Source organism: Polaromonas sp. P1_E11 (assembly GCF_056405995.1).
Genome location: NZ_JBFUBA010000002.1, coordinates 453672 through 508628 on the forward strand (window position 1 = coordinate 453672; position 54957 = coordinate 508628).

Consider the following 54957-nt stretch of genomic DNA (forward strand, 5'->3'; position numbering starts at 1 on the left):
ACTCATGCCTTCGGTCCGCTCATGATCCAGCCCAGCGACACTGACAATGTGGGACAGGCGAGCCGGCGCTACAGGGCAAGGCGAGAGCCCGGACGATAATCCAGGCCACACGTTCCGATTCCCCTTAGCCATGAAAGCATGACCTCCATGAAGACATTGACCACCGCACTTGGTGCCCTGGCCTTTCTTGCCCTGTCCACCACCGCCCTTGCCGCCGCCCCGGCCGAGACCCTGCCCAGCGGCGTGAAGATCGTGCACAGCACCGACGGCACCGGCCCGCAGCCCAAGGCGACGGACACCGTCAAGGTGCACTACCGCGGCACGCTGGCCGACGGCAAGGAATTTGACAGCTCTTACAAGCGCGGTGCGCCCGCCACCTTTCCGCTGAACCGCGTGGTGCCCTGCTGGACCGAAGGCGTGCAGAAGATCAAGGTCGGCGGCAAGGCCACACTGACCTGCCCACCCGCCACGGCCTATGGCGACCGCGGCGCCGGCGGCGTGGTGCCGCCCAATGCCACGCTGACCTTCGACATCGAACTGCTCGCGATTGAAAAGTAAAAGCTAAAGAGGCACTTCGAGCGTCGTGAGGAGGGCTTTGTCAAAGGCCTGCGCGCGCTCGAACTGCAGCCAGTGGCCGGCGCCTTCGACCAGGGCCAGGCCCCTGAAATCTGCAGCTCGCTCCAGGGCCGCCCGCAGCCCATCAAGCTTGCCGCGGTACAGCGCATCTTCTTCCCCGTAAATCGCCCACACTGGGCAGCGCAGCCGCGCCAGTGACTGCGCCAGCGCGCCGGTGCGCGCCAGGCTGCGGCCCTTCATGCGGTCGCGCAGCACGTTGGCGATGTGCAGGCGCAAGGCCAGTTCGTTGATGGCGTCCGCGCGGTACAGCATCAGCGCCGCGAGGTTGTGGCGATGGATCTCGTCGAGCTGGCCCGCATCGGTGATATGCCGCCAGGCGCGCAGGCGTATGGCCTTTTCGGGCGCCACACCCAGGCCGGGCGCACCCACCAGCACCACACGCGCCGCCCGGGCGGGGAAGCGCTCTGCCACAAAGCCGGCCACCATGCCGCCAAAGGAAAATCCCACGAGGTCGCAGGCCGCCTCGCCCGCCAGCAGGGCCAGCCCTTGCTCGACCGGTTCGGGCAGCACGTCGGCATCAGTGCCCCGCAAAGGCGCGGCCGAATCGCCAAAACCGGGAAGGTCGGGCACCAGCACCCAGCGGCCCGACGCGGCCAGCGCGGGGATGTTGCGTAACCAGTGCATCCAGCTGCCGCTGCCGCCGTGCAGCAGTACAAGGGGCGCGAGCCCGGGCCGGCGCGTGGCCTGGCCCCAGGTGTGCCAGACCATGGCGCCGTCGCCGCAAGGGGTTTCAAAACGGCTGGCCGTGCGCAGCATCGCGAGCGCTTCGGGAGGCAATGAAATGTGTACCGAATCTGCCATAAGGGACTTATACCCTGCCCCTCATGCGGCCATCGCCAAGCTCCTAAACTGGCCCGGCACCCTTACAACAACATCCATGAATTCAGGCCGGCTCGCCTCCTCTTCACGCCCTATCCCCCTTCCGGGAGAGGGCGCAAAAACATGATCCCCTTTTCAGTCCTCGATCTATCCCCCATCGTGACGGGCGCCACCGCCGCCGATGCCTTTCGCAACACCCTGGCGCTGGCCCGGCATGCCGAACAGCTGGGCTTCAAGCGATTCTGGCTGGCCGAGCACCATAACAACCCCGGCATCGCCAGCGCCGCCACCGCGGTGGTCATCGGCCATGTGGCAGGCGGCACGCAAACCATCCGCGTAGGCTCCGGCGGCGTGATGCTGCCCAACCACTCGCCGCTGGTGATCGCCGAGCAGTTCGGCACCCTGGCTTCGCTGTACCCCGGCCGCATCGACCTGGGACTGGGACGCGCACCGGGCACCGACCAGCCCACCGCACGCGCGCTGCGCCGTGACCAACAGAACAATGCCGACACCTTTGCGCAGGACGTGGAGGAACTGCAGGCCTACTTTGAACCGGCAGAGCCCGGCCAGAAAATCCGCGCCGTGCCGGGCGCTGGCCTCAAGGTACCGCTGTGGCTGCTGGGCTCCAGCCTCTTCGGCGCCCAGCTCGCCGCCATGCTGGGCCTGCCCTTTGCCTTCGCATCGCACTTCGCGCCCGATATGCTGATGCAGGCGCTGCATCTGTACCGCAGCGGCTTCAGGCCTTCCGCCCAGCTCGCCAAACCCTACGCCATGGTGGTGGCCAACGTCGTGGCGGCCGAAACGAATGAGGCAGCACGCTACCAGCTCACCTCGGTGCAGCAGGCCATGACCAACCTGTTGCGCGGCACGCCGGGGCCGATGCCGCCGCCGATCGACGATATCGAAAGCTACTGGTCACCGGCCGAAAAAGCCGGCGCGCAGCGCATGCTGCGCTACGCCGTCGCAGGTTCGGCGGCAACCGTTGAAAACCAGCTTCAGCGCTTCATTGAGGACACCCGAGCCGATGAACTGATGGTGACCACTCACATTTACGACCCCGCCGTCGCCCGGCGTTCCCTGGAAATCACCGCGCAGGTGCGAGACAGGCTGCAGGAAGAACATCAGCGCCGCGCATAATGCTATTGTTTTTATAGCTGCTTGCGCTCGTCCTTATTGGGCTGGAGCCCTAAATTGCTTCTATTTCGTCACGCAGGCGCCGCAGGCCAGTCCTGTGGCTACCGAAATGCAAAACGTGCCCATTGGCACAGATCATGCAAAGCTGAAGCACCCGCCCGTGGGCAACACGCCAGCTTTCCATGCCCCCAGTTACATCACCCGAACGCCACACCCTTTTTGACGATGCGCAAGGCATCTTCACGGGCACGCTGTTTGTGTCGCTGGCGATGGTGATCTTCAACCAGGCAGGCTTGTTGACGGGCGGTACGGCCGGCGTGGCCTTTGTGCTGCACTACGCCACGGGCGTGAGCTTCGGCAAGCTGTTCTTTCTGGTCAACCTGCCCTTTTACTGGTTCTCCTGGACCCGCATGGGCCGCGAGTTCACCATCAAGACCTTCCTGTCCATTGCATTGCTGTCGCTGCTGGCGGACTGGTCGCCCCGGGTGCTCGACATCGCGGACATCCACCCGCTGTACGCCGCGCTGGTGGGCGGCCTGCTGCTGGGGACCGGTTGCCTCTTCCTGGCCCGGCACCGGGCCAGCCTGGGCGGCGCCACCATCGTGACGCTCTATCTTCAGGAAAAGCACGGCTGGCGCGCCGGCAAGATACAAATGGCCATTGATTCGGCCGTGGTGTTGATGGCGCTGGCAGTCGTGCCCCCTGAGCGCGTGGCGTATTCCGTCATGGCCGCCGTGCTGATGAGCCTTTTCCTCTGGGTCAACCACAAACCCGGGCGCTACACGGTGACCTGAACTCAGTCGCCGCCGCCCACTTTTCCACGCGACGACTTGATTTCCGAACGCTGGCTTTTGCCGGCCAGGCGGCGCTGCTTCGAACCGTAGGTAGGTTTGGTGGCGCGCCGCGCCCGGGGCGGCGTGGAGACGCTGTCAACAATCTCCTGCAGGCGTGCCATGGCATCGCCGCGGTTCATTTCCTGGGTACGGTGCTGCTGGGCCTTGAGCACCAGCACGCCCTCCTGCGTGATGCGTCCGTCGCTCGTCGCCAGCAGCCGCTCCTTGACGGCGTCGGGCAGCGACGAGGCCGCGATGTCAAACCGAAGGTGAATGGCGCTCGACACCTTGTTGACGTTTTGCCCGCCAGCGCCTTGCGCGCGGATGGCGCTGAACTCCACCTCGCGTTCGTCAACGGGGAATTTCGGTGGCGCAGCCATGGTCAGCGCCGCAGCCGGATCAGGCCACCAACTCGGCCAGGCCGGCGATGGCGAGTGCGTAGCCCTTGACGCCGAAGCCGGCCATCACGGCCTTGGCCGCCGGTGAAATATAGGAGTGATGGCGGAAGGCCTCGCGTGCATGCACATTGCTGATGTGCAGCTCGATCACCGTGACACCCGCGCCCTTGATGGCATCGTGCAGAGCCACGCTGGTGTGGGTGTAAGCGCCGGCATTCAGCACGATGCCTGCCAGAGTGCCCGCCGCCTGGGCGCGCCCGGCTTCATGGATCGCGTCAATCATCACGCCTTCATGGTTGCTCTGGCGAAAGTCGAGCTTGAAACCGTGGGTTGCGCAGGCCTTGGTGCACAGCGCCTCTACATCGGCCAGGGTTTGCGAACCGTACACAGCCGGCTCACGCGTTCCCAGCAGGTTGAGGTTGGGTCCATTCAGGACAAGGACTGTTTTCATGAAGCGGGGCTTTCCGGATATTCGGGTGGGCGAGTGGGTTTTGGCTATTGGCCTGGGCCCGATTATCGACGCTGCCGCCGCCACCCCGTCACCGAAGCACTCTGCCCCTGCTCCCGCAACTGCCTGATCAGCCCGCCGGCAGCGCCCTAGCGCAGGCTTTCGAAAAAGCGTTCCAGCAAGTCGGCAAATGCATCGGGTTGCTCCACCGCGCTTAAATGAGCCGCCGGCAAGGTGCGCAATTGCGCGCCCTTGATGCTGGCGCAGATGGCTTCCGACATGGCCACGGGCGTTGCCTCGTCGCGCGTGCCGCCAATCACCAGGGCCGGGCACTGGACCGTACCATTGCTGGCACGGAAGTCGATGCGGGAAACCGCTTCGCAGCTGGCCGCATAGGCAGTGGCATCGGTGGTTTCAAGCACGCGGCGCAGCGCCGCCACCTTGCTCGCACCGCCGCCCACCTCGTCCGCCCTGAATTCCGGCGTAAACCAGCGCTGCATCGCACCGTCCGATATCGCCGCCACGCCCTTGGTCTGTACGGTGTGAACGCGCGCCTGCCACATGGCGCGCGCCGCGTCGTCGTAAAACATGGCGGCATTGGCAATGACAATGCTTTTGAGCAGCTGCGGATACCGCGCCGCCAGCGCCTGCGCCGTCATGCCGCCCATGCTGAGCCCGACGAAATGCACCGGCCCAGCGCCCTGCTCGGTAATAAGGCCCGCCACATCATCGGCCAGCAAGTCGAGTGTGTAAGGGCCCGGCACCACTTCCGATTGGCCGTGGCCGCGATGGTCGTGGCGCAGCACCGTATAGCGATTCTTCAGGATGGCTGTCACGCCGTCCCACATCGTGAGGTCACAGCCCAATGCATGGCTGAGCACCACGACAGGCCCCTGGCCTTCACTGATGCAATGCAGATGAGGTTTTTTCATGCGTCTTTCAATGATGTATTGCTTGGGAGCCGCAGATGCGTGCCCTGTCAGTCAGCGAGCAGGCCTTTTTCGCGAAGGATGTCGCCCGCCACAGAGAACGCATGGTTGGCGGCAGGAACACCGCAGTAAATGGCGGCCTGCAAAATCACTTCCTTGATATCGTCCGGCGTGAGCCGCGACTCCGGCGGGCCGTCGAGTGCGGCGCGGACATGCATGGCAAATTCTTCGTACGCCTTGAGCGCAATCATGGTCGACAGGACCATCAGGCGGCGCGTCTTGTCGCCGAACGCCGGCCGGCCCCAGACTTCATTCCACGCATAACGCGTGATCAGGTCCTGGAACTCGCCGTTGAAGGCATTGCTTTTGGCGATGGAGCGATCCACCCAGGCATCACCGAGCACGCGCCTGCGGTTGATCATTCCCTTGTCATGGTCGTTCATGGTTTTACCTTTTTGCGGTCTTTGTGCGATGGCTGTCAGTGCGCGTTTGCCCCAGCAGTGCTTCAACAGCATCAGCCTGGGCATGCGCCAGTGCCGAGGCGTGCTGCACCAGCGCAGGGTTAAACCACTCGTCGGCGGCATCGGCGGGCAGCACGGAACGCAGCGCCTCCAGGTTGGCGCTCATGCGCTGGGTGTCCACCTGCAGGCCCGGAAGGGCCTGGGCCATGGCGCGGACAGATCCGTGCGCCGACATCAGCAGCCCCGGCCACTCAGCCAGCTCTGCCTGCCAGTTTCCCAGAGCGCGCTCATGCTCCTGCGTCATGGTAGCCAGCAGCGCGGCCACGCGCTGCGGTGCGCGCTGCGCTGCAGCCAGTCCCACCATGCAGGCGACCGGATTGCGCTTGTGCGGCATGGCGGATGAACCGCCTCGGCCCGGCTCGGTCGGCTCCGCCAGTTCGCCCACTTCGTACTGGCCCATCAGCGAGATATCTTTGGCGATCTTCCCGAGGCTGCCTACCAGCAGACCCAATTCGCAGCCCAGCGCCACCCACTCGTCACGCTGGGTATGCCATGCAAATGCGGAAGGTTTGAGTTTCAGGTCGACCGCCATATGCGCCATGATTTGCGGGCCCTTGCCGTTCATCTGCGCCAGTGTTCCCACGGCCCCGCCCAGCTGCACGGCCAGCGCATTGTGGCCGGCCACTTGCAGGCGCTGCAGGCTGCGCGCCAGCGGCGCAGCCCAACCCGAGCATTTGAAACCAAAGCTGGTGACGGATGCCGGTTGCATCAGCGTGCGGGCCAGCACGGGGTCAGCGGCATGGCGGCGGGCCAGCACCAGCAACGCCGCCACTGCCTTGCGGATGTCGGCCTCAATCAGGTCCAGCGCATTGCGGGTCACCAGCGCCAGCGCGGTGTCGATCACGTCCTGGGAGGTCGAGCCGAAATGGACAAAACCGGCAGCCTCCTTGTTGAAAAGGCCCACGGTTTCCCTCAGGGCCTTGACCAGTGGAATTGCAATGCTGCCGGCGCGCCCGCTTTCGCGAACGATCTTGGCCACATCAAACAGCTCGACCTTGCAGGTACCGGCGATAGAGCGAGCCGCCGCCTCGGGAATCAGGCCGGCCTCGGCCTGCGCCTGTGCCAGCGAAGCCTCAAAGCGCAACATGGCATCCAGGAAGTTACGCTCGCTGAAGGCCTCCAGAATTTCCGGCGTGGACAAAAAACCTTCAAAAATGCTGCTCATGCCGTGAACTCTCAGAAAACATTGACAGATGTTTTTCCGCCGGGCCGCCCCAAGGAAAAAAGCGCCCCATACACGAAGGAAGGGGGTGGAGCGCCGCAAAAGGCACTCAGTGACGAGCGTGGGGGCCTCATTTTTTCAACCGGATCTGGTTAGGCAGCGGCACGGAGCGGCGCAGCACATCTTCCCCCAGCCACAGTGCAGAGCGCCACGCGCGCTGGGCCACCGTCGGCAAAGGCATTTGCTGGTAGTCGTCATTGAACACTTCAAAGCTGTAATCGCCGCGGTAGCCCAGACCATGCAGCTTGGTGACCAGTGTGGCCAGCGCTTCGCTGTGCACACCCTCGCCTGGAAACACGCGGAAATGCCGGGCGGTGGCAATGCGCTCTTCGACCGACTTGATTTCCGTCCACATGAAGTCGGCCAGCTGCACCAGAAAAATTTTGTCCGGATCCAGTATGTCCAGCTCATCCAGCGAGGTCTTTGTCGCAAACATATGAAAGGAGTCAAAGCCCAAACCCAGGTTGGGCATGTCGGCTTCACAAATAATGTCCCAGGCCTGCGGGAATTCATTGACGGTGCGGCCCCACGACAAGGCTTCGTAGGCGATCTTGATGTTCATCGGAATCGCGAGCATGGCCAGCTTGCGCAAATCCCTGACCAGCGCCTGGGTTTCACCCGTGGCATGCACCGAGGTTGACGAACAGATCAACAGCAGGCGGCAGCCCAGCGCATGGCACATTTCCAGCATTGATTTGGCGATGTCCATCTTGTAGTCGTGCAGGTGCCCGGACAGCCCCTCAAAATCACGCAACACCTGGAACCCGGTAACGCGCAAACCGCTGGCACGCACGGCAGCGACGGCGGCTTCCATGCCGTCGGGGTGGCCTACCAGGTCCTTGGCGGCCAGCATGATCTGGGTGAAACCGGCTTCGCGCACGGCTTTGAGCTTGGCTTCCAGCGGACCTGCCAGCGAGATGGTGTCCATCCCGAAATCGTCGATGTTGCCGCTGTAGTGGCTCATGATGTCTGGCGCCTGTTTAGCGTACGTCATGGACCAGCTCAAAACTCACGCTGCCCATCCAGCTCTTGGTCAGCGCGCCGCGGTCCTCGGTATGGACTCCGGGTGACTCAAGGAATTCCACGCCGCGCTTGCGCAACTCGCCGACAGTGGCCAGCACGTCTGCGCTGCCCAGGCCAATGCGCTGCAGGCTTTCGTCCCCTTCCACGTCGAGCACGCTGGCTTCAGGCTCGATCAGCTGAAGGTAAAAGCGCGACGAAGGCGGGCACGGGCTGCGAAGGATACGTCCCTTGGGCAGGATGCCGAAGCGCTGTTCGTCGGGCAGGTCGGTAAAGCCAAACAGCTCGCGGTAAAACTCGGCCCAGTCTTCAGTGCGGTCATTGCCGATGTATTGCACGACGCCAAAGAAGTGCAAACCCGCCACCGCTGGCGGATGCTGCTCCACCGTGGGAATCGGCACAAAGTCCACGTCATAGATCGAAAACTTGTCGTAACGATCGACAAAATAAATGCGGCTTTTCCCCACGCCATGGATGGCCGGGATGTTCAGCTCCATCACCTCGACGCGCGACGGCACGGCCCAGGCGCCCCGCTCCAGCGCTCGGTGGTAAGCGTCTGCCGCGTCCCGCACGCGCAAGGCCACAGCGGCAATCACCGGCTTGTCGGTCGGCGCGGCGCCATCCGGCATGGCGGGAATGTGGGCATTGACAATCACGTTCATGCTGCCCTGCCGATACAGCAGTACCTCGCGCGAGCGGTGGCGGGCAACCGGGCGGAAACCCATCGTTTCCAGCACCTGCCCCAGTGCCTGCGGTTTGGAAGTGGTGTATTCAATGAACTCAATGCCGTCAAGCCCCAGGGGGTTGGCAACTTCGGGAATGGCTTCCCGGTCTGCGGTTGGTGCCTGTGCAAAGGTGCTCATGGTGTGTCTCCGGTGAGAGGTTGCAGCAGATTCAGGAAGTTGCCATGGCGGGCGCCACGGTTGCGCCCGGCACATGGCCACCACCGAGGAAAAGACGTTCGATGTTCGGGTCTGCCAGCAGCTCCGCAGCCGGCTTGTGCAGCACCAGTTGCCCCGACTCAAGTGCGATGGCGTCATCGGAAATTTTCAGCGCACTTTTGACGTTTTGCTCAACCATCAATACTGTCGTGCCCTGCGCCGCCAGCTTCTGCAACAGCTTGAACACGTCCTGCACCACCATGGGCGACAACCCGATCGAGGGTTCGTCAATCAGGATGACCTTGGGGCGCAGCAGCAAGGCCCGGCCGATTTCAAGTTGCTTTTGCTCACCACCCGAAAGCGCTGAGGCCTGGGAATGCAGGCGTTCCTTGACGCGCGGGAAAAACTCCAGCACCTCGGGAATACGCTCGTGTGTGGTTTTCGTACCCAGCGTGATGCCGCCCAGCTCCAGGTTCTGCCACACAGTAAGCTGGCCAAACAGGTTGCGCCCTTGGGGCACAAACACAATTCCTTTGGCCAGCAATTCTTTCTGGCTGGCGCCCGAAATCTCCTCACCATTCAACAGGATGCGGCCCTGCCGCGGCTTGAGCAAGCCAAACAGCGCTTTCAAAACCGTGGACTTGCCCGCGCCATTGGGGCCCAGCAGCAGCGTGATGGAACCCGTACGCACCTTGAACGACAGGTTGTTCAGGATCATGAAGTCCTTGTAACCCGCCACCACATCGTCAAATTCAATACAGACGTCACTTGTCATACATAGCTCCGTGAAACATCAATCTTCTTCTACCAGCAACGGCGCGGAACCGGCTCCGCCGGGCCGCAGCGGTTGTCCCCCTGAGGGGGGATTCCGGCTACACAAAGTGAGCCGAGACAGAGGGCTCTAATTACCAAGATATGCGTCCAATACCTCTTTATTGGCCCGAATTTCTGCCGGCGTTCCAATGGCCAGCACCTTGCCTTCGACCATCACCATGATGCGGTGGCACAGGCCCATCACAAAATCCATGTTGTGCTCAATCACCACAAACGAAGCCTTCCGGCCAAATTTAGGGTTCTGGTTCAGATCCCGGAGCAGCGACGAAATGCCGCCCACCAGGCTGGGATTGACGCCGGCACACGGCTCGTCAAGCAGCACCAGATCCGGTTCGGCCATGAAAGCCATGGCGATGTCCACCAGCTTTTGCTGGCCGTAGCTCAAGGTACCGGCGAGCTTGTCGGCCACATGGCGGATGCGGAACTGGTCAATGAGCGCATCGGCCTTGTCGCCCAGCCCCGAGTCACCAGGCGCAAACATGCGGCCGAGCAGGCTGCCCTTGTGCTCCTGGGCTGCCACGATCAGGTTGTCGCGCACCGTCATCTTCCCGAATACCTGCAGCGTCTGGAAGGTGCGGCCCACACCGCGCCGGCTGAGCTCCAGCGGCGACAGACCGGTAATGGTTTTGCCGTTGAGTTCGATCGTGCCGGCGTCGGGGCTGATCTGGCCCAGCACACTGTTGAACATGGTGGTTTTACCCGAGCCATTGGGTCCGATGACACCGAAAATTTCCCCCGGCATGACTTCAAAGGAGACTCCGCCCACGGCCTGAATGGCGCCATAGGCCTTCTTGAGCCCGGCAACTTTTAACAATGCGTTTGTCATGATGCCGCTCCGATCCGGCTGGCCGCAGCCGCACGTGCCTGCGACGCCTCACGCGCTGCGCGCTTGGCCCGGATACGGTCAGGAATGCTGAGCAACCCATCGGGCAGCCACACCATCAACAGAACCACCGCAGCGCCGAACATCGGCAAATACCAGTTGGACACCAGCGGCACATCGCGCAGCCATTCCGGCAGCACCACCCCCACCGCGGCGCCCACAATGGGGCCCAGGAAATAGCCCGCACCGCCGACCACCACCATCAAATACATCATGATGGACGCGGCCACGGTGAAGGGCCCCGGCTCGATGAACTGCACCAGCGATGCAAACAGCGCACCGGCGATGCCGGCGTAAGCCGCGCCAATGGCAAAACTCAGCAGCGTGTAATTGCGGATATCCACCCCCAGGCTCTCGGCACGTATCGGGTTATCGCGCAAGGCCGTGAAAGCCTTGCCCCAGGGTGAGCGCAGCAACCCCCACAACAGGCCCGAAAGGATGACCGTCACGGCAAGTACAAGGTAGTAGTAAGGCAGATTGCCTTCGAGCGAATAACCGAAGAGGGACGGCCGTGCAATGTTGTTCATGCCGAAGGTACCCCCGGTGAGCCACTCTTCATTGCGCATGACCAACCAGATGGCGGTGTTAAAGCCCAGCGTGGCGAACGCCAGGTAAATAGCCTGCACACGCAGCGCCGGAAAACCCAGGATCAAGCCGAGGGCAAAGCAGATCAGCGCCGCGGCTGGCAAACCGAGCCAGAAGCTGACACCCGCCTTCATCAGGATGGCGACGGTGTAGGCGCCTATGCCGAAGAAGGCCGCATGGCCCAGCGATTTCTGACCCGCATAGCCGATGGTCAGGTTCAGGCCCATGGTGGCGATGATAAAAACCAGCCAGTAGGTCAGCAGGTAGATGCCGTAGTTTTTCAGAAACTGCGGCACGACCAGCACCAGCAAAGCGGCCAGGACCGTCAATACCAGGGCAAATTTGTTGTTGGCGAGCTTCATACCTTGCGCTCCTCTTTTTTACCCAGCAGGCCCTGCGGCTTGAAGAGAATCACGACCATAAATATAACCAGCGCGACGGCGTCCTTGTAGGCAGGCGAGATATAGGCGGCTGCCAGGTTCTCGCACACCCCCACGATCAGCCCGCCCAGCAAGGCGCCGCGCGAGTTGTTGAAGCCACCGATGATGGCGGCAAAAAAAGCCTTGGTGCCCAGGCCCTCGCCCATGTCGAACTTGGCGAGGTAAGTGGGCGTGACCAGCAGGGCCGCCGCCACCGCCAGCACGGCATTGATGGCGAAGGTGTAGAAAATCATGCGAGGCACATTGATGCCCAGCACCGACGCACTTTCGGTGTTTTGCGCCACCGCCTGCATGGCGCGGCCCGTGACGGTTTTGGCCAGGAAGGCCTGCGTCGCCACGACGATGATCATTGCCAGCGCAAAAGTGCCAATATCTTGAAGCGTTATCGTGACACCGGCGATGTTGAACAGCTTGTCGGCAAACAGGCTCGGAAAGGGATGGGCTTCAGCGCTGTAGCCGGCGCGCACAGCGTTGCGCAGGGCAATCGAGAGGCCGATGGTCGCCACGACGATGGGCATCATGCCGTACTTGAAGAGCGGGTCCACCACTCCCCGCTTGAAGACCCAGCCCAACAGCATCACGGCCAGCAGTATGGTGAGAATAAAGCTCACCAGCATGGGCGCACCCAGGGAGATGAAGGCCAGCATCATGAAGGCCGGCAGCATGACGAACTCGCCCTGCGCGAAGTTGATCGTCCCCGAGGCCTGCCACAGCAAGGTAAAGCCCAGGGCCGCCAGCGCATAAATGCTGCCGGTGGCCAGGCCCGAGAAAAAGAGTTGGAGAAAGTCTGTCATGGGAAGGTCCGATGGAGAAAGTCGGTTGCATTCAGCGGAGTTCTCAATGGGAAGGGCTTGCGCCCTTCCCCATGAGCGGCCGGCCCCGCATGGCCGGCCGAAGTTGCTTTACTTCTTCGCGGCCGGCTTGGGCGCAGCAGGCGCCAAAGGAATGGCCTTGCTCACATCGCGGGTGGCCAGGCCGAGCGGGGGAACCATGTCAATGACTTCCTGTTTGCCATTTTTAACTTGCACCACAAAGCTCATGCGGTCCAGGTCGCCCTTGCTGTCGAACTCGGTGTACATCAGCGCACCGGGGTATTTGTCGGTGTTGACTTTCAAGCCCTTCATCGCCGCCGCGACTGCCTTGCGGTCAAGCTTGCCGGCTTTTTCAATGGCGGCCTTGAGCACGTAGACACCGGAGTAGCCCTTCATGCCGTTGTGGTCCGAAACGTATTTGTACTCTCGCTCAAACTTGGCCTTGAAAGCACGGATGGCCGGCACAGGTGCATCAACCGTCATGCCCACGTGGGCGATGGCACCATTGGCAGCGTCACCCGCCAGCTCGATAACCTTCTGGCCTGTCAGTGTGGTCTCGCCGATGATGGGTTTGGTCCAGCCCTGCTTTTTCAGCTCGCGCAACAGGCGCGCTGATTCGTCCTCGTTCGTGTAGGCAAAAATGGCGTCGGCGTTGCTTTGCTTGGCCTTGAGGACCGCTGCAGAAAAGTCAATCTGGCCGGAGTCAGTGGAAATTTCGGCGAGCACCTTGGTTTGTGAATTCGCCAGCGCCTTCTTGATGGAGTCAAGGCCACCTTTACCGAAGTCGTTGTTCACATAAATGATGGCGATGCTGCTGAGCTTGGCCTGGTCAGTCATGTAACGCGCCACTTTGGGCATGGCAGTGTCTTGCGTGAAGCTGGTGCGAAATACGTAGGGATTGCCCTGCTGCGTGATGCTTGCGGCCTCACCGCCAGTGAAGTTGGGCACTTCGGCGCGACGCGACTCGGCCATGCTGACCATGATGGAGCCGGAGAACACCGGGCCAAAAATGGCAAACACGTTGTCGTCAATGGCTTTTTGCGTCAGCCCCTTGGCAACGCCGGGATTGCTCTGGGTATCCGCCGTGGTGGTCTGGATTTTTTTACCCAGAATGCCGCCGTTCGCATTGATCTCGTTGACGGCGAGTTCAACGCCATTTTTGAAATTGGTGCCTGCAGAGGCACCCGCACCGGACAGCTCGACAATATTGGCAATCTTGATGACGTCTTGCGCAAAACCAGCGCTAGCGCTTACTGCGAGAGCGCAAGCAGCTATCAATTTGAGAGCGAATCGTTTTGTCATGGTTGTCTCCTCTGGGGGTTAAAAAATCAAGGTGATGCGAGTCGTGCTTCCCCGACTCCTGGGATGGGAACACTGTCAGATGGTGTGCTCTGGAAGGAGCGCCTGATTTCACCGGCCATCGTGGCGGGGTACAAATGCCCGCGGATAAAGGTGGCATCGCGGCGAACGGCCTGCGCCGCTGCGGCATGCCCAAAAAAATCCAGGTAGTCCGGCACCTGCTGGATCAGCATCTCAAATCCGGGCTGTGCGGTCAGACCGCGCGCTCGGGCAGCGCGAACCAGCGGCGTCGGCTGGTTCTTCATGAGGATGTCCATGACGGCCGCATGCGGCGCCATACGGGACACATCGCACGGCAGGGGATCATCGGCCCTGAGCCCCAGCGGCGAGGCATTCACCACCACGTCATGGCCCGACGGGTCACCGCTGCTCACAGCCGCGATGCTTGCGGTAGACAGCGGTGTAGCGGCGGCAATCTGGTCGGCCAGCACCTGCGCCTTGCCGGGCGCAGGATCGTAGAGCGAAATGGCGGCCGGCGACTGGCTTCCCGCCATCGCGAGTGAAGCGGTAATCGCGGCAGCCGCGCCGCCGGCACCCAGTATCAACACCCGCTTGCCGGCGTAGGCCACACCGAAATAGTCCAGCGACAGGACAAAACCTTTGCCGTCAAACAAGGCGCCTTCCAGTTCACCGGCTGCGTTACGGCGAATGCCATTCACCGCACCGGCTACCCGGCCCGCGTCATTGCAATGCGAAAGCAGGCTCATCACTTCGGCCTTGTGCGGGATGGTCAGCAGCATGCCTTTGACGTTCCTGGCCAGGAAAGCGGCCTTTACAAAAGCCTGGATGTCCCCGGCAGCCACATGCACCGGGACAAGGACAGCATCAATACCCAGCGTCTTGAAGATCAGGTTGAACACCTCAGGCGCACGCACCTGCCCGACCGGATCGCCGGGGATCAGATACACGTCGGTATTGCCCTGAATGGTGGTAAACATGCTGGATTGCCTGAAACGTTCGATAATCGATTGAAAATGCCAGATTCGGTGTGAACTTTAGTAGCTAGCCTCAGTAATCCCAACAGGTTTATTACCCAATTGATCGTTTATCGCTCATTAAAGATCGATGATCGAACGAAACAAGGGTTTGACCTACGCCTGCGTTGACACCGTGTTGTGAATACTTCAGCAAATGACCGCGGCCAAACTCCCCATTTCACCCTCTACATTGCAGGCCCCCAGCCCTTCCACGCTGGACAAGCGCGACTGGATTGCCGGGCTGGAAAAAGGCCTGTCCATCATCGAATGTTTTGACGACGCCAACCCACGTCTGACCGCCAGTCAGGCCGGCGCGCGCTGCGGCATGACACGCACGGCCGCCCGCCGCTATTTGCTGACGCTGGAGCACCTGGGGTATGTCGCCGGCGACGGCAAGCTCTTCTGGCTGACGCCGCGTGTGCTCAGGCTGGGCCAGTCCTACCTGGAGTCGGCTCGCCTGCCGCGCATCGTGCAGCCCTTTTTGCAGCGCGTGACCGCCGGAACGCAGGAGAGCGCGTACGTCAGCGTGATGGATGGCGACGACATCGTCTACATCGCCCGCAACGGCTCCAATCGCGCCATGAACACCGGCTACGTGCTGGGCTCGCGCGTGCAGGCCCAGGTCACGGCTGCGGGCCTTTTAATGCTGTCGATGCGCGACCCCGCCTGGCTCGAAACCTGGCTGGCCAACCACGAGCTCAAGGCCTACACCTCGTACACGATCGCCAGCAAGGACCGCCTGCGAATCGAACTGGCGCGCGTGCGGGCGCAAGGATGGGCGATTTCCGAGCAGCAGCTGGAACTCAATTACCGCGGTATTGCCGTACCGCTGCGGGACCGGCACGGGGAAGTGGCAGGCGCGCTCAGCGTGACCATGCCCATGGGGCATGAGTCGAGTGAGGAGGCGGGGGGACGGGTTTTGTCGGTGTTGCGGGAGACGGCGCAGGCGATGAGAAACCTGATTTGAGTGCATCTGCCAGGGCGGTTCTTGCTCTGGCGATGCGCGCTTTGCTGAGGGTGGCTGGCCGGGGGTTGCCCGGCATGCAAGTAACTTTCTTTTGCTTCGCCAAAAGAAAGTCACCAAAGAAAAGGCGACCCTGCTGTCTGCGTCCCTACGCTTCGCTACGGGCAACCTGCGGTGCTCGGTTCAGACGGGGTCTCGCTCGAACTCGCTTCGCTCAGACAATCGCGATCCCTGATCCGCCTGAACCTGCGCTCCTCGGCGCAGTCAGAAGGGCTAATCGGGAGCGGGGACTGAAGACAAATACCAACTCCAATACCAATACCGACAAGGACACGCCATGGCGTGTCCTTGTTTCTTCCGGTATTCGGGGTTTGCCTTCGGCTGTTTGGTATTCCTGTCTCCACCCCCCTTGTGGATGCGCCGAGGAGCGCAGGTCCAGACGGATCAGGGCAAAAACTTGTTTGAGCGAAGCGAGTTGTTTTTGACCCCGGCTGGACCGAGCACCGCAGGTTGCCCGTAGCGCAGCGGAGGGACGCAGGAACCAGGGTCGCCTTTTCTTTTGCTTACTTTTCTTTTGGCGAAGCAAAAGAAAAGTGAGTAGCCGCCGGGCTACCCCCGGCCAGCAGATCTCAGAAGAAGGCGCATAGCCGGAGCAACATCCGGCCTCAAAGAGGCGCTATCAATTCAATAGCTGCTCGCGCCCACTCCCATTAGTCAAAAGCCTTTTTTTACGAAAAAATCAAACCGCCCCAACACTCCCCGTCACCGGTAAAACAATCCCCGTGACATAACTCGAACAAACAGGGGAAGCCAGAAATACATAAGCAGGCGACAACTCCTCAGGTTGCGCCGGCCGCCTCATGTCGGTCTTCTTGCCGAAGTCCTTGATGACATCGGGCGGTGAATCCGCCGGATTGAGGGGCGTCCACACCGGGCCAGGCGCCACGGCATTCACACGAATGCCTTTGTCCAGGAGGTTGCTGGCCAGCGCCTTGGTGAAGGCGTGAATGGCCCCTTTGGTCGCAGAATAATCCAGCAGCCTGGCGCTGCCTTCCAGTCCCGTGACCGAGCCCGTGTTGATGATGGTGGAGCCCTGCTTCAGGTACGGCAACGCCGCCTTGGCCATATGGAAGTAGCCGTACACATTGGTGCGCAGGGTTTCGTCGAAGCGTTCTTCCGTGAGGTCTTCCAGCGACTCGGCGTGCTCCTGGAAGGCGGCATTGTTCACCAGGATGTCCAGCTTGCCCAACGATTTGACGGTTTTCTTCACCGCCTCACGGCAGAACCCGGCATCTTTCACATCACCGGCAATCAGCACGCAGCGGCGGCCTTCCGCTTCGACACAGCGCTTTGTTTCTTTGGCATCCTGGTCGGAATCAAGATACGCAACCGCCACGTCGGCGCCTTCGCGCGCAAACAGCACCGCGACGGCGCGGCCAATGCCGGAATCTGCACCGGTGATCAATGCCGTCAACCCCTCCAGCTTGCCACTGCCCTTGTAGTTGGGCGCCATGAATTGCGGCTTGAGTTCCATTTCGGCTTCCAGGCCGGGCTTGCGCAGGTGCTGCTTCGGCAACGGCGGCTCCGGGTAATCCTGCAGGCCGGCTTGCACCGCCTTTTTCTCTCTGGCCGCAGCGGCCTGACGCTCCGCCTTCTTTTCCTGGTCTTTGCTGTCCTGCGCACGCTGGATTTTCTGCTGCTTCGCGGTCACGGCTTCTCCGCGTGCGGCCGGACGCGAAGAGGAGGTAGTTGAAGAGGGCTTGGCTTTTGGCATTGGTTGCTCCTGGGAATTGAGTGGCGTGAAAAAAGTGGCGTGAAAAGACCAATCTAGGCGGGGCGCAACCGGGAAGTTGTAGGAAATATTCCCGGTTTCGCCCCGGTACAGCCCTGCGCCGCTGCAACAGGCCCCGAATCTTGCACAATCACCGCACCCTTCATCGCTGCTTTTTCATTGCCGCCCAACGCGCGCTTCATGCAAAACCGACACTTTCTTCAGCTCATCGCGATGTCTGCCCTGTGGGGCGCATCTTTCCCCCTTCTACGCATTGCCAGCCCTGCACTCGGCCCCTGGGTCGTTGCCGGTGCCCGCTGCATACTCGCCGCCCTGGTGTTGTCGATGCTGATGCGCGGGCTGCGTGAGCGCTGGCCCGCGCGCAGTGCCTGGCCCAGCCTGGCACTCCTCAGCACGCTGACGGTGGTGATTCCCTTCGTGTTGTACAACTGGGCCGCGCTGGTGATTCCCTCGGGCTATTCCGCCGTGCTGAATGCCACGGTGCCGCTTTTCGGCGTGCTCAGCGCCGCCGTGATGGGCGAGGAAAAGCTCACCCCGCGCCGCCTTCTGGGCTGCATGGTGGGCTTTGCCGGCGTCGCGCTGCTGGTGCAACTGGGCCCTGTAGCTGTCACACCGCGGGTAGTGCTGGCCGCGCTGGCTTGCATCGCGGCCTCGGCCAGTTACGGCGTGGGCGCCATTTTGATGAAGCGGGCCACCATGGCCCATTCGCCTTTGCCCGCCTCCGCCGTGGTGCATATCGCCGCAGCATTCATCCTGCTGGTGCCCACCGCCGCAGCAGCACCGGGGATGAACGCCACGCCGGCCGCCCTGCTGGCCGTGGCGGTGCTGGGCATGGTCACCTCAGGCTTCATGTACTGGATCAGCATGCGGCTGATGCGCGAAATCCCCGCGAGTGCGGCGACCTCGGCCGCTTTCATGATTCCCCTCTTCGGCGTGACCTGGGGTGGAATTTTTCTCGGCGAGCCGGTCACGGCCAGCATGCTGCCCGGCTGCCTGCTGGTGCTGGCGGCCACGGCGCTGGTCACCGGCTTTAATCCGTTTCGGGGTGCGGCGCCTGAACCACCCTGAGGCGGTTGTGATTTTTAGCTGAGACGCTGGCGCATGATGTTCGGCGTACTGACCACGACATCTGCGTTTTGAGCACGCTGGCGCAGCGCATGCTCCATCACCACCAGGGCCAGCATGGCCTCGGCAATCGGCGTGGCGCGAATGCCGACACAAGGGTCGTGCCGGCCCTTCGTCACCACCTCGGCGGGGTTGCCCGCGGTGTCGATCGACTGGCGCGGCGTGATGATCGAGCTCGTCGGCTTGATGGCGATGGACACCTCCAGGTCTTGTCCCGTGCTGATGCCGCCCAGCACACCGCCGGCGTTGTTCGACTGAAAGCCCTCAGGCGACAGACCGTCGCCATGCATGGTGCCGCGCTGCGTGACGCTGGCAAAGCCGGCGCCGATTTCAACGCCCTTGACGGCGTTGATGCCCATCATGGCGAAAGCAATGTCGGCATCCAGCTTGTCAAACAGCGGATCACCCAGGCCCACCGGCACTTTCGACGCCGTGACACGAATGCGAGCACCGCAGGAGTCGCCGGCCTTGCGCAGCGCGTCCATGTAGTCTTCCAGTTTCGAGACGTCGGCGACCGGCGCGAAGAACGGGTTGCCCGGCACGTGTTCCCACGATTCAAACGGAATCGCGATGTCGCCGATCTGCGTCATGCAGCCGCGAAACGTGGTGCCGTATTTTTCAGCCAGCCACTTCTTGGCCACCGCGCCGGCGGCCACCATTGGCGCCGTCAGGCGGGCGGAGGCACGGCCACCGCCACGCGGGTCGCGCCGGCCGTATTTGTGCAGGTAGGTGTAGTCGGCATGCCCTGGGCGGAAGGTTTCCAGGATGTTGCCGTAGTCCTTGCTGCGCTGGTCGGTGTTCCTGATCAGGAGGCAGATGGGGGTGCCCGTGGTCTTGCCCTCGTACACGCCGGAGAGGATCTCGACAGCGTCGGGCTCATTGCGCTGGGTCACATGCCGGCTGGTGCCGGGCCGGCGGCGGTCCAGGTCGCCCTGGATGTCGGCCTCACTCAAGTCCATGCCGGGCGGGCAGCCGTCAATCACGCAGCCAATGGCCGGGCCGTGGGATTCACCGAAGTTGGTGACTGCGAATAGGGTTCCGAAGGTATTTCCGCTCATGGGGGGATTATCCCAGAGGGGGCCGAGGGATCACGGACAGCCCGATTCAGCCCCGCCGTTGACAAGCCCGGACAAACCCGGAGCGTGGGTAGCGCTGGTTTCTCGTGGTCATGTCAGACCAATGCCGAAGGGGCCGGCCCTTTCGGCAAGAAGGTAACAGCGGAAAAGTCGCTGCGCCAGAACATTGCCGATGTGATTGGAGCTCCCCAGGATTCAACGTAGGCAAGCACATCACCTCGCTGCAATCGTTTCCGCTTTAATCGCAACTGATACTTTTCCAGGTTTTCGAAGGACAAAGGATCTCCCTTTTGATAGAAGTCCCAACCCGGGTTGTCACTCATAACGCGTACAAAGCGCAACAAAGCGCCTTGGGAATAAGCCGAGAACTCATTGAGCGCGTCCTTCTTGCAATCATCAGCCGTACTTCGAACGGAAATTACATCAAAGCGAAACGTCGACTGCGCATAGGCTGGCACGTAGCCATCTCCCGCAGACAGGTGAGGCATAAAAACCGTTAGCCCAGGTGTGTTAGCCGGTGACCACAGAATGAGCGGCGGTGCGTCTTTGTCTTCCGTGTACGGCTGTTCGGGCAAGACAAACGGGGTTGGGCTGCTATGAACCCGCATTGGCGGATAGCGATCAAACGCCTGTGCAACCTCGGCCACCGGTGCCTTGATCACAGACAGATTGAAGAATGGTCGATCCAGTACAGACATGATGCGAACGTTTGGTTGCTTGCCGCACTGCGACTAAGCGAACTCTCCGTGGCGCAGCGCAACTTCGCCCTGCAGAAGAACACGTAATGTGAACTTGAGCGGGAAAACCTGAGAGTCTTTCATGCGCAGCGCGGCCGCAACCGCCTTGCGTTCCTTTTTTGCCTGCGGGTACTCGGCCGAGGGAACGAAGATGTGGTCGTTTTCATGCAGCAGCACCCCATGCCCAAACTCGAGATCGCCAGCCGTGGTCACGCCAACAAAGCCGGTGAACGTTTGACCCGAGGGAGCAAGGAAATCAGCAGCAACGGACAGGGCGTAAAGGTCTGGCCCCACCATCTTCGCCGGATAAGGACGAACCCAGGTTTCGTCCTGCTCTTCATCCTCTTCCTCGTCGCTTGCGAACTCCCAGATGGGAAAAGCGATGAGGTCTTCCGGCTTGAGTTGGTCAATGGGCTTTCGGGTCTTCAACGATGGGGGCATGGACAGTGTCTTCCAAGGTGAAAGTGTCAACAAAGCCGAACAAGCCCGGCATTCGCTTAAAGCAAGGGTCAGGCTTCTGCTCCCCCTTGAGGAAACGGATGAGCTTGAGCCACATGTCAGACGCCTTTGACCCGTATGGGTGTGGTTTAGGCGTTCCTGAACTATAGCTTTGCAAAGGCTCCTCTTTGTCGCCCTGGCTGTGCAGCCAGCGGTGTAGCCCACGCCGCACACACTCTGGAACACTTCATGCTTGCTGCACCGCACCAATCCCGAATTGGATGTCTTGATTGAACAGGAGCACCCCATGCTGGACCGCACCGCGACCAAGTTTTCCCATGTCAAGCCAGGCGACACGCAGTTTGTCTCCGGTGGTTTGCGCGACTTTTTCCTGTACCGTGACCTTGGCATTGCCGACGCGACCAACGGCAAAGTCATCGCGCACCTTGTGAAGGCCAATATGGCACCAGAAACAGGCACGGGATGGCACCGTCATGAGGCAGATTTCCAGATCGTCATCATGACCAAGGGCTGGGCCCGCTTTATGTACGAAGACAAGGAAACCCTGGTCGAGGCGGGTGACGTGGTGCACCAACGCCCGGGCATCAAGCATTTCCTGTTCGACTACTCACCCGATATGGAATACCTGGAAATCGTCGGGCCGGCGGATTTCAAGTCCATAGACGTAGAGCCCGTTTGCGAAATCCCGCCACCGACACCCTGGAAATAGTGCCCCCACGGTCGCTCACTTCGTGTAGCTCCCGAGGCCTTGCAGGCCGCGGCTCGCGAGACGCTTCGCCTCTGTCGCCCGTCCAAGCCTGCGCAGGCAGGCTTGGAGCCGCGGGCTCCAGCCCCTCCGGGGCCGCCCGCCTGCGGTCTGGCAAAGCCAGTCCCGCGGCTCATGCTGGCTTGAAGATTTCCGGGCGTATGTAGCGGGGGTATTTTCACCAGTGGGGGCCGCGGGTCCGGCTTCGCCGGCCCAAGGCGCCGCCCCCTGCAAGGGGGGAACAGGCTACACGCGGTGAGCCTGGACGGGGGTGTTCAAAATTCAGCGTCGAGTTCATCGATGTCATCCGGCTCCTTCTTCGCCTCAGCCACCCACTCCTTCATCGCCGGCAACTCCATGATGCGCTTGCAATACGCGGTGCAAGCCTTGTCCAGCGGCACATCGTAAGTGAGAAACCGGGTAACCACCGGCGCATACATGGCGTCGGCCACCGACAGCTGCTTGCCAAACAGGTAGGGGCCGCCATAGGTGGCCAGGCATTCCTTCCAGATTTCCAGGACACGGTCAATGTCGGCCTGCGCGCGGGACCAGACCTTGAAGTTCGAGAAATGGGCCTTGATGTTCATCGGCAGCGCAGCGCGCATGGAGGCAAAGCCTGAATGCATTTCGCCGCACACCGCCCGGCAATGCGCCCGCACCTTGATGTCCGCGGGCAGCAACTGGGCTTTAGGCTTGATTTCATTGAGGTATTCGGCAATCGCCAGGGTGTCCCACACCTTGACGTTGCCGTGCTGCAGCGACGGCACCAGCATGCTGGACGAGAGCAGCAGCATTTCGGCCTTCATCGCCGGGTCATCCGGTGAGATCACCTTTTCAGTGAATTCCAGCCCCGCGAACTTCGCCAGCAGCCAGCCGCGCAGGGCCCACGCCCCGTAGTTCTTGCTGCTGATCGTCAGGATGGCTTTGGCCATGCGCATGCTCCTTGAACCGGAAAGGCCCTGCCGGTTAGCAGGACGGATGCATGAACTCCCGCAAGGCTTATGCCAGCCTGCGCTTTTCGGCTCTGACTGGCCCGTAACTTGCCTGCATGGACTGGCAGAGACAAAGAGACAACGAATTCCGATTCATGTCAGGACAACCATGCTTTACCAGGCCTACCAAACCCAGTCCGACCTGCTGTCGCCGTTTCGCCTGTTCGCCCAAAGCGGTAGCGCGGCATTCTGGCTGGGTAAAACCGAAGGCAGCCTGCTGCGCAAGATTTCGGCGTCCATGGAAGTGTTTTCACGCCTGCGGCTGACGCATACACGGCCGGCCTATGGCATCAGTTCAGTGAAGGTGGGCGAGCGCGAACTTGCCGTGACGGAAGAAACCGTTCTGTCCATGCCCTTTGGCACCCTGCTGCGCTTTCGCAAGGAAACACCCGCGGGCTTGCCCTTCCAGCCGCCGGTGCTGCTGGTAGCACCGCTGTCTGGCCACTTTGCCACGCTGCTGCGTGAAACCGTGCGCACCCTGCTGCAGGACCACGACGTGTACATCACCGACTGGCACAACGCGCGCGACGTGTCCCTGAGCCACGGCCCGTTTGCGCTGGACGACTACATCGACCACATGATCCGCTTCACCCAGGCCATTGGCCCGGGCACACATGTGGTGGCGGTGTGCCAGCCTTGCGTGGCGGCACTGGCGGCCACCGCCATCATGGCTGAAGACGACGACCCGGCCCAGCCACGCAGCCTGACCCTGATGGCCGGCCCGGTGGACTGCCGCGTGAACCCCACCGGCGTCAACACCCTGGCCACCAGCCAGCCGATTGAGTGGTTCGAGAAAAACCTGATCAGCCACGTGCCGCTTCCGCACGCCGGCTACATGCGCCGCGTGTATCCGGGTTTTGTGCAGCTCAGCGCTTTTCTGAGCATGAACCTGGACCGGCACAAAAAATCCTTCCAGGACATGTACCAGCACCTGGTGGACGGTGATGTGGAAAAGGCCAACATCATCCGTGTGTTTTATGACGAGTACCTGGCGGTGAACGATCTCCCCGCTGAGTTCTACCTGGAAACAGTGGAAAAGGTGTTCCAGACCTACGACCTGCCGCTCGGCAAGCTCAGCTATCGCGGCCGCCTCGTCAAACCTGCCGCCATTCGCCGTACGGCGCTCATGACAGTTGAGGGGGAACGCGACGACATCTGCGCCGTGGGGCAAACGGTTGCGGCGCAGGATCTGTGCACCGGCATCCGGCCCTACATGAAAACCCACCATGTGCAGACCGGCGTGGGGCACTATGGAGTGTTCAGCGGGCGCAAGTGGAACCAGCAGATTTACCCGCGGGTGCGGGAAATGATTCATGCGAGCATGGGCTGAAATTCACACAAAATCGGCCTCCAGGCCAATGGAATCGGGCGCAAGCAGCTCCTGAATTAATAGCAGAGGCTACGCGTGCAAGCCGCCATCTACAAGAGGAGGCTTGATCTCACTATCGTCTCCTGCTTTTGTCGTCCTGATTTTTAAAGTCAACGGGCGTCAGGAGGGCGGCCTCTGACGGTCGGACGTGAGGCGAAGTGTGAGCCCACCAGCTCTCTGGCAGCATCGAGAAACCGAGCAAAACACCGGAAACAGCCAGAAGTGAAAGTGCCATGCGCACGACTTCTCGCTTGCGAAGCAGCCATGCAAGCAGGCAGAGCAATGCGTACAAGACAATTTGAGCCAATGCGGCCAAAGAGAACCCGATCTGAAACGAAGGGGCATAGCGAGCGGGAACGTTGGGTGCAGGCGTATAGAGCAGCAGGCCTTCAGGTGCCTGGAAATACAGATAGAAACCCGCCATCAGGGCAATCGCCGGAGCGACCAGTGCGGCGTAAGGCCAGAATTTGCGTATGAACTGCAATCTATTCACCTCGTCCCATCCATGCCACCAAAATCCCAATCAAGCCCATCGCCCCAACCAGTCCCAGGATCACCCCACGCCCCTCCATCACCCCGGCAAACACCCCCACCAGCATGCCCGCCAGCGGCTGCGACAAATTGTTGAGCATCACGATCACGCCTGTAGTCTTGCCGAGGTCTCTCGGTGGAATGATCTTCTGACGCAGGCTGCGGATGTAGACGTTGAACATCTTGTCAAAGCCGATCACCAGCAGAAACCCGGCGGTGTACACCCAGAAGTTACCGGCTAGCCCTGTGAGCAACCCGCCCACAAGCATCACGCTGTATGACACCAGGCCCAGGGTGCGCAAGGGCAGCACGGTGCGGGCAATGAACAGCAGGATGATGACGGTGGCAATGGCGCCGGCCGTTTGCAGCAACGCGTAATCGCCCGCCGTGCGCTGCAGCAGCCCGGTCACCATCGCGGCCGAGGTGGCGAGCGTCACACCGATAACCAGATTGACGCCGGCCGCCAGCGCAATCACTTTCTTCAGGCCCGGCAGATGCAGCACCTGCAAAAACGCGGTGCGAATGGGTAGCAGCCAGTGATCAGGGGCGGACTCGGGCGCGGCCAGCTCAACCGGGTTTTTCCGGTGCCACAAGGTCACGGCGCCATCGGCCAGCAGAAAGAGTGCCGCGGTGGCTGCCACTACTGCGGGCCATGGCATCCAGCGCAGCAGCAGTGACGCCAGCACGGGGCCCAGCACCATGCCGAGCTGGTCGGCAATCTGCGCATGGGCCAGCACTTTTTCAAAGCGGTGCTGACGGAAAATTTGCGGCAGCATGACCTCGCGGGCCATCAGGCCCTGGGTGGTCAGCACACCGCAAACCGCCGACAGGGCAATCAGCCAGCCGATGCCGCCCAGCCACTGAAAAGCGGCAGCCCCGCCGATGCACACCAGCGCGCGGTAGAGCTGGCTGATGCGCAAAAGCTTGAGAGGTGAAACCCGGTCGCACAGCGCGCCGCACACGGGAAAAGCCAGGAAGCGGGGAAGCGTCTCCACCGTGAAGGCGATACCTGACCAGGCCACGCTGCCCGTGATTTCGAAAACCACCAGAGGAACCAGGAACAGCAGTATCTGGTCGGCAAGCCTGGAAAGGAACAAGGAGCTATAAAACAGCTGGCCGTTGGCGTTGTTGGCGTTGTCGCGCACCCCTGCTCCCATCGCCTTGCCCCGCAAAGCAGGCCAGATACCTTGCGCACCTGGCTATTATTTTGATAGCGCCTTGCGCTCTTTCTGATTGGGCTGATTGGGCTGGCGGCATCTTTTATGCAAAGAACGCCGTCAAACCCATACCCCTTGTGCTCAGCTGCGGTCGACGCCGTCTTCTTCCGGCCAGTCGCGGATGTAGGCCTTGAGCATCTTGTTTTCGAAGTTCTGGCTGTCCACCACGGCCTTGGCCACGTCGTAAAGGCTGATGACGCCCATCATGACTTTCTGGTTCATCACAGGCATGTAACGCGCGTGTCGTTCCAGCATCATGCGGCGGACTTCGTCGAGTTCGGTTTCGGAGGTGCAGGTGAGTGGGTGGTCGTCCATGGCGGTACGTACAAGGGTCGTGCCGATCTCGCCGCCGTTTTTGACGATGCAGACAATCACTTCGCGAAATGTCAGCATGCCGACCAGGTCGCCGTGCTCCATGACGACCAGCGAGCCGATGTCTTTTTCGGCCATGATCTGGGCCGCCTTGGCAAGGGGTTCGTCAGGCTGAACGGTGTAAAGCGTGTTGCCCTTCACGCGCAGTATGTCTAGAACCTTCATGGCCATCTCCTCGGTTGTGCTGCTTGCCGGCCCTCATTGTCCCACCACAGCGCGGCAACAGGGAATTCAGTTTAAATATAGCCCACAATCAAACGGCAGGTTGCAAGAATCTGTTCGGGCTCCTGCGATTGCCCGGCGCACCGCCACTTTTTTCTGACTGGAGACAAACCCATGCCCGGTTATTCAGACCCCGGCTTTGACACCCTGGCGTTGCACGCCGGCGCCGCGCCCGACCCGGCCACCGGCGCGCGTGCCGTGCCGATTCACCTGACGACTTCTTTCGTCTTCGAATCCAGCGACCATGCGGCCAGCCTGTTCAATCTCGAACGCGCAGGCCACGTCTATTCGCGCATCAGCAACCCGACCAATGCGGTGCTGGAGCAACGCGTGTCGGCCCTGGAAGGCGGCATAGGCGCGATCGCCACGTCGAGCGGACAGGCGGCACTGCACCTGGCAATTGCCACCTTGATGGGCGCCGGCTCGCACATCGTCGCCAGCACCGCGCTGTATGGCGGCAGCCAGAACCTGCTGCACTACACCTTGCGCCGTTTCGGCATTGACACCACCTTTGTCAAGCCCGGCGACCTGGACGGCTGGCGCGCCGCCGTGCGGCCCAACACCAAACTTTTCTTCGGGGAAACCGTGGGCAACCCGGGCCTCGATGTGCTGGACATCGAAGCGGTGTCGAGCATTGCCCATGATGCCGGCGTGCCTCTGCTGGTGGACTCCACCCTCACCTCACCCTGGCTCATCAAGCCCTTTGACCACGGCGCCGACCTGGTCTACCACTCGGCCACCAAGTTCCTGAGCGGCCACGGCACGGTCATTGGCGGCGTGGTGGTGGACGGCGGCAGTTTCGACTGGGAAAAATCCGGAAAATTTGCCGAGCTGACCGAGGCCTACGAAGGCTTTCACAACATGGTGTTCAGCGAGGAAAGCACCGTGGGCGCCTTCCTGCTGCGCGCGCGGCGTGAGGGCCTGCGTGACTTCGGCGCCTGCATGAGCCCGCATACGGCATGGCTGATTTTGCAGGGCATTGAAACCCTGCCACTGCGCATGGCACGGCACATGGGCAACACGGAGAAAGTGGTGCAATTTCTTGCCAGCCACCCGCTGGTTTCACGCGTGGGCCACCCCATGCTCGAGTCGCACCCCAGCCATGCACTGGCCAAAAAGCTGCTGCCGCGCGGCGCCGGCTCGGTGTTCAGCTTCGACATCAAGGGCAACCGCGAACAGGGCAAGGCCTTCATCGAGGCGCTGAAAGTCTTCAGCCACCTGGCCAACGTGGGCGACTGCCGCAGCCTGGTGATCCACCCCGCCAGCACCACGCATTTCCGCATGAGCGACGAAGCGCTGGCGGCCGGCGGCATCACACAAGGCACGATCCGCCTGTCGATTGGACTGGAAGACCCGGACGACCTGCTGGACGACCTCAAGCGCGCACTCAAGGCGGCAGAAAAAACCGGCGTGAAAGCGGGGGCCTGAAGCATGTACCTCGACGTCAACGGCCATAAAACTTATTGCTACACCGGCGGCAAACCTTTTGATGCGACCAAACCCACTGTCGTGTTTGTTCATGGCGTGCTCAACGACCACAGCATCTGGATACTGCAGACCCGCTATTTCGCGCACCACGGCTTCAACGTGCTGGCGCCCGACCTGCCCGGCCACTGCAAAAGCGAAGGCGAGCCGCCGCAGTCGGTCGAAGAGGCCGCCGGTTTCATCATCGCGCTGCTTGATGCGGCCGGCATCAAAACCGCCGCGCTGGTGGGCCACAGCTTTGGCTCCCTCACGGCGCTGCACGCGGCGTCCGTCGCGCCGCAAAGGGTGACGCACCTGGCGCTGCTGGGAACCGCCGCGCCGATGAAGGTTTCCCCGGCGCTGCTGGACAATGCGCTGAACCAGCCGATGAAGGCCATCGACATGGTCAACACCTTCTCGCATTCCATGCTGGCGCCGCCGCCTTCGTCGCTGGGCCCGGGCACCTGGCTGTATGGCGGCTCCAAAGCCCTCATGCGGCGGGTGCTCGCCAGCAACACCAAGGTCAACCTGTTCCACCGCGGCTTCAAGGCCTGCGACGACTACACCGGCGGCGAAGCGGCCATTGAAAAAGTACAGTGCCCGGTGCTGTTCATCCTGGGCAAAAACGATTCCATGACCTTGCCCAAAATGGCGGCGCCGCTACAGGCCAAAGCCAAAAATGCCAAAACGGTGATGCTGCAGGCCGGCCACCAGATGATGACCGAGGCACCCGAAGGGGTCTTGTTTGCGCTGAAGGACTTCATTCGGCCATGAGCGTGCTGACGGCCACGCCGGCGATGACGCAGCAGCGTGCGCAGGAAATCGCCGCCAGCTTCGACCTGCGGGCGCTGCCGCCGGATTTTTACGCCAACCCCTATCCGGTGTATGCGCTGCTGCGCGAAACCGAGCCGGTCAAGCGCATGCCGGATGGCTCCTGGTTTCTCACGCGTTACGCCGACCTGGTGGCGGTGTACCGCGATGCGCAAACCTTCAGCTCGGACAAGAAGGTGGAGTTCGGGCCCAAGTACGGAGCGGGCTCGGCCCTGTTTGAACACCACACCACCAGCCTCGTGTTCAACGACCCGCCGCTTCACACGCGCGTTCGCAAGCTGATCATGGGCGCCCTTACGCGGCGCGCCATCGCCGGTATGGAGCCCGGGCTCATCACGCTGGTCGATAACCTGCTGGACGCGATCGAAAGCCGGGGCGGCGGTGATTTGATTGAAGATTTCGCTTCAGCGATCCCGGTGGAGATCATCGGCAACCTGCTGGGCGTGCCGCATGCCGACCGGGCGCCGCTGCGCACCTGGTCGCTGGCCATACTCGGCGCGCTGGAGCCCAAACTGACGCCCGAACAGGAAGCCCTGGGCAACAGCAGCGTACGGGACTTCACCGGCTACCTCAAGGACCTGGTGGCGGACCGGCGCAAACACCCGGGCGACCCGGAACACGATGTGCTGACCCGGCTGATCGGCGAAGAAGTGTCGGGTGAAAGACTCAGCGAAACCGAGCTGCTGCAAAACTGCGTGTTCATCCTCAACGCCGGCCACGAAACCACGACGAATCTCATCGGCAACGCGTTGGTGCTGCTGCAGGAGTGGCCGCAGGCCAAGCAGTTTTTGCTATCAAAACTGGAGCTGCTCGCGCCCGTCAATAAAGGGCTGCAGGCCGATTTGACTGTTGAAATCGATGAATTTCTGCGTTTTGAGCCATCCAACCAGCTGGGCAACCGTCGTGCGCTCAAGGCTTGCCAGGTGGGCGGTGTGGACTTGCCCGAAGGCGCGTTGCTGACGCTGTGCATTGGCGCGGCAAACCGCGACCCGGCGCAGTTTGCCCAGCCCGAACACCTGGACCTGGCACGCCAGGACAACCGCCACCTGGCCTTCGGCTTCGGCATTCACCAGTGTGCCGGGCTCAGCCTGGCGCGGCTTGAAGGCCGCATTGCCATTGGCCGCTTTCTGCAACGCTTTCCGCAATACCGTTTGACCGCCAGCCCCACACGCGGCGGCCGTGCGCGCTTCAGGGGTTTTTTGAAGGCTCCGTTTTCAACGACGGCTACCTGACCTGGCGTTGTGCGCCCACAAGATGCGGCGCCGTTTCCAGGGCCTGCAACAGCGCCTGTGTGGATGGCAAATGGGGCACGGCCTTGCTGTCGGTCTGCTCCATCGAGTCCAGCAGGCGGGAAAGGGTTTGCGCATGCGGCGTCAAGGGGCCCAGAAAGTGCGTGCCGCCCGCATCGGCAATCAGCAGCGTGGGAAAGGTCTCTACTTCCAGGTCTCCGACCAGCGCGGCTTCGTCTTCAATGTCCAGCCAGACAAACCGGCTTTCCGGATAGCGCAAGGCCATTTCCGAGAAGACGACGCCGTAGTCGCGGCAAAGGCCACACCAGTCCGCGCAGAGGCAAATCACCCATCGTGCGGGGGGCATCGTCACAGGCGGTTCACCATGGGGAGTTTCTGGAAGCAGATCGGTTGGCATGCAGGCACGGGCGCGGAAAGGGTGTGACGAGGGCTGGCGGCCATGGATTGACTATTATGGCCAGCGTCGCAAAATGAGGAGCACCACCGGATATCCGGCGCAGGAGACAAACCCATGAATGCCATCAGCCCCGATGCGGCGGAAACCGGCGCCGCGGCACCCGTTGATCCCCGCAGCTTTGCGTCTTTCGCGGATTTTTACCCCTTCTACCTGGGCGAGCACCGCAACGCAACCTGCCGCCGCCTGCACTTTGCAGGCTCAAGCCTCACTCTGCTTTGCCTGGCGGCGCTGCTGATAACCCGCAACCCGTGGTGGTTGCTGGCCGGCCTGCTGTGCGGCTACGGCTTTGCATGGATCGGGCATTTCGGATTCGAGAAGAACCGGCCCGCCTCGTTCAAGCGGCCACTCTACAGCTTCATGGGAGACTGGGTCATGTACCGCGACATGTGGGTCCAGGCCTTGCGGCGCATCAAAGGCACCTGAGCCCGTTTCCATGCGTGGTCTTGCCCCCCATAACGGGCTCTAACGGACCTTATCGGGCTTTATCAGGAGTCCAGCGACTGCAAGGGGCTGGTTTTTAACGCCTTCAGGCATGCCGCACCGGCCTGCAACGCCGCTTCATGTGTGGGATACGGGTGGTCGGAGCCTTCAATGCGCAGGTCCGCCATATGCTCCTGCGCTGACAGCTGCGTGACCACCCAGTAAAAAAGACCTGCTGACGGCTCCTTCACCCGCACCGCGAGCGGCCCGGGCGCATCGGGAACAGCGGCACTCATAAAGACCGCCCGAGCTCAGTGCTCACGTCTTTGGCGGCTGGGCCTACTTCCGCCACGGCAACGCGCAGTTCAAGCTCACTGCAATCGAGTGCGCTGACCCAGTATTTCAGGGAGGCTTCCTCGTTGATGTTGATGGGCTCGTTTTCCAGGGCCGGGTCGGCGATCAGGTTCGATGGTGATGTCACGGTTTTCTCCAGCTTGGTTGTCAATTGAGGGGATTGCAACAGACGAAGAGAATCGTCGCGTAAGCATAAAGACGGTCTTGTAAGAATTTCTCCCGCACGCCTGAAGGCCTAACGGGTGAAAATTTGTGCGGTGCACCATAAAAATCCTTACAAGGCTTACGTCACCCGAACGGCTGTTGCAGGATCAGGCAATCTGGCTTGAAAAAAGGCTCAAACCTGCTTCCCGGCACGGCATTTGGGCTGAAGGCAGAGCTTGCCGAATCGCAAGGAGGCCACGTTGAAGGCCAGATTGACGCGGGTGTGCGCCTGAACCGCCGCGAAGCAAAGATTAAGGGTTGGACTCGCCGTCTACCCGTATGCCGAGCTGCTTGACCTTGACGCGCTGCTCCACGGCCTGACTCCACATCTCGAAGTCTTCATTGGTGGGCGCAGGGCCCTGGCCGGTCTGGTAGGCCCACATTTTTGCCGTCAGTTCTTCGTAGATCTGCCTGGCTTCCTGGTGCGCCTTCCGTTCATGGGCGATGGCGCCTTCCAGTTTTTCCCTTGCTGGTATTTTTGATGGCATTGTCAGTGCGTGGAAAAATCGAAAACCCCAATTTTGTTACAACTCGCCGTCGGTCACAAATACCCCCAAAGCGGGATCGGTTTTTAGGCCGGGTGGCCCCCCCTGCCCCTGAAAACTGATGGCGCAGCGGGGTTTGGCGGTTTACAGCGCGTCGCGCAGCCGTATGGCCGGCCAACGGGCCTTTTCCCACAGGCCCCGGACCGCTTCGGCCTTGTCCAGCAGCAGTTGCTGTATCAGTGGCTCCAGTGGCGTGTTGTCAGGGTCGGCCAGGAGCAGGTAACGGGCTTCTACCTCGCCCCCGGCCTCATTGAGCTGGCCTACCCAGTCCAGCGCCACCAGTGTTTCCAGTACCGGCTCCAGTTGCAGCCCGTCCACCTGAAGGAGCTCGGCCAGCTGCGAAGCGCTGACGCCCTTGCGCGGGCTGGCAAGCGCCCGGTGCAGCTGCTGGAGCACTTCAATGGCCAGCTGGAAATGCCAGCCATGGGCGCTGCCGCGACGGGCCACCCCGGCCAGGAGGCTGGGCAGGTAGGCGGCAATCACGGCGCCCATCAGCACGATGACCCAGGACACATAAATCCATACAAGGAGGATAGGCAGCGTCGCAAAGGCGCCATACACCAGCGAATAGGTCGGCACGGCGCCCAGATACAGGCTCAGCACGCGTTTTCCCACCTCAATGCCCGCAGCCACAAACAGGCCCCCTACCCAGGCATGCGACCACTTCACGTAGGTGTTGGGCACATAGCGGTACATCGCCGCCATGCCCCCCGCCACCAGGAAAAACTGCAAGACGCTGAGCAAAAAACGCAGGCTGACGGGCAAAGCGCCCACCAGGCCACCCGAGGCGGACAGCACATAAGAAGTGACCGCCAGGCTGGCGGCCAGCAGCAGCGGCCCCAGGGTAATGGCCGCCCAGTAAATCAGCACACGCTGCGTGAGCGGCCGCGCCTTCTTGACGCGCCAGATGCCGTTGAGCGTTCGGTCAATGGTCAGGATGAGTGCGATGGCCGTGACCAGCAGCACGGCCAGGCCCGCAATGCCCAGTTTGTTGGCCTGGCGGCTGAACTGCGTGAGATAACCCAGCACCTGGCGGGCGATGTTGTCGGGGATCAGGCTCTGGATGAGCCAGGCCTGCAGCGCGCCCTGCAGTTTCGCGAACATCGGAAAGGCCGTGAAAATGGCCAGCGCGACCGTAAAAAATGGCACCAGCGCGATGGAGGTGGTGAAGGTGAGGCTGCTGGCGGTCAGGCCCATGTGGTCTTCGCGAAAACGATCGCGCAGCGTGAGCGCGGTGTGGCGCCACGGAAAACGGGAAAGGCCCTCCAGAAGGTCCTGCAGGTATTGCTGAAATTTCATCCCCGGTATCATGCCACCGACACTCCTGGAACCTGCCCCGGGATCCCGACAGGTTTCCATCAACATGAATCACACAAAGCAAATCGACTTCACCCGCCGCCTGGCGCTGGCCAGCCTGCTGGGCCTCATCGTGCTGGGCCTGGCCTGGGAAATGTGGCTGGCACCCATTCGCCCGGGCGGCTCATTGCTGGCGCTCAAAGTATTGCCGCTATGCATTCCGCTGGCCGGCATCATGAAAAACCGGATGTACACCTACCGCTGGGTCAGCCTGCTGGTGTGGCTGTATTTCACCGAAGGCGTGGTGCGCGCCTGGAGCGACCGCGCCCCCGGCAACTACCTGGCCTTCGTCGAGGTGCTGCTGTGCCTCGCGCTTTTTGCCGCCTGCGCGCTGCATGTGCGCGTGCGCCTGAAAAACGCCCCCCTCCAGCCCATCAACCCCTAACCCGAGTCGACCATCGTGAGCACGCACACCCAACTGATTGAATCCCTGCGCCAGATCGTCGGCGCAAGCAACGTCCTGACCGACGGCGACCTGACGCCCTGGGTACAGGACTGGCGCAAGCGCGAAACCGGCAAGGCCCTGGCCGTGGTGCGACCTGGCTCCACCGCAGAAGTGGCTGCCGTCGTCAAAGCCTGCGCTGCGGCACGCGTGAGCATCGTGCCGCAGGGCGGTAATACCGGCATGGTGGTAGGGTCGACACCCGACGACACCGGCACGCAGGTCGTGCTGAGCCTGACGCGCATGAACAAGGTGCGCACGCTGGACGCCGGCAACCTGACCATCACGGTCGATGCCGGCTGCGTGCTGCAAAACCTGCAGGAAGCCTGCGAAAAAGCCGGATTTCTGTTTCCCCTGAGCCTGGCCTCGGAAGGCAGCTGCACCATAGGCGGCAACCTCGGCACCAACGCCGGCGGCACCCAGGTCGTGCGCTACGGCAATACGCGCGACCTCTGCCTGGGCCTGGAAGTCGTGAACGCGCAGGGCGAGATCTGGGATGGGCTGTCGGGCCTGCGCAAGGACAACACCGGCTACGACCTGCGCCACCTGTTCATCGGCAGCGAAGGCACGCTGGGCGTGATCACCGGCGCCATCATGAAGCTGTACCCCATGCCCAAATCCCAACTCACCGCATTTGCCGCCGTGCCCACGCTTGAGGCCGCCGTGCAGCTGCTGGGCCTGGCGCATGAGCACCTGGGCTCGGGCCTGACGGGTTTCGAGGTCATGGGCCAGTTCGCACTGGGCCTGGTGGCCAAACATTTCCCGCAACAGCGCGTGCCTTTCTGGCAAGAGCACGCCTGGTGCGTGGTTCTGGAGAACTCGGACAACGAATCCGAAGCCCATGCGCGCGAATGTTTCGAACGCCTGCTCGAGGCCGCCATGGAGGCGGGCTGTGTGGCGGATGCGGTAGTCGCCGAGAGCATGGCGCAGGCCCATGCGCTGTGGCACATCCGTGAAAGCATCCCGATGGCGCAGGCCGAAGAGGGCCTGAACATCAAGCACGACATCTCGATCAACGTGTCGCGCATCCCCGAGTTCGTGACTGAAACCAATGCCCTGCTGCTCAAGCGTTTTCCCGGCGCGCGCATGGTCGTCTATGGCCACCTGGGCGACGGCAACCTGCACTACAACGTGCAGGCGCCGGAGAATGAAGACCAGGCGCGTTTCCTCAACGAGCAGGAGACGCCCATGAATGCCCTGGTCTACGAGGCGGTGGACCGCTACCGGGGCTCGATATCGGCCGAGCACGGCGTCGGAAGCCTCAAGGTTGATACGCTGCCCAAGCACAAATCACCCGTGGCACTGGACATGATGCGCGCCATCAAACAGGGCCTGGACCCTCACAACCTGATGAACCCGGGACGGGTGCTAAAGGCATAATTAAACCTCTGGCCGCACGCCGCCGTGCCGGCCCCGGCCCCGCCCCCTCCCTCCTGACCCAAGCCGACTGGTTGTAAATGACCCGCCCCATCCGCTCCCAATACGAAGATTTCATGCGCCATGTGGACACTCACGGCGCCTTCAAGGCCGACCGCACCGGCACCGGCACCAAAAGCGTCTTTGGCTACCAGATGCGCTTTGACCTGAATGAGGGCTTTCCGCTGGTGACCACCAAAAAGGTTCACCTCAAATCCATCGTGCATGAGCTCTTGTGGTTTCTGCAGGGTTCCAGCGACAACAACTGGCTCAAGGAACGCGGCGTCACCATCTGGGACGAATGGGCGCGTGAAGACGGCGACCTGGGCCCGGTCTATGGCGTGCAATGGCGCAGCTGGCCCACGCCTGACGGCGGCCACATCGACCAGATCTCCGAAGTTATCAAGACGCTGAAGACCAACCCTGATTCGCGCCGCATCATCGTAAGCGCCTGGAACGTGGCGGACCTCTCCAAGATGGCGCTCATGCCCTGCCACGCGTTTTTCCAGTTCTATGTGGCGCCATCTGAAGTCCAGGGCCAGCCCGGCAAATTGAGCTGCCAGCTCTACCAGCGCAGCGCCGACATTTTCCTGGGCGTGCCTTTCAACATCGCCAGCTACGCCCTGCTCACCCACATGGTGGCGCAGCAATGCGGCCTGGGTGTGGGTGACTTCATCTGGACCGGCGGCGACTGCCACATCTACAGCAACCACCACGAGCAGGTAGCGCTGCAGCTAAGCCGCCAGCCCTTTGCCTACCCCACGCTGCAGATCAAACGAAAACCCGAATCGATCTTTGACTACCAGTTTGAAGATTTTGAATTTCTGGACTACCAGCACCATGAGGCGATTAAAGCGCCCGTGGCGGTGTGATGGCCCCCACGCTTTTCACTTCGTGTAATGCGCTGCCCCCCGAGGGGGCCGCTGCGCCTGCGGCCCGGCAAAGCCGGTTCCGCGGCCCCTGCTTGGTTGAAGAGCCCCCACGGTCGCTCGACTTTTGGCGGAACGGCGGGGAATTGGTATGACACACATCCACATGATCTTCGCCCGCGCCGCCAACGGCGTGATCGGCCGCGACAACACCATCCCCTGGCGCCTGCCGGAAGACATGGCGCGCCTCAAGCGCCTGACCACCGGCTGGCCGGTCATCATGGGTCGCAAGACCTGGGACTCGCTGCCGGTGAAATTCCGCCCGCTGCCCGGCCGCACCAACATCGTCATCACGCGCCAGCCCGGCTGGAAAGACACCGGCGCCGAAACGGCCGCGAGCCTGGCCGACGCGCTGGCGCTATGCGCAGCTTCAGCCGAGGTGTGGATCCTGGGCGGCGCGCAGATTTACGCGCAGGCGATGCCGCTGGCAGAGCGCATTGAAGTCACCGAGATTGCCGAAACGATTGAAGGCGACGCCTATGCGCCGACACTGGGGCCCGAATGGCTGGAGGCCGCGCGTGAAGACCACGTGTCGGCCAACGGGATGAAGTTCAGCTTCATCACCTACCGAAAATAGGCCCTGCTCCCATCGCAACACACACCACAACGCATAACAACACACAAGGAAAAGATATGTCAGGAGGCGGATTTCACGTACACGGGCCCCACGACCATGAGCTGGAGCATGCAGCGCAAGGCGGTCACGGCAGCCACGACAGCGGCGGCATGATCGCTCAGATCGCGGTCATCACGGCCATCATCGCAACCATAGGCGCCATTTTTTCCTATATGGGCGGCGCCACGCAGGCCAATGCGGGCCTCTATAAAAACAACGCGGCGATCAAGAAGACGGAAGCCTCCAACCAGTGGAACTACTTCCAGTCGAAAAGCACCAAGCAATCGCTGGCCGAACTCGCCCGCGACCTGGCGCCCGAAGAAAAAAAAGCCGGCTACCAGGGCAAGGTAGACCGCTACGAGAAAGAGAAGAATGAGATCAAGGTGGTCGCCGACAAGCTCGAAGCCGAAGCCACCACCTGGGACAAGTCGTCCGATGAGCAGATGCACCAGCACCACCGCTGGGCGCAGGCCACCACAGTGCTGCAGGTCGCCATTGCCCTGGCGGCCATTGCGCTGTTGACCCGCAAGAAGTGGCTTGAATACGGCATGTTCGCCGTGGCCGGCGTGGGGCTCGTCATCGGCATATTTGCCTTGCTACATATTTGATAGCTGCTTGCGCACGTTCTTATTGGGCCGGAGCACTAAATCATGAAAATTTCCACCTGGAACGTCAATTCCCTGACCGCGCGGCTTGCGCATGTGCTGAACTGGCTTGCGGCCAATCCCGTCGACGTGCTGTGCCTGCAAGAGCTCAAGATGACGGACGACAAGTTTCCGCTGGAGGCGCTCAAGGCTGCCGGCTATGAAGCCGCCGCTTTCGGCCAGAAGACCTACAACGGTGTGGCGATCCTTTCGCGCACGCCGCTGCGCGACGTGGTGAAAAACATTGTCGGTTTTGAGGACGAGCACTCACGCGTCATTGCCTCCACGGTGGACGGCCCTGCGGGACCCATCCGCGTGCTGAACGGCTATTTCGTCAATGGGCAGGAGCCCGGCAGCGAAAAGTTCGCCTACAAGATGCGCTGGCTGGGAGGCCTGCAGGCGTATGTGCGCGCGGAGATGGCAGACCACCCACAACTGGTGTTGCTGGGGGACTTCAACATCGCACCGGAAGACCAGGATTCGTTCGACCCGGAGGGCTTGCGCGACACCATTCACCACACGAAGGAGGAGCGTGAGCATTTCCGCCAGCTGGTGGCGATGGGCCTGACCGACAGTTTCCGCATGTTCGAGCAGCCGCCCAAAAGCTTTTCGTGGTGGGACTACCGCATGCTGGGCTACCAGAAGAATCGCGGCCTGCGCATCGACCACATCCTGGTCAGCAACGCCCTGAAGCCGCAAGTCAAAGGCTGCACCATAGACCGCGTGCCCCGCAAATGGGAAAAGCCCAGCGACCACGCGCCAGTGACCCTGGAGATCGGCTGACCCCCGTCCAGGCTCACTTCGTGTAGCCTGTTCCCCCCTTCCAGGGGGCGGCGCCTGGGGCCGGCGAAGCCGGACCCGCGGCCCCCGCTGGTGAGATACCTCCATCACGGGTCGCACCCACTGGATTCTTCAAGCCAGCATGAGCCGCGGGACTGGCTTTGCCAGACCGCAGGCGGGCGGCCCCCTCGGGGGGGCAGCGACCCACACGCAGTGGGGGAGCGTGGGGGCTCCATCTACTCCAGGTTGAGTTCCTGGATCTTGCGCGTGATGGTGTTGCGGCCTATGCCTAACTTTTGAGCGGCCTCAATGCGGCGCCCGCGTGTATTGACCAATGCGGTCTGAATCAATTTGGATTCAAATCGCCGGGTCAGCACATCCCACACATCGCTGCGACCTGTCGCCAGCAACGCCAGGGCTTCTGCTTCAAGGCCACTTTCCCAGCTTTGTTCAGGGCCGGAGACCGGGGGAACCGGTACGGCCGCTTCAGCCCCATGGCTGGCAGGAATTTTCTCCGCGGTGCCTGCCGACCACTCCATTTTGGCCGCCCCGGCCTTCTCGGCCAAAACCGTGTTTCTGCCCGATTCGGGAACAATGCCCAGCACTTCGGGCGGAAGATCCTTGGGCTCAATCACCTGCGCCGGCGCCATGACGGTGAGCCAGTGGCAAATGTTTTCAAGCTGGCGCACATTGCCGGGGAAACCAAAGTTGCTGAGCTGCTGCAGCGCCGTGTCGGAAATCCGCTTGGGCTCCACACCGAGCTGCTTGGCGCTTTGCTGCAGGAAGTGGCGTGTCAGCATAAAGACGTCTTCGCGCCGCTCGCGCAGTGCGGGCAGGCGCAGGCGGATCACATTGAGTCGGTGGAACAAATCCTCGCGGAAGCCGCCCTCCTTGACGCGTTGCTCCAGATCCTGGTGGGTGGCAGCGATCACACGCACGTTGGCCTTGACGGCGTTGTGCCCGCCGACGCGGTAGAAATGGCCGTCACTCAGCACACGCAAAAGGCGCGTCTGCAAGTCAAACGGCATGTCGCCGATTTCATCGAGAAACAGCGTGCCGCCCTCAGCTTGTTCAAAGCGGCCGCGCCGCATGGTCTGCGCGCCGGTGAAGGCGCCGCGCTCATGGCCGAACAGTTCGCTCTCCAGCAAATCCTTGGGGATGGCCGCAGTGTTGATCGCGACAAACGGACCGTTGGCGCGGGGCGAATGCTTGTGCAGCGCACGCGCCACCAGTTCCTTGCCCGAACCCGACTCCCCGGTGATCATCACGGTCACCATGCTCTGGCTCAGCCGCCCGATGGCGCGAAAAACGTCCTGCATGGCCGGCGCCTGGCCGAGCATTTCGGGCGCGGAGGCCATGCGTTCTTCGGCCACCTCTTCGCGCTGGCTTTCTTCCACTGCACGGCGAATGAGTTCTACCGCCTTGGGCAGGTCAAACGGCTTGGGCAGGTATTCGAAGGCGCCGCCCTGGAAGGCGGAAACCGCGCTGTCGAGGTCGGAGAACGCGGTCATGATGATGACTGGCAGGCCGGGGAGCTTTTCCTTGACCTTTTCGAGCAGGTCGAGGCCCGAGCCGCCCGGCATGCGGATGTCGCTCACAAGAATTTGCGGCCCTTCGTCCTCCGTCGCGTTTTCCAGTGCGGCAAGGACTTCGCGGGGATTGGTGAAACTGCGCGTAGGAAGGTCCTCGCGGAGCAGGGCCTTTTCCAGAACAAACCGGATGGACTGGTCATCATCAACGATCCAGATCGGTTTCATGTAGTGCAGTCCCTTTTTTCGTGCTTTCAATGCCTGGCTCTTTTTTGAGCCCTCTGCACGATCGCGTTATGTATCAATCATGGCTGAGAACACACTTCAAGGCAGCGGTATAAGCAGCTTGAAATCTGTACGGCCCGGCACACTGTCGCACTCAATCAAACCGTGGTGTTGCTGGACAAAGGTTTGCGCCAATGTCAGCCCCAGCCCCGAACCACCTTCCCGCCCGGATACCAGCGGATAGAAGATGCGGTCTTTGATGGAGTCCGGCACACCCGGTCCATTGTCGATAACATGCAATTCCAATGCCAAGCGATAGCGCTGCTTGCCAAAAGTTACCTGCCTGGCGATTCTTGTCCTGAAAGTGATGTGCGCATTGCCAGCCGCCACCCGTTCCGCAAGGGCCTGTGCGGCGTTGTGCGCGATGTTCAATACCGCCTGAATGAGCTGCTCGCGGTCTCCGCGGAAATCAGGAATAGAGATGTCGTAGTCGCGCGTGACCTTCAGGCCCCTGGGAAATTCCGCCAGGATCAGGGAGCGCACGCGCTCACACACTTCGTGAATATTGACATCGCCCACCAGGTGCGGGCGGCGGTGCGGGGCCAGCAGGCGGTCTACCAGCGTCTGCAGCCGGTCTGCCTCATGGATGATGACCTGGGTGTATTCGGTCAGGTCTTTGCCGATTTCCATTTGCAGCAGCTGCGCGGCGCCGCGAATACCGCCCAGCGGGTTTTTGATCTCATGGGCCAGGTTGCGAATCAGTTCTTTATTGGCCTGCGCCTGGTCGATCAGACGTTCTTCGCGCTCCTGCTTGGCCTGCTGCTCCAGCGGCAGCAGCTCCACAATCGCCTCGCCAGGCGTGTCGGTTTGCGCCACCACCACATGCACGGGCAGCGGTTCGTGGTTCAGTCGCTTGAGCCAGGCGTCGTAGCGCAGGGCGGCAAATTCATTGCTGCCAGCGCCTTCCAGCGCATTTTGCAGAATCAACGGCTCGGTAAAGCAATCGGGAAGCTGAGAGCCTTCAATGGTTCGCCGTGAAGTGCCCAGCGCATCTTCCAGTGCAGCATTGGCAAATACCACGGTGCCGTTGGTGCGCACCACAGCCACCAGCGTAGCCAGCAAGTCAAACGCCTGAAAGCGGGGGGGGAGTCCGGTGACCGGTACGGACGATAAAGCGGCGCGGATGGAGGGCTTATTCAAGCCATCCATTTTCCTCCAGAAGCCGGCTTGTCGCGGCTTATCGCCTTGGTTTAATTGACGACAGCGGCCGAAGCCGGGGCAGGCAGCCGGGAGATTTCGCGCTTCAGGCCGGCAATGTCGCTTTGATTGCGGGCGATGCTGTCCTTGAGCTCGGCCACGCGGTCCAGGTAGCGCTGGTAATTACGGCCCTCAATGCCCTGTTTTTCAGGCTCACCGTTGTTGAATTCTTTTTGCTGCTCGGCCAGCTTGGCTTCGGCCTTTTTCAACTCGGCCTCAAGGATGGCGCGCGAATCGTTGTCGCGGGCCCGCTGTTCGGGGCTGCCATCGGTGCGCGGGCCACTGGAGCCTGCGGCCGCAGCCACACGAACCGCGGCTTTGGGCACCGGCGTGCTCTGCATCACCGTCACATTGCCGCCGGACAGCAACTTGCAGCTCCGGTTTTGGGCATCTTTGGTGTTGTTGATGTATTCAGGGGCCGCACCTCCGATGCCTGCGCAGCGGTATACCTGCTGCGCCCATGCAGCATTCCCTGCGCCAGCCAGCAGCAACGACAAGGTAGAAAGCAATAAGGTGTGTTTCATAGGAACTCCCGATACCCAGGAAGGGCGAAGGACGGTCTATCAGTATGCGGCAAAGGTGCAAAAATACAAAGCCAGCAAACCCACAACCTGCCGGGGCAATAAAAAAGGACGGCATCTGCCGTCCTTTTTTGACCACAAACTGTACAAATAAACAGTTGGCGGCCGGAGCATTCTCCCCTGATTACAGGGAGTAGTACATCTCGAATTCGATGGGGTGGGTCGCCTGGCGCAGGCGGGTGACTTCACCCATCTTCAATTCAATGTAGGCGTCAATCATGCTGTCGGTGAACACTCCACCCTTGGTCAGGAAGCTGCGGCCCACGTCGAGTGCGTCCAGCGCCTGGTCCAGGCTGTGGCACACGGTTGGCACTTTTGCGTCTTCCTCGGGCGGCAGATGGTACAGATCCTTGGTGGCGGCTTCGCCCGGATGGATCTTGTTTTCCACGCCATCCAGACCCGCCATCATCAGGGCCGAGAAGCCCAGGTAAGGGTTCATCAGCGGATCGGGGAAACGTGCTTCGATACGGCGGCCCTTGGGATTGGCAACGTAAGGAATGCGGATCGATGCCGAACGGTTTTTGGCCGAGTAAGCCAGCTTGACCGGTGCCTCATAGCCAGGAACCAGACGCTTGTAGCTGTTGGTGCCTGGGTTGGTGATGGCATTCAGGGCACGTGCGTGCTTGATGATGCCGCCGATGTAGTACAGCGCGAAATCAGACAGGCCTGCATAACCGTCGCCGGCAAACAGGTTCTTGCCGTCTTTCCAGATGGACTGGTGAACGTGCATGCCGGAGCCGTTGTCGCCGACAACAGGCTTGGGCATGAAGGTGGCGGTTTTGCCGTAGGCGTTGGCCACGTTCTGTACAACGTATTTCAGGACTTGCGTCCAGTCGGCGCGCTGAACCAGCGTGCTGAAACGGGTACCGATTTCGTTCTGGCCGGCGCCGGCCACTTCGTGGTGGAACACTTCAACGGGGATGCCAAGCGATTCGAGGATCAGGGCCATCTCGGCGCGCATGTCTTGCGTGCTGTCGACAGGAGGCACGGGGAAATAGCCGCCTTTGACGGTCGGGCGATGGCCGCGGTTGCCGCCTTCGAGCTTGGCGCCCGAATTCCATGGCGCTTCGTATTCTTCGATCTTGAAGAAGGTACCCGACATGTCGGTATTCCAGCGCACGTCGTCAAAAATGAAAAATTCGGGCTCGGGACCGAAGTAAGCGGTGTCGCCCAGGCCGGAAGCCTTGAGGTAAGCCTCTGCGCGCTGCGCGATGGAGCGCGGGTCGCGGTCATAGGCCTTGCCGTCGGCGGGCTCGAGCACGTCGCAGCTCATGAACAGCGTGGTTTCTTCAAAGAACGGATCGATGTTGGCCGTCTTTGGGTCAGGCATCAGTTGCATGTCGGAGGCTTCAATGCCCTTCCAGCCGGCAATTGAGGAGCCGTCGAACGCATGGCCCGACGTGAATTTGTCTTCGTCAAAGTGGGACACGGGCACGGTCACGTGCTGTTCTTTGCCCCGGGTATCGGTAAAACGGAAGTCAACAAACTTGACTTCGTTTTCCTTGACCATTTTCATGACGTCTGCGACGGTCTTTGCCATCAAAATCTCCTGTTGCTGGATGGGTGGTTGAAAAATCTATTCGGGCTGTCGAATGCACTTTTTGTGCCACAGACATTGGCGCTTCAGTTTCCTGCCAAGCCTCGGATTGTGCCGCTGATTGTGCCGTGATCTGGCTTCACTTCCCGCCTTGGCACAGCCGAAAATACAAAAAACACCTGGCAGTAACAAATGCACCAATTAAGTGCGAATCGCTAAGTGCACATATTTGGGGCTGTTATTTAACGCACCAATTCGGGGCCGAATTTCAGGTCGAATTTGTGCAGCCCCGCCAGCATGACGGGATAGGCCCGGTTCACCGCTTCAGGGGCGCCTTTCACCCCGAGCTCAATATGCCGGCCATATTCAGGGTGATCCACGCTCGGCAGGCTGAAGACCTTGACGCCGGAATGCGCCGCTTCAATATCGAGCATCAAGGGCGTGAGCATGGCCTCCATGGACCCAAAAATGATCACTGACTTTTCGGTGTAGGCCGACTTTTGGTGCAGGTGGGTATAGCCTGAATCCAGCACGCCTTCAATCATGGGCCAGGCCATGACCGGGAAACCGGGCACAAAGTGAACGGCCCCCTGCCCCGCTCGGCAGGTAAAGCCGGGAATCTTGTTGTAAGGGTTCGAAATAATCTCCGCGCCGACCGGAAACACGCCCATGTTCAGGCGATGGATGTTGTCGTCCCGGTCAGGCTCGTAGGGCGTGCCCTGCTCTTTGGCCACATCCGCCATGCGTTCGAGGATCAGTGTTTTGGCCGTGGGATGCAGCGCAAGGTCAACGCCCAACGCTCTGGCGGCGCACTGCCGGGTGTGGTCGTCAGGGGTGGCGCCTATACCGCCGCAGGAAAAGACCACGTCGCCGTGTTCACGCGCGGCGGCAAAGGCCCGCGCCAGTGTTGCCGTGATGCGGGCAGGGTCGTCGCCCACATAGTCGGCATAGGCCAGCTGCAAGCCGCGCGCGCCCAGCAGTTCGATGGCTTTGGGCAGGTGTTTGTCGGCGCGTTTGCCGGAAAGGATTTCGTCGCCGACGATGATGAGGCCAAATTGTGGGGTCATGTTCAGGCTTGTCAGGTAACGGGTTCAGGGTTGTGATTCGGGCTTGCCGCCCAGCGAACCGAAGCTCGGCGCCGGGCCTGGAAGGGCTTCCGGGGCCAGTTCAGTTGCTATCGATTCAATAGCTGCTTGCGCAAGCGGGTCGGGCGCCAGGGCATTATTCTTCTTGCGAAGTTGTTCCAGGGCCGACAGCGTGTAGTGCGCAAACCAGAGCGAGGAAAACGCAAACACCAGGGTGTAGATCCAGATGGCCACCGGCACCAGGATGGGCGCCATGGCCACAAACATCGCGCCCGAGGCCCACAGCAGGCTGGGAGCCGCGCCGAGGTAGCCGCTGAACACACCGATCGCCAGCAACGGCAGGCGATGCTCCTTGAATATCTGGCGCCGCTCTTCACTGCTGGCGTGGTCCACCATGGCGTCATAAGACATGACACGGTAGGTCAGCCAGCCCCAGATCAGCGGAGGCAAGACCAGGATCAGCGGCGGAATCAGCCAAAGCGGAATCGAAACGACCAGCGCCACCACGGCCAGCAAGGTCGAGCCCAGCGACCAGAACAAACTGGTGAACAGTGAACCGCCCCGTTTGCGCTCCATCTGGGGAAAGCGCCGTTCAGCCACCAGGGCCACCATGGCCGGCGTCATGAGCAGCGCCACAAAGAGCAGCGAGACGATGATGATCACGGGGATGATCAAAAGCAGGAGCAGCACCTTGGGCAGTACAGACTGCAGCTGGCCCAGGCCCAATCCCTCCAGCCAGCGAACCATGGCATCAACCAGCTCGAAGCTCCCAAGTTGCACGCGGATGGCTTCCGCAGCACTGTCCCAGAAGAAGTAGCCCAGGGTCAGCGAAACCACCCCCATGATCACCAGCGGCAGGATCGACAGCACAATGACCCGCGGGTGCAGGCAATACATCGCGGCGCGCCAGAAGGCGTCTAGGAGTTTGCTCATGACCGACAGGATAACGCAGCCCCATGGCTACCGAAAACACGGCGGATGTCTTCAACCCAGCAGAGCCGCGGGACTGGCTCTGCCAGACCGCAGGCGGGCGGCCCCCTCGGGGGCAGCGCATTACACGAAGTGAAAAGCGTGGGGGCTCACGCCTCAGGCCCGGCCAAACAAGCGCTTGATGCCCATCCATTGCTGCGACCAGAAACCTTTACCGTAGTCACGGTTGGCTTCGACCTGGTCGCGAATGCCCGTCGGGTCATAGCGCTGCTCAAAATTGACCGTGCGGAACAGCATGTCCCACCAGGGCAGCAGCACGCCGAAGTTGTGGCCCCCCAGCGTTTTGGGGCCATGGCTTTCGTGGCCAATGCCGATGCTGTGGTGCAAGCGGTGAAAGCGCGGGCTGATCCACAGGCGCTCTCCCACATGTCCGAACCACATCCGCACATTGGCATGCTGAAAGCTCTCGCTGAGCTGGGTAAAGGCCACGATGGCAATGAACTGCCCCGGCGCCACGCCGATGAGTTGGGCCACCAGCACGACGATGGAGTCGACCAGGATGTCGTCGAGCAGGTGGTTGCGGTTGTCGCTCCACATGGTCATTTGCCGCTGCGCATGGTGCAGCGAATGCAGGCGCCACCACCACTCGATCTGGTGCTGGCCGCGATGCGTCCAGTACGCCACAAAGTCAAACACCACGAGGTAGATCGCAAAGCTGACGACGGCGTTGTCCGTTACACCCGGCCGGAGTTGGTCTAAATGGAAAGTGCCGTAGCCAGCGGTGCGCAGCGCGCCAAAAGCCTCGTCAAACCACGGGTCCAGCGTGAAAAAGAGCGCGATGCGGAACAGGCCCAGCCGGTGAATCAGGGTGTAGAGCACGTCGGTGCGTATGGTGGCCCGGTCCAGCACGGGTTCTACCGGCCGCCAGCGCTGCAGCGGGCCGACGATGGCCAGCAATATCAGCACCTGGATCACGCCCACCATGAACCAGGCGGTGGCGTCGTAGCCGTCTTCCAGCAGGTTGCCCATGCCCAGCGCAAACATGGCCGGCTGTACGGCCGACTCAAACAGCCACTGCTGCGCCATTGAAAAGAGATCGCTGAACCAGTCCATGCGGCTTATTTTGAAGGCCTGGCAGGTGCCGGCGCGGCCTGCGACGCAATCCAGTCTTTGTACTGGGGATGTTCCGCCAGGGTTTTGAAGCAAAAGCCCCGCGACTGCAGGCCGGTGATGAGCGGCTCCAGCACGGCAGGCGCCCAGGGGTCCTTGCGCGACCAGATGCCCAGGTGGGCCAGCAGGATGTCGCCGGAGTGGATGTCGCGCAGTGCCTTCTTCAGCAGGAAATCATTGCCGAACCTCTCGCTGGCCAGCTCATCACCCAGGAAACCAGCGGGCGACCAGCCCACATGTTCAAAGCCGCAGGACTTGGCCGCCGCCAGCAGCGCGGGCGAGGTTTTGCCGCCCGGCGCGCGGAAAAGCGGCAGTGTTTTTTTTCCGGTGATTTCTTCGAGGCGCTTGCTGGACTTGCCGATTTCTTCGCAGTACTGCTTCGCCGTCCAGGTGAAGTCCTTGCCTTCCAGCGGACCCGCAGAAGGCCGCATCCTGAACTGCACCGGCGCATCGGGTGCGCCGGGTACATCGCCCCGCCAATAAACGTGGTCCCAGGTGTGCGAGGCGAATTCGTGGCCTTCACCAGCCCGTGCCTTCCACCAGCCAGCCCACTGTGTGCCCAGGCTGCCATCGCCGGTTTGCGTGCGCTCGTTGGCGGCAAAGAAGGTGACCTTGACCTTGTGCCTGTTCAGCACCTCAGCCATCAGCGGTGCAACCGCCATGTGTCCAGTGTCCAGTGTCAGGTAGACGGGTTTGCAGGCCGCTTCGGCCTGCTGCGGTGCATTTTGTGCGGCTTTTTGTGCATTGTTTTTGCCCGCAGCCCATACAGGATGAGCGCAAGCAGCTATCAAAAAGATAGCGAGCAGCGACCGTATCGGACTAGGTGCAACGGTGGTCCGGAGGGACTCTCCAACCAAGCCGGGGCCGCGGAACCGGCTTCGCCGGGCCGCAGGCGCAGCGGCCCCCCCGGGGGGCAGGGAGCTACACGCAGTGAGCGACCGTGGGGGCCTATCTAGGTGCGTGGTCAAGTGTCCAGACGCCATGGGGGCTCTTTCCAACATTGACCTGCCGGACGATCTTGTGGCTTGCCACGTCGATCACCGTGAGCTTGCGTGCCCAGCGCGATGTGACCAGTATCTGCTTGCCGTCACGGCTCACGTCGATACAGTCAGGGCCGCCCGGCGCGGGGTAGTTGTCCACCACTTCCAGGGTCTGCAGGTCGATCTTGCTGATGCTGTTGGCCACGCGGTTGCTGACCAGCACATGGCGTTTATCGCCGAAGGCGCGGAACGCGTGCGCGCCGGCGCCGGTCTTGATGACCTTGGTGCGCTGCGGCTGCGCGCCGCTCACGTCATACACCTCGACGGCGTCGCCGCCGGTCAGGCCCACCAGCAGGTGCTTGTCGTCGGCGGTGCCGTACACGTCAGCCGGGATGGAACCGGTCTTGACGCGCCACTTGATGGACTGGCTGGTCAGGTCGATGGCGATCAGCTCGTCGCTGTCCTGCATGGTCGAATAAATCGTGGTGCTTTTGGTGTCTATCCACAGGTGGCTTGGCGTCCGGCCGGTGGCCACCCGCTTGGCCAGCGTGATGTCCTTGCCGTCCCACTTGTAGATGTCGATGTGGTTGAGGCGGTTGGCGGCCGTGACAAACCATTTCATGTCGGGAGAAAAGCGCAGCTGGTAGGGGTCGATGATGCCGCGCACCGTGCGCTGCACTTCAGCGGTTTTCGGGTCGATGAAGGTGAGCGAGTCCGACAGCGCGTTGGCAACAATCACCGATTTTTCATCGGGCGTGAGGTACAGGTGATGCGGCTGCTTGCCGGTGGCAATGCGTCTGGTTTCCGTCCAGGTGGCCGGGTTGATCACGCTGACACTGTCTTCAAGCGAGTTCAGCACAAAAACAGGTGTTGTGATTCCCGTAAGTGCGGCACCAGCGGCGGCCGTCTGGGCAAAGGCGGTGGAACATGCCAAACCGGCAAGGGCAAGCAGCCAGGCGGCGGCAAAACGGACGAAAACATTCACAAAAACGGTCTTTCTACGTGCAACCAGCTAGTGTACCGGGCGTCAGCCATGGCAAATGCCTGAAGGTACCCAAAAGTCTTCTGCGGCCCCTTTTCCCAACGCCAGATTCGCCCAATCGTTTACATCCTTTACGATGCAACGATGAATTTGATGGAGATCAACGGCGCGCGCCTGGAGGTCAGGCACATCGCCGGGCGCGCTGACCTCGCTCCGGTGGTTTTCCTGCATGAAGGCCTGGGCTCGGTCAGCCTCTGGACGCAGCGCGGCCTGGACTGGCCCCAGGCGGTATGCACGGCAACCGGACGGGCGGGTATGGTGTATTCGCGACGCGGCTATGGGCAGTCAGAGCCCGTACCAGACGTACGCGGTGAACCGGCAGAGCAGAACGGCCAACGCACCGGCCGCCTGCTGCCTGACTACATGCACCGCGAAGCCTGGGAGGTGTTGCCCGCGCTGCTGGATACGCTTCGGGTTGAAAACCCCGTGTTGCTCGGCCATTCCGATGGTGCGAGCATCGCCCTGCTCCACGCCAGCCGCCACCCGGTGGCGGCTTGTATTGCGATGGCGCCGCATGTGCTGGTGGAAGACATCGCCGTTCAGGCCATTTCCCAGGCCACTACCGCGTTTGAATCGGGCGGCCTGCGCGAGCGGCTGGCACGCCACCATTCCGATGTGGACGTCGCTTTCTGGCAATGGAACGATGTCTGGCTGTCGCCGGCCTTTCGCAGCTTTGACATCCGGCCGGACTGCACGCGCATTGCGGCGCCGCTGCTGCTCATCCAGGGGTTTGATGACGAGTACGGCACCATGCGGCAGCTGGACGAGATTGCGCTGGCAGCACCTCATGCCCGGCAACTGAGGCTGGCCACCTGCGGACACTCACCCCAGCGCGACCAGCCTGAAAAAACGGTTGAAGCGATCACTGACTTTCTCAAAGACATCGATTGAGCCGTTTGGCAGTCGCTACGTTTTTCATAGCTGCTTGCGCCCGTCGCTATTGGGTTACAGGGTTATTTCATCCATAAAACAAGGCCTGAACCGTCTTTTCAACGGGAAACAGGCGCCGCTCAAGCCTCTTTGACTTCGATGTGGTACGTCGCCCAGGGACACCAGGCAAAGCGCGCCGGCAGTGGCTTGGCAGCCATGTCGGGAAAACGGTCCGCGTCATACACAGCCCAGAGTGGTCCCAGCCCTCCGAGCGCCATGGGCTGGCCGTCCAGGTGGGTGGCCACGATGAAGCGGTACTTGCTGGCCTCGGCGGCGGTGACCTGGGCGGCGTAGCCGTCCACGGCGCGCAGGAAAAGCGTTGTCTTGTCGGTCAACTTCACGCCGGCAGCTTTCATGACATCAGCCAGCAGGGGGCCTTTCAGGGTGTGCGGCTTGCTGTCGTATTCCAGCGTCGGCTTGATGGTGACGGCCGGCAGCGCGGTGAGTGCGGCAAAGTCAAAGACATGGGCCTTGTCGAACTGGATTTTCTGCTTGCCCATCATCTGGTCGAGCACCGGATCGAAGGCGCCGCGGTTGCCCGCGCCGATCCGCCCGCTGACAGTCAACAGGATCGGGCCTCGCGACGCTTTGGGTGCGTGCTGCGCCAAGGCCAGCGACGGCGCGGCCACCGCACCGATTGCGGCGGCATTCAGGAATTGACGGCGTGGATTCATGTTTCCTCCGAGTGGTTTTTTGCGAAGCTGGCAGCGTACCGCTTGCCGCCGCGTTTGGGTCTGATTTTTTTACCGGTTTCAGGGGGTTTTGACCGAAGGCGCTGAAATGCTCGCCATGTCTTGCGGCGTCAGCCAGCGCCATCCGCCGGGTTTCAGGTCAGGCGGCAAATCCAGCGAACCAATACGTGAACGGTGCAGGCCGCCCACTTCCTCGACCCGGTTGCCCACCGCGGCAATCATGCGCTTGACCTGGTGGTATTTGCCTTCGGTAAGCGTCAGGATCAGCTGGTTCTCACCGGTTTTTTCACATGCGGCGGCTCGCACGGGCTTGGGGTCGTCGTCCAGCACCACGCCAACCAGCAGTTTCTGGATTTGCTTGTCGTCGACCGGGTGCTTGGCGCGCACTTCATATACCTTGGGCACATGGTGCTTGGGTGAACTCATGCGGTGGATGAACTTGCCGTCATCCGACAGCAGCAAGAGGCCGGTCGTGTCCTGGTCCAGCCGCCCCACGGCCTGTACGCCGGCAGCCGCCCCACCGCCGCGCTGACGTATGGGCGCCGGCAGCAGCGTGTAAATGCTGGGGTAAGTGCTGGGCTTTTGCGAGCATTCGTAGCCGGCCGGTTTGTGCAGCATCAGGTAGGCTTTCTCGTGGTACTCCCAGGCCACGCCCTGCACCGTGAAGTGCAGGCCATCTGCTATGAATTCCATAGCTGGTTCCGCACAAGGGACACCCCCTACAGCCACAAAACCCTGTTGAACCAGCCCCGCGCACACGCGCCGCGTGCCAAAGCCCTGGGAAAAAAGAATTTCTTGAAGTTGCATGCTTGCCATGGGAAGTATTGTCGCCTCAGCAGCGGAGCAATTGGACGGAAAAACGGGCTGGCGGCCTACTCCAGTGAGGCATCGCGCTCCGGACAATACGTCATGCAAATGCGCAATCGACCCTTTATGACCGCCGGCCTGGCTTTCGTTTTCGGCCTGTCCGCCGCCCTCCTCGCGCTGAACTTCACGGCCGGAGAAAAAAAGATCGCAGAGCAGCTGCCCCGCCTCTACGGCAGCGCTGATCCCCAATTCATGCGCGCGATGGGCAGCTTGCTGGGGCCGGGCATCACCGGCGGCAACCAGGTAACGGAGCTGCTCAACGGAGAGCAGATATTTCCGTCCATGCTGCAAGCCATTCGGGGCGCCACCCGCAGCATCACTTTCGAGACCTATATTTACTGGTCGGGCGAGATTGGCAGGCAATTTGCAGACGCCCTGTCGGAACGTGCGCGGGCCGGCGTCAAAGTCCTGGTTCTGCTGGACTGGGTGGGGAGTTCCAAAATGGACGACACCCTCTTGCAGGAAATGCAAACGGCGGGCGTTCAAATCCGAAAATTCCACAAACCCCACTGGTACAACCTTGCGCGCATGAACAACCGGACACACCGCAAACTCCTGGTAGCGGACGGCAAGCTGGGCTTCACTGGCGGCGTCGGGATCGCGCCCAACTGGACCGGATCGGCCCAGGATCCAGACCACTGGCGTGACACGCATTTCCGTGTGGAAGGCCCGGTGGTGGCCCAGATTCAAGCCACTTTTCTGGACAACTGGCTCAAGGAGACCGGTGAGGTCAAGCACGGGGAGGATTACTTCCCCCCACTGCAAGCGGCAGGAAGCAGCGGCGCCCAAATGTTTTCGAGCTCCCCGTCCGGCGGCAGCGAAAGCATGCAACTGATGTACCACCTGGGCATCACGGCAGCAGACCAGAGCATTGACCTGTCCATGGCCTACTTTGTCCCAGACGAACTCAGCAGCAAGCTTTTGCTGGATGCCCTCAGGCGCGGCGTGCGGTTGCGGTTGATTACGCCGGGAAAAATCACCGATACGGAAACCGTCCGGTCGGCCTCTCGCAGCACCTGGGGGCCACTTCTGGAGGCGGGAGCGCAGATTTACGAATACCAGCCAACCATGTACCACTGCAAGGTGATGATTGTGGATCAGCGAATGGTTTCCGTGGGCTCCACCAACTTTGACAACCGCTCTTTCCGGTTGAACGACGAAGCCAATCTCAATGTCTACGACACTGCTTTTGCGGCACATCAGACTGGGGTGTTTGAGCAGGACCTGACTCGCGCACGCCGCGTCAGCCTCGAGGATTGGCAAAACCGGCCGCTTCTCGAGAAACTGAAAGAACGCCTCGCGCAGGTGCTTCATTCCCAGCTCTGAGCGGCCGCGGCCGGACAACGTACGGTCTTGCGGCGGAAATGAAAAAAGAAAAAAGCCCAACCTTCACAGGCCGGGCTTTGATGGATGGTGGAGCTGGGGGGATTTGAACCCCCGTCCGCAAGCCTTGTTCGGGCAGATCTACATGTTTAGCGGTCTGATTTGAGTCTCGCCACCTGTGTCGCGCAGTCGCACGCTACACAGGACGCCAGCACCCTATTTTCTCGCCCCGGGTTAAGGTACCCAGCCCGGAGCCAGCCGATGAAATTATCTTTACAGCCGGGAGCATTTAACTTGCGCTAAACACCCCTTGCCCAGCCCATCGGCCTGCTGTTGTAAAGCTCACTGGCAATTAAGCAGCGAGTGCGAAACGTTCGTCGTTTGCAGTTAGTTTGTTTGAATCAGTTTTACGAGCACACTCAGCTCGACATGCACCACACCGCGTCCGAACCCACGTCGAAACCAATGCAGCCCCAGAAGGCCTAGTTTACGCCATTCGCAGCAAATTCAAGAGCGCGCCGGGCGCGGTGATGGTGGCGTCGGCTTTCCAGTCCCCGGTATCGGCGGTTTTGCCGAGGTAGCCGTAGGCGGCGGCGACCGTGGGCATGCCCGCGGCCCGCCCTGCGACGATGTCGCGCTCGTCATCACCGACATAAATGCAGCGCCCGGGCGCAAGCTCTAGCTGGCGCGCCGCTTCCAGCAAAGGGGCCGGATGGGGTTTGGCATGCGGCGTGGTGTCGCCACTGATGATGGTTTTTGCCGTCTTGAACAAAGGCATGGCCTTGGTCAGCGGAATGGTGAAGCGGGCGGACTTGTTGGTCACCACACCCCATTTGAGGCCCATCTGGTCGATGCGGGCGATCAGATCCGCCACGCCCTCAAACACCGAGGTGTTTTCGGTCATGCGCGACTCGTAGTTGCTGAAAAACTCCTCCCGGAGCTCGCCAAAGCCGGCGTCTTCCGGCATCAACCCAAAAGCCACGGCAATCATGCCGCGCGCACCCGCTCCGGCCATGGGACGGTAAAGCGCAAGGGGCAGCGCTTCCAGGCCACGGTCCGTGCGCATTTTGTCGGCCGCGGCGCCCAGATCAGGGGCACTGTCAATCAGGGTGCCGTCGAGGTCGAACAGCACGGCATCGGTGTCTTGGAACATGTGGCGCAAATATGGGTAAAAACGAGACTCAGCTCTTTTGCGTGGCCAGCAGGTAATTGACGCTGGTGTCCGCACTGAGCCAATAGTGGCGTGTCAGGGGGTTGTATTCCATGCCCCGGGTTTGCTCAAGCGAGAGGCCGGAGGCGCGGCAGTATCCGGCCAGTTCACTGGGTTTGATCAGTTTGGCGTACTCGTGGGTGCCGCGTGGCAACATATTCAGTACGTATTCCGCCCCGACGATGGCAAACAGAAAGGCCTTGGCATTGCGATTGATGGTCGAAAAAAACACATACCCCCCAGGCTTGACCAGCGCGGCGCAGGCTTTGACGATGGAAGACGGGTCGGGCACGTGCTCCAGCATTTCCATGCAGGTGACAACGTCAAAACGGCCAGGCTGCTCGGCTGCCAGCGCTTCGGCGCTGATTTCGCGGTATTGAACACCTTCCGTCTGGGCTTCCAACGCGTGAAGCTGGGCGACTTTCAGCGCTTTGGTCGCCAAATCGATGCCCAGGACATCAGCGCCCCGGCGCGCCATCGAATCGGCCAGGATGCCGCCGCCACAGCCGACGTCGAGTACACGCAGCCCTTTGAGTGGAACCAGGCTCTCGATCCAGCCCAAACGAAGCGGGTTGATCTGGTGCAAGGGGCGAAATTCACTCTCGGTGTCCCACCAGCGATGAGCCAGGTCTGAGAATTTCGCCAGTTCGGCAGGGTCAAAGTTATCGCTAATAGACATGACGCATTATCGTTGAGGCATAAAAAAACCGCGCCGTAGCGCGGTTTTTTAAGCGATCCGGAAGGATTACTTGTTGGCGCGAGTGCCAACCACTTCGATTTCCACGCGGCGATTCTTCGCGCGGCCTTCGGCGGTCTTGTTGTCAGCAACTGGCTGTTTCTCGCCCTTGCCTTCAGTGTAGACACGGTTTTTCTCGATGCCCTTGGACACGAGATATGCCTTGACGGCTTCCGAACGGCGAACCGACAGCTTCTGGTTGTAAGCATCGCTACCAACGGAGTCGGTGTGACCCACGGCAATGATGACTTCCAGGTTGATGTCCTTGATCTTGCCGACCAGGTCATCCAGCTTGGCTTTGCCTTCTGGCTTGATCACTGACTTGTTGAAGTCAAAGAAAGCATCAGCAGCGTAGGTAACTTTCGTTGCGGCAGGAGGAGCAGCCGGAGCAGCAGCAGGTGCTGCAGCAGCAGGAGCAGCGGCAGCCGGAGCAGCAGGAGCCATCGCAGGGGCAATTGCGCCATCGCAGCCAGGCGCTGCAGTAGCAGGCGTCCAATAAGCGTCACGCCAGCACAGTTCGTTGGTACCGTTTTTCCAGACCAGTTCGTTGGAACCGTTTTTCCAGTTGTCGATAGTTTGTGCACCAGCGGCGGTAACAAGCGCTGCGGAAGCAAACAACATTGCCACTTTGTTGAGTTTCTTCATGGTTCTCCTCTAGAGAAAAGCCGCAGACTGGCTGCGATTAGTAATTTACACGCCGTGAGTGACCATCACTCAAAGCGTTACATCGATTGTGCCACACCTGCCTGAACCTTCAAGCACGCTATCGGCTTCGTCTGACACAGACTTAAGATTCTTCAGCATTTGTTGCTGTCCCGCCACA

General features: G+C 61.3%; 60 protein-coding genes and 1 other RNA gene. 19 read left to right on the forward strand and 42 right to left on the reverse strand.

Annotated elements, in window-relative coordinates:
* The first annotated feature begins 147 nt into the window (after positions 1 to 147).
* Complete coding sequence (locus AC1D11_RS09595; protein WP_477646231.1) at positions 148 to 558, forward strand: FKBP-type peptidyl-prolyl cis-trans isomerase; 411 nt, start codon at positions 148 to 150, stop codon at positions 556 to 558.
* Between the two features lie 3 nt (positions 559 to 561).
* On the opposite strand, the gene AC1D11_RS09600 is transcribed toward AC1D11_RS09595, so the two are convergent.
* Positions 562 to 1437, reverse strand: coding sequence for an alpha/beta fold hydrolase (locus AC1D11_RS09600; RefSeq protein ID WP_477646232.1), 876 nt, complete (start codon positions 1435 to 1437; stop codon positions 562 to 564).
* Between the two features lie 141 nt (positions 1438 to 1578).
* Between AC1D11_RS09600 and AC1D11_RS09605 the strand changes: the two genes are divergently transcribed.
* Together AC1D11_RS09605 and AC1D11_RS09610 are read left to right on the forward strand one after the other, a co-directional pair.
* Positions 1579 to 2592 (forward strand): LLM class flavin-dependent oxidoreductase, encoded by a 1014-nt coding sequence (locus AC1D11_RS09605; protein WP_477646233.1) that lies wholly within the window; start codon positions 1579 to 1581, stop codon positions 2590 to 2592.
* A gap of 179 nt (positions 2593 to 2771) precedes the next feature.
* The gene (locus AC1D11_RS09610) at positions 2772 to 3383 is read left to right on the forward strand and encodes a DUF6198 family protein (protein WP_477646234.1); all 612 of its coding nucleotides are present in this window, start codon (positions 2772 to 2774) and stop codon (positions 3381 to 3383) included.
* Between the two features lie 2 nt (positions 3384 to 3385).
* On the opposite strand, the gene arfB is transcribed toward AC1D11_RS09610, so the two are convergent.
* From arfB to AC1D11_RS09675, 13 genes are all read right to left on the reverse strand, one after another.
* Complete coding sequence (arfB, locus tag AC1D11_RS09615; protein WP_477646235.1) at positions 3386 to 3802, reverse strand: alternative ribosome rescue aminoacyl-tRNA hydrolase ArfB; 417 nt, start codon at positions 3800 to 3802, stop codon at positions 3386 to 3388.
* A gap of 19 nt (positions 3803 to 3821) precedes the next feature.
* A complete protein-coding gene (gene aroQ, locus AC1D11_RS09620) occupies positions 3822 to 4271 on the reverse strand; it encodes a type II 3-dehydroquinate dehydratase (RefSeq protein WP_477646236.1) in 450 nt (149 codons plus the stop codon).
* Between the two features lie 146 nt (positions 4272 to 4417).
* Positions 4418 to 5200, reverse strand: coding sequence for an alpha/beta fold hydrolase (locus AC1D11_RS09625; protein WP_477646237.1), 783 nt, complete (start codon positions 5198 to 5200; stop codon positions 4418 to 4420).
* Positions 5201 to 5247: 47 nt separating this feature from the next.
* The gene (locus tag AC1D11_RS09630; RefSeq protein WP_457280117.1) at positions 5248 to 5640 is read right to left on the reverse strand and encodes a carboxymuconolactone decarboxylase family protein; all 393 of its coding nucleotides are present in this window, start codon (positions 5638 to 5640) and stop codon (positions 5248 to 5250) included.
* A gap of 4 nt (positions 5641 to 5644) precedes the next feature.
* Positions 5645 to 6883 carry a 3-carboxy-cis,cis-muconate cycloisomerase gene (pcaB, locus tag AC1D11_RS09635; RefSeq protein WP_477646238.1) on the reverse strand — a complete coding sequence of 413 codons (1239 nt, stop codon included), beginning with the start codon at positions 6881 to 6883 and terminating at the stop codon, positions 5645 to 5647.
* A 127-nt stretch (positions 6884 to 7010) separates the two neighbouring features.
* Positions 7011 to 7904 (reverse strand): sugar phosphate isomerase/epimerase family protein, encoded by an 894-nt coding sequence (locus AC1D11_RS09640; RefSeq protein WP_477646438.1) that lies wholly within the window; start codon positions 7902 to 7904, stop codon positions 7011 to 7013.
* A gap of 16 nt (positions 7905 to 7920) precedes the next feature.
* Positions 7921 to 8823: a VOC family protein gene (locus AC1D11_RS09645; protein ID WP_477646239.1), complete on the reverse strand. Its 903-nt coding sequence runs from the start codon at positions 8821 to 8823 to the stop codon at positions 7921 to 7923.
* A gap of 31 nt (positions 8824 to 8854) precedes the next feature.
* Positions 8855 to 9616, reverse strand: coding sequence for an ABC transporter ATP-binding protein (locus AC1D11_RS09650; RefSeq protein WP_477646240.1), 762 nt, complete (start codon positions 9614 to 9616; stop codon positions 8855 to 8857).
* 126 nt (positions 9617 to 9742) lie between these two features.
* Positions 9743 to 10501: an ABC transporter ATP-binding protein gene (locus AC1D11_RS09655; protein ID WP_457280113.1), complete on the reverse strand. Its 759-nt coding sequence runs from the start codon at positions 10499 to 10501 to the stop codon at positions 9743 to 9745.
* On the reverse strand, positions 10498 to 11505 hold the full coding sequence (locus AC1D11_RS09660) for a branched-chain amino acid ABC transporter permease (protein ID WP_477646241.1): 1008 nt from the start codon (positions 11503 to 11505) through the stop codon (positions 10498 to 10500). The genes AC1D11_RS09655 and AC1D11_RS09660 overlap by 4 nt, the downstream gene beginning before the upstream one ends.
* Positions 11502 to 12377, reverse strand: coding sequence for a branched-chain amino acid ABC transporter permease (locus AC1D11_RS09665; protein WP_477646242.1), 876 nt, complete (start codon positions 12375 to 12377; stop codon positions 11502 to 11504). Before AC1D11_RS09665 ends, AC1D11_RS09660 begins: the two co-directional genes overlap by 4 nt.
* Positions 12378 to 12485: 108 nt before the next feature.
* Positions 12486 to 13697, reverse strand: coding sequence for an ABC transporter substrate-binding protein (locus AC1D11_RS09670; RefSeq protein WP_477646243.1), 1212 nt, complete (start codon positions 13695 to 13697; stop codon positions 12486 to 12488).
* 26 nt (positions 13698 to 13723) lie between these two features.
* The gene (locus tag AC1D11_RS09675) at positions 13724 to 14692 is read right to left on the reverse strand and encodes a shikimate dehydrogenase family protein (RefSeq protein WP_477646244.1); all 969 of its coding nucleotides are present in this window, start codon (positions 14690 to 14692) and stop codon (positions 13724 to 13726) included.
* 193 nt (positions 14693 to 14885) lie between these two features.
* Between AC1D11_RS09675 and AC1D11_RS09680 the strand changes: the two genes are divergently transcribed.
* Positions 14886 to 15698, forward strand: a complete 813-nt coding sequence (locus AC1D11_RS09680; protein WP_477646245.1) for an IclR family transcriptional regulator domain-containing protein — start codon at positions 14886 to 14888, stop codon at positions 15696 to 15698.
* A 736-nt stretch (positions 15699 to 16434) separates the two neighbouring features.
* Here AC1D11_RS09680 and AC1D11_RS09685 read toward each other — a convergent pair.
* Entirely contained in the window at positions 16435 to 17469 is a 1035-nt protein-coding gene (locus AC1D11_RS09685; RefSeq protein WP_477646246.1) for an SDR family oxidoreductase, read from the reverse strand.
* Between the two features lie 198 nt (positions 17470 to 17667).
* Between AC1D11_RS09685 and AC1D11_RS09690 the strand changes: the two genes are divergently transcribed.
* A complete protein-coding gene (locus tag AC1D11_RS09690) occupies positions 17668 to 18555 on the forward strand; it encodes a DMT family transporter (protein ID WP_477646247.1) in 888 nt (295 codons plus the stop codon).
* 14 nt (positions 18556 to 18569) lie between these two features.
* Here the strand turns inward: AC1D11_RS09690 and aroC are convergent, their stop codons facing one another.
* The 3 genes from aroC to AC1D11_RS09705 form a co-directional block, all read right to left on the reverse strand.
* Entirely contained in the window at positions 18570 to 19670 is a 1101-nt protein-coding gene (aroC, locus tag AC1D11_RS09695; RefSeq protein WP_477646248.1) for a chorismate synthase, read from the reverse strand.
* Positions 19671 to 19783: 113 nt separating this feature from the next.
* Positions 19784 to 20386: a hypothetical protein gene (locus tag AC1D11_RS09700; protein WP_477646249.1), complete on the reverse strand. Its 603-nt coding sequence runs from the start codon at positions 20384 to 20386 to the stop codon at positions 19784 to 19786.
* Between the two features lie 33 nt (positions 20387 to 20419).
* On the reverse strand, positions 20420 to 20866 hold the full coding sequence (locus AC1D11_RS09705) for a hypothetical protein (RefSeq protein ID WP_477646250.1): 447 nt from the start codon (positions 20864 to 20866) through the stop codon (positions 20420 to 20422).
* A gap of 304 nt (positions 20867 to 21170) precedes the next feature.
* On the opposite strand from AC1D11_RS09705, the gene AC1D11_RS09710 reads away from it, so the two are divergent.
* Complete coding sequence (locus AC1D11_RS09710) at positions 21171 to 21593, forward strand: cupin domain-containing protein (RefSeq protein WP_477646251.1); 423 nt, start codon at positions 21171 to 21173, stop codon at positions 21591 to 21593.
* Between the two features lie 311 nt (positions 21594 to 21904).
* Here AC1D11_RS09710 and AC1D11_RS09715 read toward each other — a convergent pair whose 3' ends face one another.
* Entirely contained in the window at positions 21905 to 22561 is a 657-nt protein-coding gene (locus tag AC1D11_RS09715; RefSeq protein WP_477646252.1) for a glutathione S-transferase, read from the reverse strand.
* 169 nt (positions 22562 to 22730) lie between these two features.
* On the opposite strand from AC1D11_RS09715, the gene AC1D11_RS09720 reads away from it, so the two are divergent.
* Entirely contained in the window at positions 22731 to 23951 is a 1221-nt protein-coding gene (locus AC1D11_RS09720; RefSeq protein WP_477646253.1) for a polyhydroxyalkanoate depolymerase, read from the forward strand.
* 112 nt (positions 23952 to 24063) lie between these two features.
* Here the strand turns inward: AC1D11_RS09720 and AC1D11_RS09725 are convergent, their stop codons facing one another.
* From AC1D11_RS09725 to AC1D11_RS09735, 3 genes are all read right to left on the reverse strand, one after another.
* Complete coding sequence (locus AC1D11_RS09725; protein ID WP_477651000.1) at positions 24064 to 24483, reverse strand: hypothetical protein; 420 nt, start codon at positions 24481 to 24483, stop codon at positions 24064 to 24066.
* Entirely contained in the window at positions 24476 to 25678 is a 1203-nt protein-coding gene (locus AC1D11_RS09730) for an MFS transporter (protein WP_477651001.1), read from the reverse strand. Before AC1D11_RS09730 ends, AC1D11_RS09725 begins: the two co-directional genes overlap by 8 nt.
* Before the next feature lie 141 nt (positions 25679 to 25819).
* A complete protein-coding gene (locus AC1D11_RS09735) occupies positions 25820 to 26275 on the reverse strand; it encodes a CBS domain-containing protein (protein ID WP_477646256.1) in 456 nt (151 codons plus the stop codon).
* Between the two features lie 171 nt (positions 26276 to 26446).
* Here AC1D11_RS09735 and AC1D11_RS09740 point away from each other — a divergent pair, with 171 nt between their 5' ends.
* From AC1D11_RS09740 to AC1D11_RS09750, 3 genes are read left to right on the forward strand one after another with little or no spacing between them, the layout of a single operon-like run.
* Positions 26447 to 27760: an O-acetylhomoserine aminocarboxypropyltransferase gene (locus tag AC1D11_RS09740; protein WP_477646257.1), complete on the forward strand. Its 1314-nt coding sequence runs from the start codon at positions 26447 to 26449 to the stop codon at positions 27758 to 27760.
* Positions 27761 to 27763: 3 nt separating this feature from the next.
* A complete protein-coding gene (locus AC1D11_RS09745; RefSeq protein ID WP_477646258.1) occupies positions 27764 to 28570 on the forward strand; it encodes an alpha/beta fold hydrolase in 807 nt (268 codons plus the stop codon).
* Positions 28567 to 29859: a cytochrome P450 gene (locus tag AC1D11_RS09750; RefSeq protein WP_477646259.1), complete on the forward strand. Its 1293-nt coding sequence runs from the start codon at positions 28567 to 28569 to the stop codon at positions 29857 to 29859. The genes AC1D11_RS09745 and AC1D11_RS09750 overlap by 4 nt, the downstream gene beginning before the upstream one ends.
* Here AC1D11_RS09750 and AC1D11_RS09755 read toward each other — a convergent pair.
* A complete protein-coding gene (locus AC1D11_RS09755; RefSeq protein ID WP_477646260.1) occupies positions 29852 to 30223 on the reverse strand; it encodes a thioredoxin family protein in 372 nt (123 codons plus the stop codon). The two genes, AC1D11_RS09750 and AC1D11_RS09755, sit on opposite strands and share 8 nt — an antisense overlap.
* A 165-nt stretch (positions 30224 to 30388) precedes the next feature.
* On the opposite strand from AC1D11_RS09755, the gene AC1D11_RS09760 reads away from it, so the two are divergent.
* The gene (locus AC1D11_RS09760) at positions 30389 to 30757 is read left to right on the forward strand and encodes an Mpo1-like protein (RefSeq protein ID WP_477646261.1); all 369 of its coding nucleotides are present in this window, start codon (positions 30389 to 30391) and stop codon (positions 30755 to 30757) included.
* A 62-nt stretch (positions 30758 to 30819) separates the two neighbouring features.
* Here AC1D11_RS09760 and AC1D11_RS09765 read toward each other — a convergent pair whose 3' ends face one another.
* The 4 genes from AC1D11_RS09765 to AC1D11_RS09780 form a co-directional block, all read right to left on the reverse strand.
* Entirely contained in the window at positions 30820 to 31050 is a 231-nt protein-coding gene (locus AC1D11_RS09765) for a hypothetical protein (protein WP_477646262.1), read from the reverse strand.
* Entirely contained in the window at positions 31047 to 31235 is a 189-nt protein-coding gene (locus AC1D11_RS09770) for a DUF3606 domain-containing protein (protein WP_477646263.1), read from the reverse strand. The genes AC1D11_RS09765 and AC1D11_RS09770 overlap by 4 nt, the downstream gene beginning before the upstream one ends.
* A gap of 328 nt (positions 31236 to 31563) precedes the next feature.
* Positions 31564 to 31800, reverse strand: coding sequence for a hypothetical protein (locus AC1D11_RS09775; protein WP_477646264.1), 237 nt, complete (start codon positions 31798 to 31800; stop codon positions 31564 to 31566).
* Positions 31801 to 31941: 141 nt separating this feature from the next.
* On the reverse strand, positions 31942 to 33156 hold the full coding sequence (locus AC1D11_RS09780) for a YihY family inner membrane protein (protein ID WP_477646265.1): 1215 nt from the start codon (positions 33154 to 33156) through the stop codon (positions 31942 to 31944).
* A 64-nt stretch (positions 33157 to 33220) separates the two neighbouring features.
* On the opposite strand from AC1D11_RS09780, the gene AC1D11_RS09785 reads away from it, so the two are divergent.
* The 6 genes from AC1D11_RS09785 to xth all read left to right on the forward strand — a co-directional run bounded on the left by AC1D11_RS09785 (position 33221) and on the right by xth (position 38043).
* Positions 33221 to 33598, forward strand: a complete 378-nt coding sequence (locus AC1D11_RS09785; RefSeq protein ID WP_477646266.1) for a DUF2069 domain-containing protein — start codon at positions 33221 to 33223, stop codon at positions 33596 to 33598.
* Between the two features lie 15 nt (positions 33599 to 33613).
* Complete coding sequence (locus AC1D11_RS09790) at positions 33614 to 35035, forward strand: FAD-binding oxidoreductase (protein ID WP_477646267.1); 1422 nt, start codon at positions 33614 to 33616, stop codon at positions 35033 to 35035.
* 77 nt (positions 35036 to 35112) lie between these two features.
* Positions 35113 to 35943, forward strand: coding sequence for a thymidylate synthase (locus AC1D11_RS09795; RefSeq protein ID WP_477646268.1), 831 nt, complete (start codon positions 35113 to 35115; stop codon positions 35941 to 35943).
* A gap of 148 nt (positions 35944 to 36091) precedes the next feature.
* On the forward strand, positions 36092 to 36577 hold the full coding sequence (locus AC1D11_RS09800; protein ID WP_477646269.1) for a dihydrofolate reductase: 486 nt from the start codon (positions 36092 to 36094) through the stop codon (positions 36575 to 36577).
* Between the two features lie 56 nt (positions 36578 to 36633).
* Positions 36634 to 37224: a DUF4337 domain-containing protein gene (locus tag AC1D11_RS09805; RefSeq protein WP_477646271.1), complete on the forward strand. Its 591-nt coding sequence runs from the start codon at positions 36634 to 36636 to the stop codon at positions 37222 to 37224.
* Between the two features lie 42 nt (positions 37225 to 37266).
* Positions 37267 to 38043, forward strand: coding sequence for an exodeoxyribonuclease III (xth, locus tag AC1D11_RS09810; protein WP_477646272.1), 777 nt, complete (start codon positions 37267 to 37269; stop codon positions 38041 to 38043).
* A 233-nt stretch (positions 38044 to 38276) separates the two neighbouring features.
* On the opposite strand, the gene ntrC is transcribed toward xth, so the two are convergent.
* From ntrC to AC1D11_RS09855, 9 genes are all read right to left on the reverse strand, one after another.
* Entirely contained in the window at positions 38277 to 39797 is a 1521-nt protein-coding gene (gene ntrC / locus AC1D11_RS09815) for a nitrogen regulation protein NR(I) (protein WP_477646273.1), read from the reverse strand.
* 96 nt (positions 39798 to 39893) lie between these two features.
* The gene (glnL, locus tag AC1D11_RS09820) at positions 39894 to 41003 is read right to left on the reverse strand and encodes a nitrogen regulation protein NR(II) (RefSeq protein ID WP_477646274.1); all 1110 of its coding nucleotides are present in this window, start codon (positions 41001 to 41003) and stop codon (positions 39894 to 39896) included.
* 41 nt (positions 41004 to 41044) lie between these two features.
* The gene (locus AC1D11_RS09825) at positions 41045 to 41575 is read right to left on the reverse strand and encodes a hypothetical protein (protein WP_477646275.1); all 531 of its coding nucleotides are present in this window, start codon (positions 41573 to 41575) and stop codon (positions 41045 to 41047) included.
* A 181-nt stretch (positions 41576 to 41756) separates the two neighbouring features.
* Positions 41757 to 43172, reverse strand: a complete 1416-nt coding sequence (gene glnA, locus AC1D11_RS09830; protein ID WP_431097519.1) for a type I glutamate--ammonia ligase — start codon at positions 43170 to 43172, stop codon at positions 41757 to 41759.
* Positions 43173 to 43411: 239 nt separating this feature from the next.
* Positions 43412 to 44236 carry a competence/damage-inducible protein A gene (locus AC1D11_RS09835; RefSeq protein WP_477646276.1) on the reverse strand — a complete coding sequence of 275 codons (825 nt, stop codon included), beginning with the start codon at positions 44234 to 44236 and terminating at the stop codon, positions 43412 to 43414.
* 24 nt (positions 44237 to 44260) lie between these two features.
* On the reverse strand, positions 44261 to 45187 hold the full coding sequence (locus AC1D11_RS09840; RefSeq protein WP_477646277.1) for an EI24 domain-containing protein: 927 nt from the start codon (positions 45185 to 45187) through the stop codon (positions 44261 to 44263).
* A 153-nt stretch (positions 45188 to 45340) separates the two neighbouring features.
* Entirely contained in the window at positions 45341 to 46297 is a 957-nt protein-coding gene (locus tag AC1D11_RS09845; RefSeq protein ID WP_477646278.1) for a sterol desaturase family protein, read from the reverse strand.
* Positions 46298 to 46302: 5 nt separating this feature from the next.
* On the reverse strand, positions 46303 to 47169 hold the full coding sequence (locus AC1D11_RS09850; protein ID WP_477651041.1) for a polysaccharide deacetylase family protein: 867 nt from the start codon (positions 47167 to 47169) through the stop codon (positions 46303 to 46305).
* A 133-nt stretch (positions 47170 to 47302) separates the two neighbouring features.
* On the reverse strand, positions 47303 to 48319 hold the full coding sequence (locus AC1D11_RS09855) for a YVTN family beta-propeller repeat protein (protein ID WP_477646279.1): 1017 nt from the start codon (positions 48317 to 48319) through the stop codon (positions 47303 to 47305).
* A gap of 141 nt (positions 48320 to 48460) precedes the next feature.
* On the opposite strand from AC1D11_RS09855, the gene AC1D11_RS09860 reads away from it, so the two are divergent.
* Positions 48461 to 49267: an alpha/beta fold hydrolase gene (locus AC1D11_RS09860; RefSeq protein ID WP_477646280.1), complete on the forward strand. Its 807-nt coding sequence runs from the start codon at positions 48461 to 48463 to the stop codon at positions 49265 to 49267.
* A 119-nt stretch (positions 49268 to 49386) separates the two neighbouring features.
* Here AC1D11_RS09860 and AC1D11_RS09865 read toward each other — a convergent pair whose 3' ends face one another.
* The gene (locus tag AC1D11_RS09865; protein ID WP_477646281.1) at positions 49387 to 49980 is read right to left on the reverse strand and encodes a putative pterin-binding protein; all 594 of its coding nucleotides are present in this window, start codon (positions 49978 to 49980) and stop codon (positions 49387 to 49389) included.
* A gap of 78 nt (positions 49981 to 50058) precedes the next feature.
* Entirely contained in the window at positions 50059 to 50805 is a 747-nt protein-coding gene (locus AC1D11_RS09870) for a pseudouridine synthase (protein WP_477646282.1), read from the reverse strand.
* Positions 50806 to 50913: 108 nt separating this feature from the next.
* On the opposite strand from AC1D11_RS09870, the gene AC1D11_RS09875 reads away from it, so the two are divergent.
* Positions 50914 to 52191, forward strand: a complete 1278-nt coding sequence (locus tag AC1D11_RS09875) for a phospholipase D-like domain-containing protein (RefSeq protein WP_477646440.1) — start codon at positions 50914 to 50916, stop codon at positions 52189 to 52191.
* An 85-nt stretch (positions 52192 to 52276) separates the two neighbouring features.
* Here the strand turns inward: AC1D11_RS09875 and ssrA are convergent.
* The 4 genes from ssrA to ompA form a co-directional block, all read right to left on the reverse strand.
* Positions 52277 to 52663, reverse strand: a transfer-messenger RNA (tmRNA) gene (ssrA, locus tag AC1D11_RS09880).
* A gap of 12 nt (positions 52664 to 52675) precedes the next feature.
* The gene (locus tag AC1D11_RS09885; RefSeq protein ID WP_477646283.1) at positions 52676 to 53341 is read right to left on the reverse strand and encodes an HAD-IA family hydrolase; all 666 of its coding nucleotides are present in this window, start codon (positions 53339 to 53341) and stop codon (positions 52676 to 52678) included.
* Between the two features lie 28 nt (positions 53342 to 53369).
* Positions 53370 to 54077 (reverse strand): bifunctional 2-polyprenyl-6-hydroxyphenol methylase/3-demethylubiquinol 3-O-methyltransferase UbiG, encoded by a 708-nt coding sequence (gene ubiG / locus AC1D11_RS09890; protein WP_477646284.1) that lies wholly within the window; start codon positions 54075 to 54077, stop codon positions 53370 to 53372.
* Positions 54078 to 54143: 66 nt separating this feature from the next.
* Entirely contained in the window at positions 54144 to 54779 is a 636-nt protein-coding gene (ompA, locus tag AC1D11_RS09895) for an outer membrane protein OmpA (RefSeq protein WP_477646285.1), read from the reverse strand.
* Positions 54780 to 54957 lie beyond the last annotated feature (178 nt).

Coding starts and splice junctions, on each gene's coding strand:
- AC1D11_RS09595 (WP_477646231.1), top strand. CDS start 148: ATGAAGACATTGACCACCGCACTTGGTGCCCTGGCCTTTCTTGCCCTG.
- AC1D11_RS09600 (WP_477646232.1), bottom strand. CDS start 1,437: ATGGCAGATTCGGTACACATTTCATTGCCTCCCGAAGCGCTCGCGATG.
- AC1D11_RS09605 (WP_477646233.1), top strand. CDS start 1,579: ATGATCCCCTTTTCAGTCCTCGATCTATCCCCCATCGTGACGGGCGCC.
- AC1D11_RS09610 (WP_477646234.1), top strand. CDS start 2,772: ATGCCCCCAGTTACATCACCCGAACGCCACACCCTTTTTGACGATGCG.
- arfB (WP_477646235.1), bottom strand. CDS start 3,802: ATGGCTGCGCCACCGAAATTCCCCGTTGACGAACGCGAGGTGGAGTTC.
- aroQ (WP_477646236.1), bottom strand. CDS start 4,271: ATGAAAACAGTCCTTGTCCTGAATGGACCCAACCTCAACCTGCTGGGA.
- AC1D11_RS09625 (WP_477646237.1), bottom strand. CDS start 5,200: ATGAAAAAACCTCATCTGCATTGCATCAGTGAAGGCCAGGGGCCTGTC.
- AC1D11_RS09630 (WP_457280117.1), bottom strand. CDS start 5,640: ATGAACGACCATGACAAGGGAATGATCAACCGCAGGCGCGTGCTCGGT.
- pcaB (WP_477646238.1), bottom strand. CDS start 6,883: ATGAGCAGCATTTTTGAAGGTTTTTTGTCCACGCCGGAAATTCTGGAG.
- AC1D11_RS09640 (WP_477646438.1), bottom strand. CDS start 7,904: ATGAGCCACTACAGCGGCAACATCGACGATTTCGGGATGGACACCATC.
- AC1D11_RS09645 (WP_477646239.1), bottom strand. CDS start 8,823: ATGAGCACCTTTGCACAGGCACCAACCGCAGACCGGGAAGCCATTCCC.
- AC1D11_RS09650 (WP_477646240.1), bottom strand. CDS start 9,616: ATGACAAGTGACGTCTGTATTGAATTTGACGATGTGGTGGCGGGTTAC.
- AC1D11_RS09655 (WP_457280113.1), bottom strand. CDS start 10,501: ATGACAAACGCATTGTTAAAAGTTGCCGGGCTCAAGAAGGCCTATGGC.
- AC1D11_RS09660 (WP_477646241.1), bottom strand. CDS start 11,505: ATGAAGCTCGCCAACAACAAATTTGCCCTGGTATTGACGGTCCTGGCC.
- AC1D11_RS09665 (WP_477646242.1), bottom strand. CDS start 12,377: ATGACAGACTTTCTCCAACTCTTTTTCTCGGGCCTGGCCACCGGCAGC.
- AC1D11_RS09670 (WP_477646243.1), bottom strand. CDS start 13,697: ATGACAAAACGATTCGCTCTCAAATTGATAGCTGCTTGCGCTCTCGCA.
- AC1D11_RS09675 (WP_477646244.1), bottom strand. CDS start 14,692: ATGTTTACCACCATTCAGGGCAATACCGACGTGTATCTGATCCCCGGC.
- AC1D11_RS09680 (WP_477646245.1), top strand. CDS start 14,886: ATGACCGCGGCCAAACTCCCCATTTCACCCTCTACATTGCAGGCCCCC.
- AC1D11_RS09685 (WP_477646246.1), bottom strand. CDS start 17,469: ATGCCAAAAGCCAAGCCCTCTTCAACTACCTCCTCTTCGCGTCCGGCC.
- AC1D11_RS09690 (WP_477646247.1), top strand. CDS start 17,668: ATGCAAAACCGACACTTTCTTCAGCTCATCGCGATGTCTGCCCTGTGG.
- aroC (WP_477646248.1), bottom strand. CDS start 19,670: ATGAGCGGAAATACCTTCGGAACCCTATTCGCAGTCACCAACTTCGGT.
- AC1D11_RS09700 (WP_477646249.1), bottom strand. CDS start 20,386: ATGTCTGTACTGGATCGACCATTCTTCAATCTGTCTGTGATCAAGGCA.
- AC1D11_RS09705 (WP_477646250.1), bottom strand. CDS start 20,866: ATGCCCCCATCGTTGAAGACCCGAAAGCCCATTGACCAACTCAAGCCG.
- AC1D11_RS09710 (WP_477646251.1), top strand. CDS start 21,171: ATGCTGGACCGCACCGCGACCAAGTTTTCCCATGTCAAGCCAGGCGAC.
- AC1D11_RS09715 (WP_477646252.1), bottom strand. CDS start 22,561: ATGGCCAAAGCCATCCTGACGATCAGCAGCAAGAACTACGGGGCGTGG.
- AC1D11_RS09720 (WP_477646253.1), top strand. CDS start 22,731: ATGCTTTACCAGGCCTACCAAACCCAGTCCGACCTGCTGTCGCCGTTT.
- AC1D11_RS09730 (WP_477651001.1), bottom strand. CDS start 25,678: ATGGGAGCAGGGGTGCGCGACAACGCCAACAACGCCAACGGCCAGCTG.
- AC1D11_RS09735 (WP_477646256.1), bottom strand. CDS start 26,275: ATGAAGGTTCTAGACATACTGCGCGTGAAGGGCAACACGCTTTACACC.
- AC1D11_RS09740 (WP_477646257.1), top strand. CDS start 26,447: ATGCCCGGTTATTCAGACCCCGGCTTTGACACCCTGGCGTTGCACGCC.
- AC1D11_RS09745 (WP_477646258.1), top strand. CDS start 27,764: ATGTACCTCGACGTCAACGGCCATAAAACTTATTGCTACACCGGCGGC.
- AC1D11_RS09750 (WP_477646259.1), top strand. CDS start 28,567: ATGAGCGTGCTGACGGCCACGCCGGCGATGACGCAGCAGCGTGCGCAG.
- AC1D11_RS09755 (WP_477646260.1), bottom strand. CDS start 30,223: ATGCCCCCCGCACGATGGGTGATTTGCCTCTGCGCGGACTGGTGTGGC.
- AC1D11_RS09760 (WP_477646261.1), top strand. CDS start 30,389: ATGAATGCCATCAGCCCCGATGCGGCGGAAACCGGCGCCGCGGCACCC.
- AC1D11_RS09765 (WP_477646262.1), bottom strand. CDS start 31,050: ATGAGTGCCGCTGTTCCCGATGCGCCCGGGCCGCTCGCGGTGCGGGTG.
- AC1D11_RS09775 (WP_477646264.1), bottom strand. CDS start 31,800: ATGCCATCAAAAATACCAGCAAGGGAAAAACTGGAAGGCGCCATCGCC.
- AC1D11_RS09780 (WP_477646265.1), bottom strand. CDS start 33,156: ATGAAATTTCAGCAATACCTGCAGGACCTTCTGGAGGGCCTTTCCCGT.
- AC1D11_RS09785 (WP_477646266.1), top strand. CDS start 33,221: ATGAATCACACAAAGCAAATCGACTTCACCCGCCGCCTGGCGCTGGCC.
- AC1D11_RS09795 (WP_477646268.1), top strand. CDS start 35,113: ATGACCCGCCCCATCCGCTCCCAATACGAAGATTTCATGCGCCATGTG.
- AC1D11_RS09800 (WP_477646269.1), top strand. CDS start 36,092: ATGACACACATCCACATGATCTTCGCCCGCGCCGCCAACGGCGTGATC.
- AC1D11_RS09805 (WP_477646271.1), top strand. CDS start 36,634: ATGTCAGGAGGCGGATTTCACGTACACGGGCCCCACGACCATGAGCTG.
- xth (WP_477646272.1), top strand. CDS start 37,267: ATGAAAATTTCCACCTGGAACGTCAATTCCCTGACCGCGCGGCTTGCG.
- ntrC (WP_477646273.1), bottom strand. CDS start 39,797: ATGAAACCGATCTGGATCGTTGATGATGACCAGTCCATCCGGTTTGTT.
- glnL (WP_477646274.1), bottom strand. CDS start 41,003: ATGGATGGCTTGAATAAGCCCTCCATCCGCGCCGCTTTATCGTCCGTA.
- AC1D11_RS09825 (WP_477646275.1), bottom strand. CDS start 41,575: ATGAAACACACCTTATTGCTTTCTACCTTGTCGTTGCTGCTGGCTGGC.
- glnA (WP_431097519.1), bottom strand. CDS start 43,172: ATGGCAAAGACCGTCGCAGACGTCATGAAAATGGTCAAGGAAAACGAA.
- AC1D11_RS09835 (WP_477646276.1), bottom strand. CDS start 44,236: ATGACCCCACAATTTGGCCTCATCATCGTCGGCGACGAAATCCTTTCC.
- AC1D11_RS09840 (WP_477646277.1), bottom strand. CDS start 45,187: ATGAGCAAACTCCTAGACGCCTTCTGGCGCGCCGCGATGTATTGCCTG.
- AC1D11_RS09845 (WP_477646278.1), bottom strand. CDS start 46,297: ATGGACTGGTTCAGCGATCTCTTTTCAATGGCGCAGCAGTGGCTGTTT.
- AC1D11_RS09860 (WP_477646280.1), top strand. CDS start 48,461: ATGAATTTGATGGAGATCAACGGCGCGCGCCTGGAGGTCAGGCACATC.
- AC1D11_RS09865 (WP_477646281.1), bottom strand. CDS start 49,980: ATGAATCCACGCCGTCAATTCCTGAATGCCGCCGCAATCGGTGCGGTG.
- AC1D11_RS09870 (WP_477646282.1), bottom strand. CDS start 50,805: ATGCAACTTCAAGAAATTCTTTTTTCCCAGGGCTTTGGCACGCGGCGC.
- AC1D11_RS09875 (WP_477646440.1), top strand. CDS start 50,914: ATGCGCAATCGACCCTTTATGACCGCCGGCCTGGCTTTCGTTTTCGGC.
- AC1D11_RS09885 (WP_477646283.1), bottom strand. CDS start 53,341: ATGTTCCAAGACACCGATGCCGTGCTGTTCGACCTCGACGGCACCCTG.
- ubiG (WP_477646284.1), bottom strand. CDS start 54,077: ATGTCTATTAGCGATAACTTTGACCCTGCCGAACTGGCGAAATTCTCA.
- ompA (WP_477646285.1), bottom strand. CDS start 54,779: ATGAAGAAACTCAACAAAGTGGCAATGTTGTTTGCTTCCGCAGCGCTT.